The sequence below is a fragment of the Methylomonas rapida genome, from assembly GCF_024360925.2.
GTDB lineage: Bacteria > Pseudomonadota > Gammaproteobacteria > Methylococcales > Methylomonadaceae > Methylomonas > Methylomonas rapida.
In genome coordinates, this window is the sequence record NZ_CP113517.1 from 1895140 (window position 1) to 1952810 (window position 57671).

Here is a 57671-nt window from a genome sequence, read left to right on the forward strand (position 1 = left end):
GATTTTCGCGGCCGGCACTGGCAACCCGTTTTTTACCACCGATACCGCGGCCAGTTTGAGAGCGATCGAAATCGATGCCCAATTGATGATCAAGGCCACCAAGGTCAAAGGCGTTTATTCTGCCGATCCGAACAAGGTAGCCGATGCGGTGTTCTATCCCCGTCTGACTTACGACGAGGCCATCGATCAGCGCCTGAACGTGATGGATACCACGGCATTGGTATTATGCCGAGACAACAACCTGCCGATGCGGGTAATGAATATTTTTGAGCCGGGAGCGGTGATGCGTCTGATGCGCGGTGAAGATATCGGCTCTCTAATCGTGAGGAACTAGAATGATCAGTGATATTCAACAAGATGCCGCAGCGCGCATGGCCAAAAGCATAGAAGCGTTGCAAAAAGCCTTTAGCAAAATCAGAACCGGCCGGGCTCACCCGAGTCTGCTGGATCAAATCAGCGTCAGTTATTATGGCTCGGAATCGCCCCTGTCGCAGGTGGCGAATGTGTCGGTCGAAGATGCTAGAACCCTGAAAGTGGTGCCTTGGGAAAAAGGTATGGTGCAGGCCATCGAAAAAGCCATCATGTCTTCTGGTTTGGGTTTGAATCCGGCCACGCAAGGCACGGTGATTCGGATCCCCTTGCCTGCATTGACCGAAGAGCGTCGCCGTGAACTGGTCAAAGTCGTCAAAAACGAAGCCGAGCAGGGCAGGGTGTCCATCAGAAACATTCGCCGCGATGCCAACGCCGCGATAAAGGATGCCTTGAAGGAGAAGCTGATTTCCGAGGACGATGCACGTCAAGGCGAGGAAAAAATTCAGAAGCTCACCGATCAATACATCAAAGAAGTGGAAAAGCATCTTGAAGAGAAAGAAGCCGATCTGCTGTCCATGTAATTAACCGAGAACAATCATGTCAGCCGAGCTTGGTAGCAAATTGATAATAAACGGCGAAAACCCGCGACACATCGCCATCATCATGGATGGCAATGGGCGTTGGGCGCAAAAACGGATGATGCCGAGAATCATGGGCCACCATGCCGGTGTGAAAACGGTCAGAAAAATCGTCGAGTATTGCGCCAAGGAAAACATCGAGGTGTTGTCGCTGTTTGCCTTCAGCAGCGAAAATTGGCGGCGCCCGAAAGATGAAGTCAGTTTGCTGATGGAGCTGTTCATGAGCACTTTGCAGACGCAGGTCGACAAACTCGACAAAAACAATATCCGTTTGCGCATCATCGGTGACAAGAGCGCTTTTCCGGACACGCTGCAGGAGAAAATTCGCAATGCCGAGGCGCAAACAGCCAATAACAGCGGGCTGACGCTGGTGATTGCCGCAAACTATGGTGGCCGGTGGGATATCGCTCAGGCCGTAGAAAGGATTGTCGCCGGCATCCGCTCGGGTGAGATTCAGGAACAAACCATTACCGAAGAATTGATCAGCGCGCATCTGGTCACGGCCGACTTGCCCGAGCCCGATTTGTTCATTCGTTCCGGCGGAGAAGAGCGGGTCAGCAATTTTTTGCTGTGGCAACTGGCTTATACCGAGCTTTATTTTACCGATGTGTTATGGCCTGATTTTGATCAGGAGATGATGCAAAAAGCCATTACGAGTTTCAAGGGACGCCAAAGGCGATTTGGCCATACCGGTGATCAAATCGTCGATAAGCGTATTCTTTAGGCACTTTTCATAACCATAATAATTATTAAGCAAACTATGTTAGTACAACGCATCCTAACTGCTTTGGTGTTGGCAACGGCCGTCATATTGGCGGTTTTCCAATTGCCTGCCATCTATTTTTCTTTGTTCATCGCTATCATTGCCTTGGGCGGAGCCTGGGAATGGCTGGCTTTGACCGGGGTCGACCAGATAGGCAAAAAATTATTGTTTTTGGCGGCCCTGGTTTTTCCAATGTTGGGCATCACGTTTTGGACGGTGTTTCTGGAAGTATTGGGCGAAGCCATGGAGTGGCCCGAAGTCAAGGAATATTCGGATGCGTTGGAATGGTTTGTGATCGTGCCGGTATTGTTTTGGCTGCTGGCGATGATTTTGATCCGACAGGCAGCGCCACAATTGCTGAAGATGGAATACAAGCCTAAGCTCAAGAGCTTTATCGGCTGGATGGTATTGCTGTCGGCCTGGATGTTTCTGAGTAAACTGAGATCTTTTTATGGCCCGGAAATGGTGCTTTACTTCCTGATACTGATTTGGACAGCAGACATCAGTGCTTATTTCGTCGGCAAAAAATGGGGCAAGGACAAACTGGCGCCTGAAATCAGCCCTGGCAAAACCGTGCAAGGCATGTATGGTGCATTGGCTTCAGCGATGATTTGCGCGATAGGTTTGCGCGTTTATTACGGCTTTTCGGCCTTGGAATCGGATGGTGCGGAATTGGCGGTCCTGATGTCGATAGATTTGCTGATTTTGTCGGTGTTGACCGTGCTGGTATCCATTTACGGTGATTTGTTTTTCAGTCTGGTCAAGCGAATCAAAGGCGTCAAGGATAGTGGCACGTTGCTGCCGGGTCATGGCGGTATCCTCGATAGGGTGGACAGCATCATTGCGGCGGCACCGTTTTTCTATGCCGGTATCGTGCTGATCGGACGGAGCGTATTCGAATGAAAGGTATTTGCATATTGGGCGCTACCGGTTCGATCGGTGTCAGCACGCTGGATGTCGTTGCCAGGCATCCGGATAAATATCAAGTCGTTGCGCTGACCGCCAATGGTAATATCGACGCATTGTATGAACAATGCCTGGCCCACCATCCGGAGTATGCGGTGGTGGTCATGGAAAGCAAGGTGGCAGAGTTCAAACAGCGCATTGCCGCTTCGCCGGTAGCGGATATCAAGGTCTTGTCGGGTAGCGAGGCCTTGCAACAGGTGGCCACGCTGGAAAACGTCGATACGGTGATGGCGGCTATCGTCGGCGCGGCCGGATTGTTGCCGACCTTGGCGGCGGCCAAGGCCGGCAAAACCGTGCTGTTGGCCAACAAGGAAGCCTTGGTGATGTCGGGACAAATCTTCATGCAGGCTGTCAGCGATTCCGGCGCTGTATTGCTGCCGATAGACAGCGAGCACAACGCCATCTTTCAGTGCATGCCGGCGGGTTATACGCCAGGCCATACAGCCAAACAGGCGCGCCGCATTTTATTGACCGCTTCCGGTGGCCCATTTCGACGGACGCCGATTGAAACCTTGTCCAGCGTCACGCCGGATCAGGCCGTTGCCCATCCTAAATGGGACATGGGGCGCAAGATTTCGGTCGATTCCGCCACCATGATGAACAAAGGTCTCGAACTGATCGAAGCCTGCTTGTTGTTCAACATGGAGCCCGACCAGATTGAAGTCGTCATTCATCCGCAGAGCATCATTCATTCGATGGTGGACTATGTCGATGGTTCGGTTTTGGCGCAGATGGGTAATCCCGACATGCGCACGCCGATAGCGCACGCGATGGCCTGGCCGGAGCGCTTTGACTCTGGTGTGGCGCCGCTGGATATTTTCGAAGTAGGGCACATGGATTTCGAAAAACCCGACTTGAAACGGTTTCCTTGTCTGAGATTGGCTTATGAAGCCATCAAGTCTGGTGGAATTATGCCAACGGTATTGAACGCAGCCAATGAAATTGCTGTCGAAGCGTTTTTAAATGAAGAAGTCAAATTCACTGACATCGCGGTCATCATCGAGCGCAGCATGGCCCAGTTTAAACCGGACGATGCCGGCAGCCTCGAATTGGTTTTGCAGGCCGATCAAGATGCGCGCGAGGTGGCTAGAGACATCATCAAGACCTTGGTAGCTTAATGGAAACCCTTCACACCCTGTTTTATTTCATCGTTGCGATCGCGATTCTGGTTGCCTTTCATGAATTGGGCCACTTCTGGGTGGCCCGTAAAACAGGGGTCAAAGTCATACGTTTTTCGATTGGCTTTGGCAAGAAATTATGGGTGTTTCAAAAGTCCCCGGACCAAACCGAATTTGTTATCTCCGCCATCCCGCTGGGCGGTTACGTCAAAATGGTGGATGAGCGGGAAGGCGAAGTAAGGCCCGAGGATTTGCCTTATGCTTTCAATCGCCAGTCGGTCGCGGTCAGAACGGCCATCGTCGCGGCGGGGCCGTTGTTTAATCTGATCCTGGCCGTGTTCCTGTTTTGGTTGGTCATGATCATCGGGGAAACCGGTTTGAAGCCGATTCTGGGCGAGGTTCAGCCCGGTACGCTTGCGGCCGAGGCCGGTTTTCAATCCGGCGACGAAATCCTCAGAGTCAATCAAAAGCCGACGCCCACGTGGTCAATCGCGTTGGACGAAGTGTTTTCTTCTGCCATCGATGGCCAACGCGATATCGTGGTGGATGTCAAAACCAGCGATGAACAACAGCAATTCCGGGTCATTGCCTTGGTCGATGAGGATATCAAAAGTCCGGAAGACTTCAATGAACGATTGGGGCTGAAGCCCTGGATGCCGTTGATTAAACCGGTCATCGGCAAGCTGCTGGAAGATGGCGCCGCCAAACAAGCCGGTTTGCAGAGCGGCGATTTGATTCTTAGTGCCGATGGGCAAGCCATTCAGGATTGGCGGCAATGGGTGGAGTATGTGCAGGCAAAGCCTGATACCCCGATCAAGGTCGTGGTCGAACGCCATGAAGTGCAAGTCGAATTGCAAATAATTCCGCGCAAGGAAGCTCAGCAGGACGGTAAGGTGATTGGCAAGATCGGTGCGGGCGTTGATGTACCCAAGGAATTGTTGAGCGGTTTACAAGTCGAATATTCATTGTCGCCTGTCGCGGCCATCCCTGCGGCCTTCGAAAAAACCTGGTTTTACGCGACCAGCACATTGAAAATGATAGGGAAAATGTTCATCGGCACAGCTTCGGTCGATAATTTGAGCGGTCCCATCAGCATTGCTCAATATGCCGGGCAATCCGCGGAAATGGGCTTCACGGCATTTCTGAAGTTTCTGGGCCTGGTCAGCGTCAGTCTGGGCGTTTTGAATCTATTGCCGGTACCGGTACTGGATGGCGGGCATTTGTTGTTCTATGCCGTCGAATTGATTAAAGGCAGTCCGGTACCCGACCGCCTGCAGATGTATTTTCAACAACTAGGAATGTTTTTGTTGATGGCCTTGATGGCCTTGGCATTATTTCTGGATTTGGATCGACTGTTTCAGTAATGCCGAACAAATCCTTGGTTTTCGCTTTCCACTGTATTCCTCTAAAAATTAAGCATTCGTCATGAAAAAAATTTCAAAAGTTTTGGCTGTTTTGGCAGCGATGGTTGTGGCAAGCGGCGCTACAGCCGATGAAGCCGCCGTAAAAAAAGTGATCGCTGAATTCATGCCGGGGTCTGCGATCGATTCCATCAAACCGGCTGAAATCAAGGGTCTCTACGAGGTCGTCACTGGCGGTAGTATTTTTTATGCCTCCGAAGATGGCCGATACTTGCTGCAAGGGCAGATGTACGATGCGGTGGCGAAAAAAAACATCACCGAGAACAAGTTGGCCGATGTGCGCAAGGCGGCATTGGATAAGGTCGGCGAAAAAAACATGATCATTTTCAAGCCGGAAAACAGCAAGCATTCGGTTTCGGTGTTTACCGACATCGATTGCGGCTACTGCCGCAAGCTGCATTCGGAAATCGATCAATACATGGCGCAAGGCATTACCGTGCGTTATTTGTTCTTTCCTAGAGCGGGCAAGGGCTCTGATTCCTATGCAAAAGCGGTATCGGTTTGGTGCGCGGATGACAGACGGAAGGCTCTGACGGCGGCAAAAAAAGGCGAGTCCTTGGATGCTAAAACTTGCGAAAACCCGATTGATCAACACATGGAATTGGGCGAGGCATTTGGCATGACGGGGACGCCGATGATCGTGACTGAAAAGGGCAATGTGTTGCCGGGTTATGTGCCGGCGGCTCAATTGGCAAAAGTTTTGGCGAGTGAATGAGTCGTCTTTGCTAGCCCGAACCCTCATTAAAACCAGGCTATGAAATCTGCGAGAAGCGGAATGGCGTCAATATTCTGCTTCGCATAAAAAAAGGGGCGGTTGAGGAAACTCGTCCGCCCAGAGACCTATCTTTCAAGAGGATCATGTCAACGGTAGGAATGCAATCGACATGAGGCCTATTCTAGTCATATAGCCGGCGTCAATATTGACCTGGATCAATGTTTATCGGATTTGTGCCATGGCGATCATGCGGCAGAGCAGCGCTTGCAAAGGCCATGAATTTCTATGGTTTTGCGTTGGGGATTGAAGGCGGCGTTGCGCATTTCTTCCGATAGGGCGGCGAAAACGTCGGGTGCGGCTCGTTCCTCGACGTTGTGGCATGCTGTGCAAATCAGCAATAACTGATCGTGCTGCGTTCCGGAGCTGCGGCAGCCTACAAAGGCATTGAGGCTTTCAACGCGGTGAATCAGCCCTTGTTCCAGTAAGAAATCCAGAGCCCGATATACCGTAGAGGGCTTGGCCGCATCATTGATGGGGCGAATTTGATCCAATAAATCGTAGGCTTTGATTGCCCTATGGCTATTCCAAATCAATTCGAGAATCTTGTGTCGTATGGGCGTCAATTGCACACCGCGTGTCGTGCATACCTGCTCGGCCACGGAAATTGCGTCTCGAATACACTGATTATGGTCGTGTTCGATGCCTGATGATTCGATGCTTGTATTGTCCGTCATGTCTAAGGTGCTGTAATTCATCTGCGGTTGAACCATACCGATTAATCGTTGCCGAGTAAACCGTTAATGTCGAATCTGTGTTCAAGTTATCGATGATGGGTTCGTTAAAATTCTGCTATTTTGCGAGGCTTGATTATAATCAATCAACTGATATGGGCGGCTAAATAAGGATTTCGTCAGAAATAACTGCCACTTACCCACGCGGAGCATGGGAACGATGTGCCCGGAGTGCGGGAAATTATTTTCAACCAAATCCTTGGTGTTGACAAAAGGGAGTGTTTTTATATGTACTCGATAGGGTTGGATCTTGGATGAAAGCAGGCAGCTTGCTAATTTTTGTAGCCTTGTGGTTGATAATGATCGGTATTTCCTTTTATCAACAGGTTGAGGACGACAAGCAATACAGTCAGAAAATCGCCTATAAACAAGCGGAAATGTTCTTTGATTACCTGGTCTTGATGCGACAATGGAATAGTCGCCATGGCGGTGTGTATGCCCCGATCAGTGAACACAATCCCCCCAATCCTTACCTGAACACACCTTATCGGGATATTGTCAGTCCTGATGGCAAGCCGCTGACGCTGATCAATCCAACTTATATGACCCGCCAGTTAGCCGAAATGCAATTACGGCAATCCGGGATTCGGTTTCACGTCACGAGTCTCACTCCCCTTCGTCCCGAAAGCAAAGCCGACGAGTGGGAAGTTCAAGCGCTTAAAGCCTTTGAAAATGGACAGCCGTCTTATACCGAATTGGCCGACATCAAGGGCAAGCCTTATTATCGTTACATGGCACCGCTCAAATTGGACGCAGAGTGCCTCAAATGTCATGCGGTTGCCGACAAGCGTATGGGTGATGTCGGCGGCGGTATCAGTGTCAGTATCCCTGCCTCCGATATCGATGAATTCATAGGTCACCGGTTCGAACGGCTGAAAAAGTCGCATTTTTTCATCGCCGCTACTGGTGTCATAGCCCTGTTGATTGCCTATTGGGCGCAATCCAAATTGACACGGCGCCTGACCCGGGCCGAAAACCATCTGCAACTGGCCTATCTGGATGCGCTGACCTTGTTGCCGAATCGGCGCTATTACGATGCTTTTTTGCGCAGGGAATGGAAACGCGCCACGAGGCATCGTTATCCGCTGTCCATGATCATGATAGACATCGATTATTTCAAGGCCTATAACGACAGCATGGGGCATCAGGAGGGCGATCAGTGCTTGCGCCAGGTTGCCCGCACCTTGCGGCGCTATTTCAGACGCTCGGGGGATTTGATTGCGCGTTATGGCGGCGAAGAGTTTTGCGTGGTGGCGGCTTGCGATGCGTCGCAAATCCTGCAGTTGGCGGACATTTTGAGGATGGCGGTGGAAATGATGCATTTACCGCATCCGAGTTCTCCTATATCGCAATACGTGACGATCAGTCTGGGGGTGGCGACATTGATTCCTAATGAGAAGATCGAGTGCACTGAGTTGTTGCACCAAGCCGATCAAGCCTTGTATGCGGCCAAACATTCCGGTAGAAATCGCGTGGCAAAATATCAGGACTGAGCAGGCTTTCAAGTCGGGCGCGCGGATGGCCCGAAAGAAAGCCCGCCGCTTTGTAAAAGGTTGGCCTGTTTATCCTGGAAAAATATTTTTGTCCACGAAAGGCACAAAAATCACGAAAAATGTGATGACGTTATCAGCATGAATTGCGGCACCCTTAGCGGTGAAGGCAAAACGTTTTCGTGACTTTCGTGCCTTTCGTGGACGGCTTGCTGTTTTAGGTCGATTGGGCTTCCAGCAATTTGGCGTGCGCGGCCGCCAAGCGCGCGACCGGTATTCTGGGTGCCGAGCACGATACATAATTCAAGCCCAAGTCATGGCAGAACTTAATCGAGCGCGGGTGGCCGCCGTGTTCGCCGCAAATACCCACTTTGAGGTCAGGACGGGTTTGTCGGCCCCATTCCACCGCCATCTTCATCAGCTTGCCCAGGCCTTGAATGTCGAGGGTTTCGAACGGATTGTCCTGCAACAGGCCTGAATCCTCATACAGCGGTAAAAACTTGTTTTCCGCATCTTCCCGCGAGAATGAAAAGGTGGCTTGCGTCAGGTCGTTGGTGCCGAACGAGAAAAAGTCGGCGATTTTCGCCAGATGATCGGCGCGGGTGCAGGCGCGCACGGTTTCTATCATCGTGCCGAATTTGAATTTCAAGCTGATTTTGTACTGCGCCTCGACTTCGGCCTGAATTTCGTCGACGAACTGTTTGACCTTTTTTAGTTCTTGCGCGGTGATGACTTGCGGCACCATGATTTCCGGTTCGACCGGAATGCGCTGCTTCACGCAGCGGGCCGCGGCTTCCAGAATCGAGCGGATTTGCATCTTGTAGATTTCAGGGTAACTCATGCCCAGACGCACGCCACGGTGTCCCAGCATCGGATTGACTTCGAACAATTCAAGTACCTTGTCCAGCATCATCTCTTTTTTCGCGATCGCTTCCAGTATCACTTCTTCATTGAGCTGATTGAACGGCGTCGGCAGTTCTGGGTGGCCGGCCAAAGTTTCCAGCGTGACCCGCTGGCCTTTGACGATGGTCAGGTAATGCTTTAGCGCATTGATTTCATCCAGCAACTGGTGTTCGTTGGGCAGAAACTCGTGCATCGGCGGATCGAGCAGGCGCACGGTCACGGGGTAGGGCGACATCGCTTCGAACAATTGCTCGAAATCGTCGCGTTGAATCGGGAATAGTTTAGCCAGCGCCGCTTCGCGTTCCTCGGTGTTGTGCGCCAGGATCATGTCGATCACCAGCGGCAAACGGTCGACTGCGTTGAACATGCGTTCGGTGCGGCACAAGCCTATGCCCTTGGCGCCGTATTCGGCGGCCAATCTAGCCATCGCCGGCGTATCGGCGTTGGCGTGTACGCGCAGGCGGGCATTTTCATCGGCCCAGCTCAGCAGGGTTTTCAGCTCTGGTGAAAAGGATGGCTTGATGGTCGGGATGCGGCCCAGATAAATATCGCCGGTGCCGCCGTCGATCGTGATCAAATCGCCTTCCTTGATATGGATGTCGCCGACGATGGCTAGGCGGGCGCGCACATCGACCTTGATGTCCTCGGCGCCGGCCACGCAAGCTTTACCCATGCCGCGGGCGACCACGGCGGCGTGCGAAGTTTTGCCGCCGCGGCTGGTCAAGACGCCTTGGGCGGCGAAAAAGCCGTGGATGTCTTCCGGTTTGGTTTCCTCGCGCAGCAGAATGAGGTCTTCACCGGTTTTGGCCAGGCGGACCGCCGTATCGGCGTCGAATACGCATTTGCCGCATGCCGCGCCCGGCGAGGCGGGCAGGCCTTGGGCCAAGGGTTGTTGGCCGTGATCGGCCGCCAATTGCGGGTGCAGCAATTGTTCCAATAATTCGGGATTGATCCGCAGCAAGGCGCGTTCCTTGCTGATCAAGCCTTCGTTGACCATGTCGATCGAGGTTTTCACCATCGCGGTCGCGTTCATTTTGCCGTTACGGGTTTGCAGGCAATACAGCACGCCGCGTTCGATGGTGTACTCGTAATCCTGCACTTCCTTGTAATGCGCTTCCAGTTTGTTGCGCAGTTCGACCAGTTGCCGGTATTGCTCGGGCATTTCCTTGGCCATTTCGTGTACCGGTTTGGGTGTGCGAATACCGGCGACCACGTCCTCGCCTTGGGCGTTGACCAGATATTCGCCGTACATTTCGTTGACACCAGTACCGGGGTTGCGGGTAAAGCCGACACCGGTGGCGCAATCATCGCCCATGTTGCCGAACACCATCGTCACGATGTTGACCGCAGTGCCGTTGGCGATGTCCGGCGTGATGTGAAATTCGCGGCGGTAATCGACCGCGCGTTTGCCCAGCCAAGAGTTGAACACCGCCTTGATGGCAATTTCCAGTTGTTCGTAGACGTCTTCAGGAAATGGTTTGCCGGTTTCTTCATGCACGACCATCAGGAACAGGTCGCTGATTTCCTGCAGTTGGTCGGCGCTCAACGCCACGTCGGCCTTGATGCCGGCGGCCCGCTTGACGTTTTCGAAATGAAAATCGAATTTTTCGTCCTCTATGCCCAGTGCCACTTTACCGAACAACTGAATGAAGCGGCGGTAGGCGTCGTAGACAAAGCGCGGATCGTCGGTCATCTCTATCATCGCCGCCAGGGTTTGCTTGTTCAAACCCAGATTCAAGATAGTGTCCATCATGCCCGGCATCGAAATGGCGGAGCCGGAGCGCACCGACACCAATAAAGGATCGCTATTGCCACCGAATTGCTTGCCGGTTTCTTGTTCGATATCGGCGATTTGCTGGCGCACTTCGTCCATCAAGTCGGCGGGCAGTTGCTTGTTTTCCAGATATTGCAGACAAGTGGCGGTGGTGATCACAAAACCGGGCGGAACATTGAGCCCCATTTGCGTCATCTCGCAAAGGTTGGCGCCTTTACCACCTAATAACGCCTTGTTTTTTCCGTCGCCATTTTTGAATGAGAAGCTGTATTTCGGGTTCATCGTCTACCTTAGGTCAGAGTTATGGAGCGGTTAAATCGGATTATAAACAGGCCGGCCTGGCTTGTATGATTTTGTTTCATGCCAAGGCCAAAACCTTGGTCAATTTCGGGTTATTCACGCGGATCAAAAGCCGCGAAGACTTTATTGCGCCCGCTATTTTTCGCCAGGTAAAGGGCCTTGTCGGCTTCCTGCAGCATGCTTTCCAGCGTGGCTTCAGGTGTCGCCAATGTGGCAACACCTATCGATACCGTGAATTGAATCGGCGTGTTTTGATCGGCGATGCTGACGCGGGTGTTCTCGAGTTCATGCCGTAGGCGATTGGCTACGCTGACCGCGCGTTCGCCGGTCGTTTCCGGTAGCAAAATGGCAAATTCTTCCCCGCCCATGCGACCGATGACGTCGATCTCGCGCAGCATGCTTTTACAAACGCCGGCCAGGGTTTGCAGGACTTGGTCACCGGCTTTGTGGCCATAACTGTCATTGATGTTTTTGAAAAAGTCTATGTCCATCATCAGCAGCGATACCCAGGTGTCATAGCGTTGGGAGCGGGATAGTTCCTGTTCGGCCAAGGCCAAAAAATGGCGGCGATTGGCGAGGCCGGTCAAAAAATCGATTTGTGCTTGGTATTCCAGTTCTTGCAGCAAGGAAATACGGTCGCTGATGTCGCGCGTCACCGCGACCATGGCCTTGACCTTGCCGTTTTCGTCGAACAGCGGCGCGGCATGCATGTCCATCCAATATCGGCTACCGCGTTGGCCTTCGATAATGAACTCCAGCGTGCCGGTTTTTCCCTGAAACACCTGGCCATGCAGCTTTTTGAACGCAGGCCGGAATTCAGGCAGCACGAAGTTGATCAAGCCATATTGACGCGCCGCGCCGATATGGTCCACTTCCAGCAGCTTCAAGCCGGTTTGGTTCATTTCGAGCAATTGCAGATCCTGGTCAAGCACCTTGACGCATTCGGGTTCGCTATTCAGGATGGTATTCAAAAAATCGGTTTTTTCCTTCAGCGCATCTTCGAAGGTCTTGCGCTCGGAAATGTCGCGGACCAAGGCGCAGTTGTACGCCTTACCCCCGTATTCGAAATAATTGGCGACAACTTCGATCGGGAATACATGGCCATTCTTGTGCCGATGTTTCGATTCGAAGCGCAGGCTTTTGCGCCGCTTCAGTTCAAGCCAATGATGGGGCCATTCCGCAAACGGAAAATCGGCATCTACCTGCGCTACCGTCAGTTGGGTAATTTCGTCGTGCGTAAAGCCGAGCTTTTGGCAGGCGGCCAGGTTGGCATCGAGAATGCGCCCATTTTGGTCTATCCAGAAAACTTCTTCGCCGCAATGATCCAGACTGAATTGACGAAAATGCATGGCTGCTTCGATCTGTTTGCGTTCGTCGATGCCCGTCAACATGCCGATATAACCAAGAAACTGGCCGTGCTCGTCGTAGCGCGGTTTGCCGACATCGATAAACCAGCGGTATTCACCATCGCGTCCACGCAAGCGATATTCCATCTGAAACTGCATGCGGGTATCGAAACGCGCGCGATAAGTATCGAGACAGTAATCCAGATCCTCCGGATGAATACCGGCCTGCCAACCGTTGCCGTATTCCTGCAGCAGGCTGCGACCGGTATATTCGAGCCAGGTGTGGTTGAACCAGCTGCAGCGTTTGTCGGGTTCCGCGACCCAGATCAGGACGGGCGCGGAATTGGCTAGGCTGCGAAAACGGTTTTCGCTTTCTTGCAGCGAGACTTCGAAATTTTTACGCTCGGTAATGTCTTGCAGGGCCCCGAATAGCCGATGGCATCCGTGTTCACCGTTCTCCTCGACTTGGCTATGGCAGCAAAGATAGCGGAGCGAACCGTCGCGATGCCTGATGCGCAGGATGGTTCCGCTGGATTCTCCGGGGAGTAGATTGGTCACGTGGGTGGCAAACAAAGGCTGGTCTTCGTTGACGACGAAGGAACGCCAACAGCCACGCGCCATTAATTCCTCGATGCTATAGCCGAACAGTCTTTCGGCATTGCCGCCTATCCAGTGAAAGCGAAACAGTCTATCCTCGGCCCGATAGCATGAGTAGATCAGATCGTTGGTCAGCGAGGCGATGTGGTGAAAGCGATTTTCACTTTCGCGCAATGCATGTTCTATGCGTTTGCGTTCGCTGATGTCGCGCAGGATGGTCACGAAGTACTGTTTTCCCTCGCCCAGCCAACTGTTGAGGGCGATTTCCACCGGTATCTCGGTGCCGTTTCGGTGCAAGGCGGCCAGTTCGAATATTCCTCCAAAATGATGGCTCGAATCCCCGTCAGCCCGAATGCCGTGCAATGCGGATTGATACTGCTCCCGAAAACGCTCGGGAATGATGTTGCGGATGGGGCGTTCGAGCATCTCGGCTTGCGTGTAACCAAAACAATGTTCAGCGCCCTTGTTCCAGAACAGGATGCGATCTTCGTCGTCGGCCAGAATGATGGCGTCGGTCGCCGTGGTCGCCAGCAAGCGAAAACGCTGCTCGGAGGCGGCAAGATGCTGTCTTTGCTCGGTCAAGCTGGTTGCCATCCTGTCAAACGCCCGGCCAATGGCGCCAAATTCGTCCGGCAGATTACTCAGGTTGCCGGCATAGTTGCCTGAGGTCAATGCGCCTATGCCGTCCCGCAAGGCGCTGAGTGGCTGCAAAATATGGCGTCGTACCAGAAAACCGATCAATAGCCAGAGCAATACCAATGTGCTGCCGCTCCAGCTTAACGTAAAAAGAAATTTGTGCTGAAGTTGTTCCTGTAGGGTGGCGGCTGGAATCTTGATGCTGAGTATGCCGCGTAATTCACCGGCCTGATAATTGTAAGCGGCGTTATAACGCTGGCGTACCGCATCAGGGGCCTTATGTCGTTCGCCGTGGCAGCTTAGGCAATAGGTTTCGACCCAGATCGGGCGGGCATAATGGTAAAAAGCTTTGCCATTGCTGTCCGTGAAGGGGACGAAGCGCAGTTCGTCTTGAGGATATTGGCGAAAGTAGTCTATGGCGGCCATCTCGATGGCGTCGGCCTGGTTTTGCGGATTACGTGCTTGATCACTGACGTTGTTGAAGGAAAAGCCGGTTTTGTCCCAGTTTGCCAGATCGTTCGAAATCCGTCCCAGCGCATGGGCCGGTAGAAATCCCAGGGTTTCGTCGTTGAGCGGTAAGCCGCTGTCTATGAATTGATGATGATAGACCCGGCGGGTGGACATCAACAGATTGCGGATGTGTTCGACGGACGCTAGCAAATTTGCCTCGGCTTCTTTTTTTTCGTTTTGATAAGCGAGCAAGCCAAATACGAAAAACCCCAGAGCCAAGGCGGAGCCGATTAACAGATGGAAGCGACGCTTGAGAGTCATGGGTTTTATGGGCTCGCCGGCCGATGCCGTTTTTGAAGTAGAGTTCGCATCCTGCTGCATGGATAAAATGTTTGGCGGGACAGTTGAGGTTGTTACGCCAGTCGCTTTCTTCGCTTAATGATAGAACACTGTCGAGATTTTTAGCAAAATACCGGTTTTCTTTGCGCTTGCGTGGCTAGCGATTAAATCAGAGATTTTGCCTTGCATCGGTCAGGGGGGGCAATTTGGCGGCACGCCTGTTTGAGTGCCTTTCGCGATACGGTCAATTCATGGGGGTCCTCGTTGTAAATTTGCTAAACTAGCCCTCTTTTGTTTTAAGCCAAATTCTTGATGAAACACGTCGAACTTCTTTCTCCCGCCGGCACTATTCGTAATATGCGCTACGCATTTGCCTTTGGCGCCGATGCGGTGTACGCAGGGCAGCCTCGTTATAGTCTCAGGGTCCGCAACAATGACTTTCTGTCCGACAATCTGGCCAAAGGCATCGCTGAAGCCCATCAATTGGGGAAAAAGTTTTTCCTTGCCGCGAATGTCATTCCGCACAACACCAAGATCAAAACCTTTGTCAAGGATATGGCGCCCATCATTGCGATGGGGCCCGACGCCCTGATCATGGCCGATCCGGGATTGATCATGATGACGCGAGAGCAGTGGCCGGACATGCCGATTCATTTATCGGTACAGGCCAACACCGTCAACTTTGCCAGCGTGAAATTCTGGCAGCGCATGGGCGTGGAGCGAGTCATCCTGTCCCGTGAGTTGTCGCTGGACGAAATCGCCGAGATTCGCCAGGAATGCCCGGATATGGAGCTTGAAGTGTTCGTGCATGGCGCGCTGTGCATCGCTTATTCGGGGCGCTGTCTGTTGTCGGGGTATTTCAATCATCGCGATCCCAATCAAGGGACCTGTACCAATTCCTGCCGCTGGAAATACGATACCAAACCCGCCCAGGAAACCGCCGAAGGCGACTACATATTGGCCGAAAACTCGATATTGTCGATGGCGGATTTGAATCAGGGCATCAATACCGCCAGTTGCGGCGGCGCCGAGCGCCATCCCTTGGCCGACAATGTTTATTTCCTGGAAGAGGAAGGCCGTCCGGGCGAATTGTTGCCTGTGATGGAGGACGAAAACGGCACCTATATCATGAACTCGAAGGACCTGCGCGCAATCGAGCATGTGCAGCGACTGGTGGAAATCGGGGTTGATAGTTTGAAAATTGAAGGACGCACCAAGTCGCACTTTTATGTGGCTCGCACCGCGCAGGCTTATCGGATGGCGATCGATGACGCGTTGGCTGGCCGCCCATTCCAGCCGGAACTATTGGGTGTATTGGATAATCTGGCCAACAGGGGATATACCGACGGTTTCTATCAACGCCATCATACACACGAACATCAAAACTATATTTCCGGCTATTCCAAAAGTCACCAGCAACAATTTTGCGGTGAGATTACCAGCTATGATCCCGAAAGCGGCTTGGCTGACGTCAGCGTGAAAAACAAGTTTGCGGTGGGCGACCGTTTGGAAATGATCCTGCCGGAAGGCAATCGCGACATCATTGTCGACATGATGTTCGATAAATATGGCAATGCCATGCAGGAAGCCGCCGGTGGGGGTTATGAAGTACGGATTCCGCTGCCTGATGCCGATTGCCAATATGGGCTGTTGGCGCGTTATTTCTAGCCAAAAGGTGATGCTAATGACATTTGCAACCGCCGATTTATGCGATCGCTTTGCCGATCGGGAAAATTTTCAAATTGCCGAACCGCTGTTTCGCCAATTCGGCAACAGGCGGCTGTTTAGCGGGCGGATCACGACGCTGAAGGTTTTCGAAGATAATACACTGGTTCGCAGCACGCTGGAAGAAAAGGGCAACGGCAGGGTGTTGGTGATCGATGGTGGCGGTTCACGACGTTGTGCCTTATTGGGGGATACCCTGGCCCAATTGGCGCTAGAAAACGGCTGGCAGGGGATTGTCGTTTACGGCTGTATTCGTGGCGCGGCATTGATCGATCAATTGCCGCTTGGCGTGATGGCGCTCAACACTCATCCCTTGCGCAGCCGCAAGCATGATCACGGCGAGCGCGATCTGATGATTACCTTTGCCGGGGTCAATTTCAAGAAGGATCATTATTTATACGCCGATAGCGACGGAATTATCGTCTCCGAGACAAAATTGGATTAAAATCGCTTTGTCCTAACCCAGTAAAATACTCAAGAATATGCAAATCGTACTCGCAAACCCCCGTGGATTCTGTGCCGGCGTGGACCGGGCCATTGAAATCGTCGATCAAGCCATCGAAGCCTTTGGTGCGCCAATTTATGTGCGGCACGAGGTGGTGCATAACCGCACCGTGGTCGATGGGCTGAAACAAAAAGGCGCGGTGTTCATCGAGGAGCTAAGCGATGTGCCGGTAGGTTCCTACTTGATTTTCAGTGCGCACGGCGTGTCCAAGGAGGTGCAAAAAGAAGCCGAGGAGCGCCAGTTGACGGTATTCGATGCGACTTGTCCGCTGGTGACCAAAGTACACATGCAGGTTGCCAAGCATGCCAAACAGGGCCGAGAAGTGATTTTGATTGGCCACGCCGGTCATCCGGAAGTGGAAGGCACGATGGGGCAATACGAAAAATGCACCGAAGGCGGCGGCATTTACCTGGTCGAAACTCCGGAAGACGTACGCAATTTGAAAGTCAACAATCCCAATGATCTGGCCTATGTGACGCAGACGACCTTGTCGATGACCGACACCAAGGTCATGGTGGATGCGTTACGCGAACAATTTCCGTCCATCAAGGAGCAAAAAAAGGACGATATTTGTTACGCGACGCAAAACCGTCAGGATGCGGTGCATGATCTGGCCAAGATTTCCGACCTGATTTTGGTTGTCGGCTCTCCCAATAGTTCGAATTCCAACCGTTTGCGTGAAATCGCCGTGCAACTCGGTAAACCCGCTTATTTGATCGATACTTACCAGGATTTGAAGCAAGAGTGGCTGGAGGGAATTGAAGTAGTCGGTGTTACCGCGGGCGCTTCGGCACCGGAAGTGTTGGTGCAGGAAGTGATCGATCAACTGAAGGCATGGGGCGGCGAAACCACTTCGGTCAGAGAAAACAGCGGCATCGAGGAAAAGGTAGTCTTTTCGATTCCCAAGGAGTTGAAAAAACATATGCAAGCGTGATCAAATCAAGCGAATTCCATAAATCGTCAACGGAGGTTTCATGACCATTACCGCGCAAGACTTGGTGGCAAATGCCAAGCAACAGATCAAGGAAATCGATACCGTTACCGCGCAAAGCCAGTTGGGTAGCAGTTTGATTCTCGATGTGAGAGAGCCGGCCGAATATTCCGCGGGCCATTTGCCCGGTGCAATCAATATTCCACGCGGCGTTCTGGAGTTTAAAATAGACACATACCCCGAGTTTCAGGGCAAACAGCAATCGGCTATCGTGGTTTATTGCCAAACCGGCGGACGATCCGCGCTGGCGACCCATGCATTGAACCAACTGGGCTATGAAAAGGCGGTCAGCATGGCCGGCGGATTCAAAGCCTGGGCGGAGAATGGTTTGCCGCTTGGCTGAAGAGCAGGCGATTCGTATCGATAAATGGTTGTGGGCTGCGCGTTTTTTCAAGACGCGCAGCCTGGCGGCCGATGCCGTCAATGGCGGCAAGGTTCATGTCAACGGTCATCGCTGCAAGCCCGGAAAAGACGTCAAAGTCGGTGACATCATTACGGTCAGTAAGGATCAATACACCTGGGACATTGAAGTTACCGATCTAAACAAACAGCGCAGGCCCGCCAAAGAAGCGGCATTGCTCTATCACGAGGATGAGGCCAGCGCCGCCAAAAGGCAGCAACAAATAGAGTTGCGCAAGCAGCAACAAGCTTTACTCCCTCCATCCGAACGCGAACGAAAACCCAACAAAAAGCAACGCCGGCAAATACATCGTTTCAGACAAGATATGAGTTGAGTGACGATGGTTGGGAATGTGTGAGAAATAATCTCGGCATTGGTAGGTGCGAATTAATTCGCACCTACACCGAATGCTTGCATAGGTTATTTCATGTTCTTCCTTATGCAATGACTCGACGCGTGCATCGGCTTGGGTTTGCATTTGACGGGCGATACGGTAACAAACGCCGATAAACATCGGGTGCTGATCGAGACAAAGCGGTTCGGTTGTGAAAAAGTTTTTTGGCTTTTTTTCATCTAAACGCCAGGGCGCCGGGCGAGAGGGACTCGACTTGAACATGCCTGGAGTACGCTCCAAAATTTCTCCAAACCAGGCAGTGGGCTTTTTGCCAGGGTTGGAAGGCCGGTGGCGGTTGGGGGTGTAAATAGTTGCTTGAGGCCCGTAAACAATAGCTACAATTTGCGCGTCAATTTATCATCTTCAACAAGATTCCTGCCAAGTGAAGGGGCTTGCGAGGAATTGTGTGCCACATCATTAGAGATTTTCATGTCGATACGTTACGCTTTATTGATCCATTTTGCCTTGCTGGGCGGTGTTACGCTGTCTGGCTGCGCTACCAGTCGACAAATCGTCGTCGACTATCCTAAAACCGAAACATCGATTTTGCCGCCGTTAAAAGGACAGGCGTCGGTAACGGCCGATGACTATTATGTGCAACTGGTTTCCGAGTTTGAATTTAAGGGGGACAACTCCCTGAAAGGAGGGTGCAGCGACGTAGGCGCCTCTTACGAGACCGGAGATATGTCAGCCGCGTTGCTATTCAACATCCAAAACGAGCCTTTGCGCTTCAAGCGCGAGGCCAGCGGTTTTCTGTACCAAGCCACGACGGGTAAATGCAATTACAAGCTGGAGACCAAAAAAGCCTATTTGACACCCTGGCTTAGGCTGGATCTGGCCAAGGATACCTTGCTCGAGTATCGTTTTTTGACCAGCAATAACCACGAGGCCAATCTGTCGCAATTGGTGGGAGACATCAATGCGGCCAGCAGCTTGATGGCCTTGACCGGCGTCGGAACCGGGGTGGCTTTGATGGGAAAATTGGCGGGTAGCTGGGTCGAAGCTACCGCGGCCCAACCGGCGGTGAACAAACCATCGTCGTCGGCGAAATACAGTTCGGAAACCCACGCATTGCCCAGCGGCGTAATGTTGACCAGTAGTGGCGGCAGCCAGAATCAAAGCCGTCTGCCCGTTTACGAGGTGGTCGATGCTGGCTTGAAGATCTGGGCGACGGAAACCAAGTTGTTGGGTGAAATGCGCGTTTATCCGGAATGGGTGCCGTCGCTTTTGCTCAAATCGGCAGTGGATGGCATGCCCGATGCGCATGATTTGTCTCTGGATGAGCTCTGGCGTGTGCCGATTCACACGGCCACGGGCGAAGTGCCTTTGCAGCAAGTCATCGATCAAGCCATGCAAACTGAAAAGCCGAATTTGAACCCGGACTGGCAAAACTATGACGCCGTCGAAAGTCAATGCCGTCGCTTGAAATTGGTCATGAAGGACTTGGGCTTCAATAAATTCGATAGAAACGCCGTGCTGTTCTATTTCCTCAACAAATCGGCGGATTGGAAAAACTTCAATATTTCGCCGCAGAGGGCTATGGCCGATGCGATTCGTCCGCGCGTATTGGAGCAATATCGCAGCAAGGATTTCTCGGGATGCCTGGCCAAGGAAGATTATACGGTGATGAAGAGCATGCGCCTGCCGGTCAATACGGAGCAGGATTGGGATGACTTGAGCAGCAACCGGCAAAAAAAAGAAGATGTGATCAGTTCGGTGCAATCGGCGGGACGACAATTACTGGCAGCCTTGAGTCACCCCGATAAGGACGAAATGGCTAGACAGTTGTATCCGCTATTGCTCAATGAGAAAGGCGGTAATGGCAGTGTGCTGCTGCAAAACCATTTGGGCAATTTCGGCTTGGAAACCTTGCTTCAGGTGCCGGCGATCGCCAACGACGGTGTTGTGATCAACGCGGCCCAACTGGCCGATGTGATGATGGGATTGTCGGTCGACAGCTATAGCTGCGTGAGGCCCGCGCAAGAACAAGGTCGGCCGCTGGTCAACATTGGCATTTTGTTGTTTGCCACCAAGCCGGGCAGTCTGCGGGAAAAGGGTGGGGCGCTGGAATTCGAACTGGTTCAAGGCAAAATTGCCCGGCTGGCGTTTCAGCATCCGACGTTTCGCGATTTCGAACAAAACATTACCGACTTTCCGGACCTGGGCGGCTGCCGGATCGAGGCTGATTTTTTAAACAAGTTGCATTAAGTTCGAGCGCGGATGCTGAAAAAAATCCTGATTTTATTAGCCGCTTTGCTAATGCTGCCGGGTTTGTACGCGGCGGCAGGTTTTTGGCTGATTCCCAGGCTGGCGCAGGACAAACTACCGGAAATGCTCGGGGAAATCACCGGGCAGTCCGTGCAGTTGCAGGGGGTGCGCTTCGATCCTTTTGATTTGAGTGCTGATCTGACGGGTTTCGAGCTGGCGCTGGCGGACGGCAAGCCATTGGTCGCTTTCGATACATTGGCGGCCGATATCGATATGCTCGAGTCGTTGAAACAGCGTTCAGTGGTCATCGCTTCGGTTTCGTTGCGTAAACCCAACGTCGCCATCGAGCGCAAGGCCGACGGTCGCTTGAATTTCGATGAACTCATCGAAAAAATATCCTCGGCCAGCGAACAGGGGCAGGCAGAGAGCGAAGGTGGCGTGCCGCCAATTTCGATCCGAAAAATCAGCCTCGAAGAGGGGCAAATAGTTTGGCGTGATGCAGCTACCGGGCAGTCATTGACGGAAACCCTGGGGCCGGTGAATATCACGCTGTCGGAATTTACGACCCGGCCCGAGGCCAAGGCACAATTCGACTTGAATCTGAAACTCGCTTCCGGTGGCGGTCTGGATTTGCAGGGAGAACTCAATCCGACAACGCTCGCTGCGCAAGGTCACGTCAAACTGGACGACCTTGCCTTGCCCAAGGTCTGGCAAATGTTTCTACGCGACAGCATGCCGCTGGAAATCGTCGATGGCAAAATTTCGCTGCAAGCCGATTACAGCGTTGCCCCCGGCAATGCTTCCGCAACGCAAGTCTTGATCGATAATGGCGGAATCGAGGTAAAGGCGTTGAGCCTAAACGAAACAGACAAGGCCGACGAATTGATCCATTTGCCTGTTCTGGCGGCCACTGGCATACGCTTTGATTTGCAAAGTCAGCAGGTGCACATCGCCACGCTGTCTAGTCAGGATGCCAGGCTGAAGGCTTGGTTGCAAGCGGATGGGCAGGTCAATTATCAGGCGCTGTTCGCCGCTTCGCCGGAGACCGCGTCGTCCGAGGAAACGGCAGCAACTACCGCAAAGCCTTGGCGAATTTCGGTAAACGAATTGAAGCTGGCGAATTATCAGCTCGCGTTCATCGATCACAGTCAAACCAAACCGGTGGAAATGTTGTTCGATGAACTCGGCTTGAGTGTGCGGGATTATCACAATGCCGATGATGTGAAATTGCCCTTGCAATTTTCCACCCGATTCAATCAGTCGGGACGCATCAAGCTCGATGGCGATGTCGGACTGTCACCCTTTTCCGCGAATTGGGCCGTGGAACTGCAGCAAATCAAGCTGAAAACCTTTCAGACTTACCTCGATCCGTATGTGAAACTGGAATTGACCGACGGCGACCTGAATACCCAGGGGCATTTGCAACTCGTGGCGGGCGATGAACTGCAGGTCAATTATCAGGGCGATGCCAATATCGACAGTCTGATCACAAGAGACAAGGTCAAGAATCAGGACTTTGTCAAATGGCACAATCTGGAATTGAAGCAGATGGTGCTGGATGCGACCAGGCAGGACTTCAAACTGGCTAAAGTGATCTTTGATCGGCCCTATGTGCGTTTCACCATCAAGCAAGATGGGAGCAACAACGTTTCGGATATCATGGTCGTCAAAAACGCTGACAAGCCAAAAACAAAGTCATCCACCCACGCCGGCAGCGCTAAAGTCCAGGCCGACTCTGAGCCGGTCGTCACGATAGGAAAAATTGAATTCAAACAAGGGCAGTCCGATTTTGCCGATTATTCGTTGATTTTGCCTTTCGTCGTCAAAATGAATGACTTGACTGGCGAAGTGAGTGGGTTTGCCTCCAATACCGACAGCGCCGCCAAATTGAAATTGCAAGGCAGGGTGCATGATTTGGCGACGGTCAAGATTGGTGGTAGCTATCATCTTAAAAGTGGCGATTCCGATATTGCGCTGAGTTTCAAGCACCTGCCGCTACCGTTGGTCACACCCTACATGGCTGAGTTCGCGGGTTACCGAATCGAAAAAGGCCAGATGGCGCTCGATTTGAACTACACCATCAAGGGCGCGGAACTGAGTGCGCAAAACAAGATTTTTATCGACCAACTGGTGCTTGGCGAAAAGGTCGAAAATCCCAAGGCGGTATCCTTACCCTTGGAATTGGGGGTGGCTTTGCTGAAAGACTCCGATGGTAAAATCAATCTGGATTTTCCGATTACCGGCAGTCTGGAAGACCCGAAGTTCAGCGTTGGCTCGCTGGTGGCCGACGTCTTGGTGAATGTCGTCACCAAAGCCGTGAGTTCTCCGTTCAAGGCGATAGCCTCGCTGTTCGACAGCGACGATGATTTGAGCACCATTGTTTTCGCCGAGGGAAATGGTGAATTGAGTGCGGAAGAAGCCGCGAAACTGGATCAGATTGCCCAGGCCTTGCTTGCCAAACCCGAGCTGGTGTTGGAGATCAAAGGCATGGCGTATGAGGCTCAGGATTGGCCGGTGATGCGCTCGGACGCGCTGGCCGACATTCTGAAAAAAATGAAGTCGGGCGAACTGCGTGATAAGGGCGAGATTATCCGCTCGGAATATATCGAGCTATCGGAAGCCGAGTATCAGCGATTGCTGGCCAAGTTTTATGCCGAGGTGTTTCCGCAGAAAATCGATCATTCATTATTTGGCAAACCGCGCATCAAAAATCAGCCGGATGCCGATTTTTACAGCATTGCCAGGCAAGAGCTCGAGGCGATCATGCAACCCGATCCGCAGCGCCTGAACGAACTGGCCGTGACGCGGGCGAACCATATCGCAAAACATCTGGTCGAGCACGGCAAAGTGGATAGGGGCCGGATTTATATTCTGGCCACCGAGTTGAAGCAGCAAGCGTCCGAAGAGGGTATCAGTTCCCGCTTGTCGTTAAACGTGGCATCCTGACCGGTAGTGAGTCCTTTGTACTATAATTGCGTACTCATAAAATCAAATCCTGTTTTTTCAATACAGGGATACGTGGAGATGAAATGAAAACCCGAGTTTCCCGCATTATATTTACCCTGATTGCGGCATGTTCGACAGGATTCACTGCCATGCCCGTGGCTGCCCAATCGATGACCTCCTGCACCATGACCTACAAGATGAGTGGCTGGTCTTTTGTCTATAAGCAGTACGATGGCGTCGGGCATATTAGCTGCAGTAACGGGCAGCGCGCCCAGGTGGGGCTGTCGTCGAAAAGCATAGGCTTTACGATAGGCAAGTCGGAAATCGAAGGAACCGGGGTTTTTTCGGAGGTACGAAATCTGAACGAGATCTATGGCCATTATGTGGCGCTGGGAGGACACGCCGGCGTGACAAAATCGGTCGATGGACAGGTTTTGACCTCGGGCGAAATCTCGCTGGTATTGTCCGGAAAGGGACGCGGAGTGGACATCGGCGTCACGCTCGGGGCATTGAATGTAACGCCGCGATAGGACGAGCCTGGCCCGGAAAGGACAACATGAAACCGTTTAGAACAAGATTCGTTGGTATGGAGGTATCTGTTGTCGCTGAACGAAAATCACCATTGAACCGGAACAAGATTGCCGGTTTCATGGCTAAAGCCATAAACATGGACAACGTGTGAAAAACTCTTTTTTTCTAGTCATTCCTGAACAGAGAAACGACCCACAGTTGGCGAAGACCTTTGTCGAGCCCAATTTACGGCAATGGGTTGCCGAGTTGCCTACGGCCAATCCCGGCCTGGCCACGCGTCTGTTTCAGGATTTGGTCAATGACCTGATCTCCCTGGAGATGAGCAACGCTAATCGCCTGAATGCGCTGGAGTTGCTCAGACAACAATTCTTGATCATCGAGGATTATCTGCGCTCTAGATTGATCAAATCCGGTTTTCCGAAGGGCGAGGTGGAAAGAAAAATATTCGCCTTGGTCGTCGTCATCGAAAAACAATTCACCATCGGCTATTGGATGGTCGCGCGCGGTTTGACGCGCCGAGAAATCGGCTGGCTGCAAGGCAAGAATACCGCCTTGTCCATTCAACGTTGCATCAAGGGGTTGAGCAACATTGTCATTACCCATTACATGATGAGTTTGCCGGTGCCGGACTGGATTTGGTTCGATCTGCACTCGCTGAACCGCCTGGCCTGCAAACTCGGTAAGGAAAACGTCCGGGTGGCTGATTCATCTGGAATTTTCAGCAAATCCAGCAGCATCTCGGACAGTTACAAGCAGATTTTACTGCTTAGTTTGGCGTATCCTTCCGGTCTGATGCAGAAAGAGTACCAGCAGGTTTATGGCTTTATCGAGAAAATCAGCGATCTGGTGGAGATCGAAAAGAAGCCGGTGGCCGATCAGGCGGTGCAATGCGTGATTTTGGTTGATGAAGATTTGCCGCCCAGTTTTGTCGGCGATACGGCGGTGCAGACCGACAAGCGCGCCGAGTCTGCAAAAATGTATCTTAACTTGACCCGGTTGCAAAAATTGGTCAAACAGGCCGAGAAATTTTGCAGCAAGGATGAGGCGCGCTTCAGTTCCCTGGAAATGCGCAAGGGTGATGACCAGAGATTATCGGCCGAGCTGTTCGATTATCTGATGCAGCGCTGGCAAGGCCAGGAGCCGCAAGGCACGGCTTTTTTCACGGACAGATTGAGCCGTTATTTGACGATTGGGCTCGATGCGACCCATGAATTGCTCGATCCCGCGCTGAATGAAACGAGGGATTTGGAAATTTTGGCCGAAACCTACTCCGACCGTGCGCTTTACTGCGGTTTTGACAAGGAAGGCGTGTTGTCCATCGGGAGCATGGTAAGCTTTAGAAAGACCGATGCGCTACCTTACCAACGATGCTTGGGCGTCGTCTGCAAGATTCAATTGCCCAAGGAAGACAACAAGCTGATTTTCGAAGTGACCATCGTTGCCCAGCAAGTCTATGCCGTGGCCTATCATGAAATGAATGCGCCGGCGGGGGCGGAACCCAGGAAAGCCTTGTTGTATGGCGTCAAGAGTGAACGGGAGGAAAGAAGTTACATTATCCTGGAATCCTTCATGCTAAAGGATGGCGATGTCTTGAGAATGTTCATGGCGCAGGAAAATTTTCCCATCATTCTCAATGGACGTAAGAACATCGGCTTGGGCTATTGGCAGTTCGAATGCCGTCGCATCATGGAAAAGACCGCGCCTCAGCAAGATAGCAAAAAAGGTTATGATTTTATCTAACACCAGCCGCTGCCGCAGGGCAGTTAAATGCCGTTTTCGGCGACCGTTTTATTCAATGAAAATAAATGACAGACAATATTGATCAGGTTACTGATTTTAAAGCTCTAGAAGATCCCTACGCTCAGCGCGAAGCCGAGAAGTACGAAAATCCCATCCCCAGTCGTGAGTTGATTCTTCGGCTCATCGAACAAGCCGGCAAACCTTTACGTCGACAACAAATCGCCCAACAATTCGGCCTGGAAACGCCGGACGCGCTGGAAGCATTACGCAGACGCCTGCGCGCGATGGAGCGTGACGGGCAATTGGTTTTCAACAGCCGGCAAAAATACAGCCTGGGTGACGGGCACAACACCATCGCCGGGCGCGTGTTGGGGCATCCGGAAGGCTTTGGTTTCTTGAAGCCGGACGACGGCAGCGACGATTTGTTTTTGTCGCCGAGAGAGATGAAGCCCTTGATGCACAATGACAGGGTCGTCGCGCGCGTGTCCGGCATCGACCGAAAAGGTCGCCGCGAAGCCGCGGTGATCGAAATTACCGAGCGCAACACCCACCAGGTGGTAGGACGCTTTTTCATCGAGGGGCGTGTGGCATATGTCGTTCCGGATAACAAAAAGCTGATTCACGAAGTGTTGATCGCCAAGGAAGACACCGGCGGCGCGCAAAAAGGCCAGATCGTCGTCGCCGAAATCATTCAGCAGCCCACCGCGCACTGTCAACCGCTAGGCCGAGTGACTGAAGTGCTGGGCATGCACATGGCGCCCGGCATGGAAATCGAAATGGCGATTCGGTCTTACGAATTGCCGAATCAGTGGCCGGATGCTCTGCTGAACGAAATCAAGAATTTGACACCGGAAGTGCCCGAAGCAGCCAAGCAGGGTAGGGAAGACATCCGTCATTTGCCGTTGGTGACCATAGACGGCGAGGACGCGCGCGATTTCGACGATGCGGTTTATGCGCAAAAAACCACCAAGGGCTGGAAGCTGCTGGTGGCGATTGCCGACGTTTCGCATTACGTCCAGGTCGATACCGCATTGGATCAGGAAGCCAGAAGTCGCAGTACCTCGGTGTACTTTCCGGAAAAAGTCATCCCGATGTTGCCGGAGATTCTGTCGAATGGCTTGTGTTCTCTGAATCCGCAGGTGGACAGGTTATGCATGGTCTGCGAACTCGTCATCAATCAGGACGGCAACGTGTTGCGCTCGCGGTTTTTCGAAGCGGTGATGCGCTCGCACGCCCGTTTGACCTATACCCAGGTGGCGAAGATGCTGGTCGACAAAGACCAGAAACTGGCGGAAAAATACGCCGATTTGCTGCCACATTTACAGACTTTGCATGATTTGTACAAGGTCATGCGTGGACAACGCGAACTGCGCGGGGCGATGGATTTCGACACCCAGGAAACCCGCATTATCTTCGGGCCGCAACGCAAGATCGCCGAAATCGTGCCGTTGGTGCGCAACGATGCGCATAAACTGATCGAGGAGTTCATGATCACCGCGAATACCGCGGCGGCGAAGTTCTTGAATCGCAAAAAAATGCCGCGCTTATTGCGCATACACGACGGTCCGGGGGCGGAAAAACTGCTGGCCTTGAAAACCTTTCTCGGCGAGTTGGGCTTGTATTTGGGCGGCGGCGCGCAGCCGACGCCGTTGGATTACATGCATTTGCTGGAGTCGGTCCAGGAACGTCCGGACGCGCACCTGATACAAACCATTTTGCTGCGCTCGATGTCGCAAGCCGTCTATAGTCCGGAAACCAAAGGCCATTTCGGCCTGGCGCTAGAGGCTTATGCGCATTTTACCTCGCCGATTCGGCGCTATCCTGATTTGCTGGTGCACCGGGCGATCAGGCATTGCCTCGCTGGCAAGAAGCCCGGCGAGTTTCATTACACCCATGCCGACATGGTGCTGTTGGGTGAGCACTGTTCCGCCAACGAGCGCCGCGCCGACGATGCCACCCGTGATGTGGTCACCTGGTTGAAGTGCGAATACATGATGGACAAAATCGGCGAGGATTTCGACGGTGTCATTTCCGCGGTCACCGGTTTCGGTTTCTTCGTCGAATTGCAGTCGATTTATGTCGAAGGCCTGGTTCATATCGCCTCGTTGCATAACGATTATTTCAATTATGACTCGGGGCGGCATCAATTGTATGGGGAGCGCAGCGGTGTACGTTATCGGCTGGGCGACGTAGTCCGCGTCAAGGTCGTGCGGGTGAATCTGGACGACAAAAAGATCGATTTTGAACTGATACAGTCGGCAAAAAACAAAAAATCGGAACAGAAATCCGTCAAGAAACCTGCCAAGGCCAAAGAAAGCAAGGCCAAAAGTTCATCCAAGAGACGCCGGCGTTCATGAGTGCTACACAATTATTTGGGATACATGCCGTGCAAGCGGCACTGGAATATTCGCCGCAAAAAATTCGCCGCGCCTGGGTCGATAGCCAAAGGCAGGACGCTCGCTTGAAGCCCGTGCTGGATGAGTTGATGGCCTTGGGGGTTCAGCCGGAAAAGACCGAACGCAAGAAACTGGACCGCATGGCGGATGGCAAAAGCCATCAAGGTATCGTCGTTGCGGTGGAATTGCCGGCCATCCATAACGAAGATCAGCTGAAACGGGCTGTGGAAGCGTTGCAGGAACCGGCTTTCTATCTGGTATTGGACCAAGTGCAGGACCCGCATAATCTGGGTGCCTGCTTGCGTACGGCGGATGCGGTGGGCGCGCATGGCATCATCGTCACCAAGGATAATGCCGCCGGCATTACCCCGACTGTTTGCAAGGTCGCCAGCGGGGCCGCCGAAACCGTGCCGGTTTATCAAGTGACCAATCTGGCCAGGGTGTTGCGCTGGTTGAAGGAACAAGACATCTGGATCATGGGTGCGGCCGGCGAGGCCGAACAAACGGTCTACGGGATGAACCTGGACATGCCATTGGCTGTGGTGATGGGGGCGGAAGGGAGCGGCATGCGGCATCTGACAAGGCAGCATTGCGATTTTTTGGTGAAAATTCCGATGGCGGGGCAGGTGGAAAGCTTAAATGTGTCGGTTGCGGCCGGCGTGTTGCTGTATGAAGTTTTCCGGCAGAAACGAGTTAAATCGATGCAATGAAGTCGTGGGTCCTCGCTATGCCGGTTTTATGGGGAGGGTCGCTAGCGCCTTGTATTGCCGCTGTAGACGCGCAAGCGATTGCATTGAATTGCGCGATTTGTCACCAGCAAGAGCAGGAGCGTACGGACGGCGGCGTTCCTGGCTTTGACCGCTTATCCCGCCGGCAATTGCAGCAAGCCTTGCTGGATTTCAAATACGATCGCCGGCAAGGCACGCTGATGCCCCGTGTCGCCAAAGGCTACAGCGACGAAGAATTGGGGGCTGTTGCCGATCATCTGATCCGGCAATAGCTAGCGTGTCATGGTGTTGGGTTCGCGCAGGCTGTTTCTCAAGCGACTCGTGGCCGCTGGTGTTTTATCCGCTAGCGCTTGCCAGCGCTGGCTCGACAAAACGCTCACGGCTCATGTCGTCGTGGTGGGCGGCGGTTTTGGCGGTGCCACGTCGGCGAAGACGCTGCGCTTGCTGGATAGCACCATCAAAGTCACGCTGATAGTCTCCAGTGACCGTTACATTACCTGTCCGGGGTCCAACTGGGTAGTCGCGGGTTTGACCCAACTGGACAGATTGACCGTCGATTACCGGAGGTTGCAGGCTAATTACGGCATAGATGTGCTCGTCGATCGTGTCGACAGGATAGAGCGTGAGCGGCGGCGACTTCGCCTGGCGAGTGGCCGCCAGGTCGCTTATGATCGCTTGATTCTGTCGCCGGGGATTGCTTTTCGCTGGGACGAAATCGCAGGCCATGATGCCTCGACGGCGGAAATCTTTCCGCATGCCTGGCAGGCGGGACCGCAGACTGCGCTATTGTCCAGGCAATTACAAGCCATGCCCGACGGCGGCGTGGTCTTGATCACGGTACCGGCCGACCCTTATCGCTGTCCGCCCGGCCCGTATGAGCGTGCCAGCATGATGGCTTGGTGGTTGAAGCAACACAAGCCGCGCGCGAAAATCATCATTCTCGATGCCAAGCGCAGCTTTTCCAAACAAGCCCTGTTCGAAGCGGGTTGGGCTAGGCACTACGGATATGGCACGGCCAATAGCCTGATCGAATGGCATTCGTTGGCGGACAATCCCATCGTTGAGCTGGACAGCCGTGGCAATACCTTGCGTAGCGAATTTGGCGATCGTTTCCAGGGTGAGGTGTTGAACATCATCCCGGCCCAAGCCGCCGCCGATATTGCGAGGCAGAGCGGGTTGACGGACTCCGGCGGTTGGTGCCCGATCAATCCTCTGGCCAGTCAATCTCGCTATGATGAATTCATCCATGTCATTGGCGATGCGGCGCAATATGCGCCAATACCCAAATCGGCTTTCGCCGCGAATTCGGAAGCCAAGGCCTGCGCCATTGCGGTGGTCAATTTGCTGCATCAGATACCTTTGACCGAGCCCAACTGGATGAATACCTGTTACAGCCTGATTACACCCGAGCACGGTATTTCGATTGTCGGGGTCTATAAACTGGATGCGGAGCAGGCTGTTGCCGCGGTCAAAGGCGCGGGCGGCGTGAGTAGCCCGCTATCCGCCGACTTTGCCGAACGCGAGGCGAGCTATGCCATATCGGTTTACCGATCGTTGGTTGTCGATACTTTTGGTTAGACAATATCAATTATTTCAATTGCTTATGATGATTTCTTCTTGATTGCTTTTTATTGTTTTTGCTTTCGATTGAAACTAAATAAGAAAAGCAATTTTCATGCAAATTTGCCAATTATTTGATCATTCAAAGGGATTGAATCGGAAAACCCCATGATACAATTCAAATCGTTTATTTTTTCTGGTCGATTGAGTGAAGAAAAATCCGCTTTTTCAATTGCTGCTGTTGAGCATGCTGACGGCTAAAGCCGCTTATGCCAGCAGCTTTATCGTTGAAGACATCAAGGTCAAGGGATTGCAACGGATTTCCGCGGGTACGGTTTTTAACTATCTGCCGGTTACGGTCGGCGAAACGTTTTCCGAAGAAAAACAAGGCGCGGCGATACGGGCTTTGTTCAACACCGGATTTTTCAAGGACATCACGCTGGAGCGCGATGGCGGCACGCTGATCGTCAATGTGGTCGAGCGCCCTTCGGTGGCAAAAATCGTCATCGAAGGCAATAAGGACATAAAAAAAGAAGATTTGGCCGATGCCTTGAAAAAAATCGGCTTGGCGGAAGGCAAGGTTTACAACAAGCAAATCCTCGACAAAGTCGAACAGGAGCTGCGCAGGCAATATTTCAGCCATGGTAAATATGGTTTGAAAATCAAGACCGAAGTGACCGAACTGACCCGTAATAGGGTCGGTATTCGTATCGACATCACCGAAGGCCGGGTGGCCAAGATCAAGCAAATCAATATCGTCGGCAGTCGGGCTTTCAGCAACGATGATTTAAAGAAGGATTTCGAACTCAGTACCACCAATTTCCTGTCCTTTTATTCCAAGGATGATCAATACTCCAAGCAAAAATTGTCGGCCGACTTGGAAAAGCTGCGCTCGTATTATCTTGATCGCGGTTACATCAATTTTTCGATCGAATCGACTCAGGTCGACATCACGGCCGACAAAAAAGAAATCTATATCACGATCAACGTCAAGGAAGGCGACGTCTATACGCTGGACAAAGTCAAGCTGTCCGGCGAGTTGGTGGTCGATCCGGAAGAATTGGTCAAACTGGTCAAAGTAGGACCTGGCGAGATATTCTCGCGTAAAAACGCCACCGAAACCTCCAAGGCCATTTCCGATCGCCTGGGTGACGAAGGTTATACCTTTGCCAACGTCAACATGGTGCCTGAGATCAATGAACAAACCAAGACCGTTGAAATGACCTTCTTCGTCGATCCGGGTAAACGGGTCTATGTGCATCGCGTCAACTTCAAGGGCAACACCAAAACCCGCGACGAGGTGCTGCGGCGGGAAATGCGGCAAATGGAGTCCAGTTGGGCGGCCAGCAGCAAAATCGAACGCTCCAAGACGCGTCTCGACAGGTTGGGGTATTTCGAAGAGGTTGGCGTGGAAACGCCGCCCGTGGTGGGTACGGCGGACCAGATCGATGTGAACTATTCGATCAAGGAAAAGGCCTCTGGTAACTTGCAGGCCGGTATTGGTTATTCGCAGGTACAAGGCATCATTTTCAATGCCAATATCCAGCAGGACAACATTTTCGGTACTGGTAAGCGTGTCAATTTCGCCTTCAACAACAGTAGCGTGTTGACGCGTTACAACTTTGGTTATCGAGACCCCTATTTTACCCTGGACGGGGTCAGTATGGGCTGGGATTTGGGGTATACCTCTCGCGACGGTTATCAGGCCAATATTTCGCGCTATAACACCGACGTTGCCAATGCCGGGTTTAATTTTGGCATCCCGCTGAATGAATTCGATAACTTGGGTTTTGACGTCGATCTGAAAAACACCAGCATACGAGACACTGACTATTCGCCGCAGGAAATCGTCGATTTCATCAATGAAAATGGGGATAGTTTCATGACCTTGTCGGGTGGAGTTGGCTGGACCCACGACACCCTGGATAGAGCCGTATTCGCCACCCGGGGCGGACAGCAGCGTTTTTCGGCTTTGGCGACCGTGCCGGGCAGTGACCTGGAATATTTCAAGGTGGCCTATAAGCAAGAGCATTATTTCCCCTTGTCGAGCGACTTTACCTTCCGGCTTTTGGGTGAAGTGGCTTATGGTGATGGCTACGGCGGTACTGACGATTTGCCGTTTTTTGAGCATTACTACGGCGGTGGTTCGGCTTCCGTGCGCGGGTTCAGGGATAATACGCTGGGCCCTAGAGACACGCCACGGGCCGGTAGCGGGCAATCTCCAAGGCCTTTTGGGGGTTCCAGCAAGATTTTGGGCAAGGCGGAATTATTCTTTCCGGTACCGTTCTTGAGCGATATCAAGTCGGTCAGGATAGGTTCCTTCGTCGATGCCGGCAACGTCAGCGACGGCTTGAACTTTGATAACATGCGCTACTCGGCTGGCTTGTCAGGGCAATGGCTGTCGCCATTCGGCGCGATTGCCGTCAGTGTCGCTCAACCGTTCAATGACGGCGAGCAAGATGACGTGCAGAACTTCCAGTTTACCTTTGGTTCAGGATTTTAGTTTGGGCTGACGGGTTTTTGTCTTATAATTCAACATTGTGTTTTTAATCCCTCAATATTGCTAACCCGGAGATGGTTGTACTCATGAAAAATAGAATTTCGTTGTTTTTAATGCTGATGTTGGTCGCCGGTGTGGGGCATGCAGAGCTGAAAATCGGTTTTGTGAACGTGGCCAAGGTACTGGAAAAGGCGCCGCAAGCAGCAAAAGCCAAATCCCGGTTAGAAACAGAATTTTCTCCTCGTGACAAAGCCTTGGTTTCTCAACAAAAGGAAATCAAAACCATGGAAGAGCGTCTGACCCGTGATTCAGCCGTGATGGGCGAAGACGAACGCCGCAACCTGGAAAAAGACATTCTCGAGAAAAAACGTGAAGCGGCTAGAGCGCAACAAGAGTTCAGCGAAGATTTCAATATGCGCAGAAACGAAGAGCTGGGCAACTTGCAAAAACGTATTGTCGAAGCCGTTAGAGCCTTGGCCAAGGAAGAATCCTTCGATTTGTTGCTGACCGACGGCGTGATCTACGCCAACGACGAAATCGACGTCACCGCCCGCGTTCAGCAAAAGCTGGAAACCTTGGCTCAATAAAGCGTAGTCAATCATCCTTTTTCCGAGTGGAACGCCGCTGTATTCATTGCCGGCGTTCCCTTAGCTAACCGTAGCCCCCATGACCGGCAAACTCGACATACTACAAATTCAGGAACTTCTGCCTCATCGTTATCCTTTCTTGTTGGTTGATAAAGTCATCGAGTGCGAACCCGGTGTAAGCTTGGTCGGCATCAAAAACGTCACTTTCAACGAACCTTTCTTTCAAGGCCATTTCCCGCAGCAGCCCATCATGCCGGGCGTGTTGATCATGGAAGCCTTGGCGCAGGCTACCGCCTTGTTGACCTCGCAGAGTGACGAAAATCTGCGCAAAGGCACGACCTATTATTTGGCCGGTATCGACAATGCGCGATTCAAAAGGCAAGTCGTGCCAGGCGATCAATTGAAGCTCGAGGTCAAGTATCTGAAACATAAACGCCATCTGTGGTCGTTTGAATGCCGCGCGGAAGTGGACGGTGAATTGGCCGCCAGCGCGCAAATCATGTGTGCGGTATCGGTGGCTTAAATGATCGATCCGCGCGCAATTGTCCATGCCAACGCCGAATTGGCGGATGACGTCAAGGTCGGTCCTTTTACGGTGATCGGCCCCGATGTGCAAATCGATTCCGGCACCGAGATCGGGCCCCATGTGGTCATCAAGGGGCCGACGACGATAGGTAAGGACAACACCATCTATCAGTTCAGTTCGATTGGCGAGGACCCTCAAGACAAGAAATACGCCGACGAAATCACCCGCCTGCAAATTGGCGATCGTAACGTGATTCGCGAATTCTGCACGATGCATAGGGGGACTCAGCAGGATCAAGGTGTCACGTTGATAGGCGATGACAATCTGTTCATGGCTTACACGCACGTCGCCCACGATTGCGTGATTGGCAATCATGTCATCATGGCCAATGGCGCATCCATCGCCGGTCATGTGCATCTCGGCGACCACGCTATACTCGGCGGTTTTACGCTGGTGCATCAATTTACCCAGATCGGCGAATACAGTTTTTCGGCGATGGGCAGCGCGGTGACGCAGGACATTCCGCCCTATGTCATGGTGGGAGGCCGGCCGACGAGGCCGCACGGCATCAACTCGGTAGGCATGGAGCGCAACGGCAAGTCACCCGAGGTGATTCGGCAAATTCGCCAAGCCTATAAGATTTTGTACAAAAACAACCTGCGTCTCGAAGACGCGATCGAAGAAATGGAAGGCATGGCCGGCGAAAGCAACGAGCTGTCGAATATGGTCAGTTTTCTGCGCAATGTCACCCGCGGCATTCTCCGATAAAACCCTACGGATTGCCGGAATCGATGAAGTCGGCCGCGGCTGCATAGTCGGGCCGGTCTTCGCCGCCGCGGTAATCCTGGACCCCGACAAGCCGATCACCGGTTTGACCGACTCCAAAAAACTCAGTGAAAAACGCCGCGAGGCTTTGGCCGAGCAAATCAAGGCCAACGCGCTGGCCTGGGCGGTCGGTCGCGCCGAAACCAGCGAAATCGATCGCATCAATATCTTGCAAGCGACCATGCTAGCGATGCAGCGCGCCTTTTCCCAATTATCTGTTCAACCTGACTATATCAAGGTCGATGGCAACCGTTTGCCGCCCATCGCTTGTGCTGGCGAAGCCGTCGTGCAGGGCGATGCGTTGGTTGCGGAAATTTCGGCCGCTTCCATCCTGGCCAAGGTGTCTCGAGATCAGGAAATGCAGGTGCTCGAACGGCTTTATCCGGGCTATGGGTTTGCGCTGCACAAAGGCTATCCAACCCGACTACATATCGAAGCGTTACAACGACTCGGCGTCACGCCGCAACACCGGACATCGTTCGCGCCAGTCAAAAAAGCGCTGGCTTGATCACACATGAATCCGACTTTCGTCCATCTTAGGATACACACCGAATTTTCATTGGTCGACGGTATCGTCCGCATCAAGCCGCTGGTCAAAAAACTGGCGGATTTCGGCATGCCGGCCGCGGCGGTCACCGAACAGAGCAACCTGTTCTCGCTGGTCAAGTTTTACAAGGCCGCCCAAGGTGCCGGCATCAAGCCGATAGCCGGGGCCGACGTGCTGGTTTATAACGATGACGAGCCCGCAACGCCGTATCGCTTGACCCTGCTTGCCCGCAACAAACAAGGCTATGTGACGCTGACCGAATTGGTATCGCAAGCCTATCAGCAAGGCCAGCATCAAGGTGTGCCTATGTTGCAAAAGGCGTGGATAGCTGAAAATCATCAGGGCTTGATCGTGTTGTCGGGTGCTATGGAAGGCGATGTCGGGCAGGCCTTGCTGGCGGAAAACCCCGAACAGGCGAAAAATTGCGCCTTGTACTGGAGTGAACTGTTCCAGGACAGTTTTTATCTGGAACTGCAGCGGGTCGGCAAGTTTGACGAGGAACGCTATATCAAACTGGCGGTGGAGTTGGCGACCGAACTGGATTTGCCGGTCGTGGCGACCAATGACGTGCGTTTCCTCGGCAAAAGCGACTTCGAAGCCCACGAAGTCAGGGTGTGCATACACCAAGGCCGCGTGTTGGACGATGCGCGCCGACCGAAGAATTATACCGAGCAGCAGTATCTACGCAGCCCGGAGGAAATGGCCGAACTGTTCGCGGATATTCCGGAGGCCCTGGAAAACAGCGTCGAAATCGCCAAACGCTGCAATGTCGAGCTGACGCTGGGTGAAAACTATTTGCCGGATTTTCCGGTTCCGGAAGGCATGACGCTGGCGGATTATTTCAAGCAGGCCTCGCGCGAAGGCTTGGAAGAACGCTTGAAGCAGCATCCGCCAGTCGGCAAGGGCAGCTTCGAGGAAAACCGCAAGGTTTACGACGAGCGTCTGGAGATCGAGCTAAACGTCATTACACAGATGGGCTTTCCCGGTTATTTCATGATCGTGGCCGACTTCATCCAATGGGCGAAGAACAACGACATTCCGGTCGGTCCAGGTCGGGGGTCGGGTGCCGGCTCGCTGGTAGCTTACGCGCTGAAGATCACCGACCTAGACCCCATCGAATTCGATTTGCTGTTCGAACGCTTCCTGAATCCGGAACGGATTTCCATGCCGGACTTCGATATCGACTTTTGTATGGAGCGCCGAGACGAGGTCATCGACTACGTCGCGCGCCATTACGGCCGCGATCATGTTTCGCAGATCATCACCTATGGCTCGATGGCGGCCAAGGCCGTAATTCGAGACGTCGGTCGCGTCATGGGGCACGCCTATGGCTTCGTCGACCGGCTGGCCAAGCTGATTCCGTTCGAGATCGGCATGACCTTGGACAAGGCTTTGAAGGAAAGCCCAGACCTGAAAGCTCTGTACGATACCGAGGAAGAAGTCAAGCAGCTGATCAACATGGCGCGCTCGCTGGAAGGCATTTCCCGTAACGCCGGCAAACACGCCGGCGGGGTCGTGATTTCACCAACCAAACTGACCGACTTTTCGCCGCTGTATTGCGAACAGGGCGGCGGCAACCTGGTGACCCAGTTCGACAAGGACGACGTCGAGGCGGTTGGCCTGGTCAAGTTCGACTTTTTGGGACTCAGAACCCTGACCATCATCGATTGGGCGCTGCAGACCATCAACTGCCAGCGCGCGCAACGTGGCGAGCCGCCGGTCGATATTAGTCAGATTCCGCGCGACGATCCCGCCAGTTACGAGCTCTTGAAAAACGCCCAAACCACGGCGGTGTTCCAGCTCGAATCCAGTGGCATGAAGGCCTTGATCAAAAAGCTCAAACCCGACTGCTTCGACGACATCATCGCATTGGTCGCGCTATTCCGCCCAGGGCCTTTGGAATCGGGCATGGTGGATGATTACATCAACGTCAAACACGGTGCCAAGGCTGAATATGCCCATCCGCTTTTGGAGCCGATTCTGAAGCCCACCAATGGCGTCATCCTGTACCAGGAACAGGTGATGCAGATCGCCCGCGACATGGCGGGATACACGCTCGGTGGTGCCGACATGCTGCGGCGGGCGATGGGTAAGAAAAAGCCCGAGGAAATGGCGAAGCAGCGGGAGATCTTCACCGAGGGGGCGATCAAGAACAACATCGACCAAGGCATCGCGACCTATATCTTCGACTTGATGGAAAAGTTCGCCGGCTACGGTTTCAACAAGTCGCACTCGGCCGCCTACGCGCTGGTGGCTTATCAAACCGCCTGGCTAAAGGCGCATTACCCGGCCGCATTCATGGCGGCGGTGATGTCGTCGGACATGGATAACACCGACAAGGTCGTGGTGTTGATCGAAGAATGCCGGGAAATGAAACTGCAGATTTGCCCGCCTGACATCAATCTGTCCGATTTTCGTTTTACCGTCAATGACAAAGGTCAGATCGTCTACGGTATAGGTGCGATCAAGGGCGTTGGTGAAAACGCGATCGAGGACTTGCTGAGTGAGCGTAATGCGAACGGACCTTTTGCCGGCTTGTACGACTTGTGCAAGCGCGTCGATTTGCGCAAAGTCAACCGCAGGGTATTGGAGGCCCTGGTCAAGGCCGGCGCGCTGGATGCTATCGACCCCAATCGAGCCGCGCATCTGGCCGAACTGACGACCGCGCTGAAAGTGGCCGAACAGCACGGCAAAATGGCATTGGCCGGGCAGAATGATTTGTTCGGTTTGGGGGATGAGGAATCGGCTGACGGCGACGCGGAAGCCTACTCGACCGCGATTGAACCCTGGAGCGAAAAAGAAAAACTGGAAGCGGAAAAGCAAACGCTCGGTTTGTTTCTGACCGGACACCCCATCGCCGAATATCTGCCGGAATTGAAGCACATTACTCACGGCACCTTGGGCGGTCTGGAGGCTGATGCCAGTCGGGTAAAAGGCAAGATGGAAGCGCGCGTCGCCGGTCTGGTCGTTGAGTTGCGTACCCGCCAAACCAAGCAAGGCAAGATGATGGGGTTTGCCACCTTGGACGACCGCACCGGCCGCCTGGAAGTGGCGGCATTCAGCGGCATCTTCGACAAATATCGCGATCTGCTGTCGAAAGATACGGTGCTGATCGCGGAAGGCTCCTTAAGCGTGGACGATTTCAGCAACAGCTTGCGCATGACCGCGGAAAAGCTCTACGGTATGGAAGAGGCGCGGGAAATGTTCGCCCGCGGTATCGTACTGGAGTGGAATTCCAGTTCATGGTCATCGCAGCGTCCGTTTGCCGAAGAGCTACGGGAAATACTCCTGCCTTTTCGCGGCGGCCAATGCCCCATCACCATCGAATACACGAACAACACCGCAAAAGCCACTGTGCAGTTGGGGGATGACTGGCGCGTGCATCCCAGCGATGAATTGCTGATTCGCTTACGACGATTCCTGTCGCCCGAGGCCGTATCGGTTAGATATAAATAACCAGCGCGTCTTGGTTTATTTTCGTTTATCGTCTAATGCCTGGCTATAGTACAATTCCAAGGAAGGCTCAGGCCGCATTCCCCCAAATACACACTCACACGATACACAGGTTTAAACGATGAAAACGATGGATGACAGAGACGGTTGGATATGGTTGGACGGACAATGGGTTGCCTGGCGTGATGCCAAGGTTCACGTCCTGACCCATACCCTGCATTATGGCTGCGGCGTATTCGAAGGCTTGCGGGCGTACAAAACCGACAATGGCACCGCGATTTTCAAACTGGCCGAGCATACCGACCGGTTGTATCGTTCCGCGCATATCATGAACATGAAAATGCCGTATTCCAAGGACGAGATCAATCAGGCGCATCGCGACGCCGTGGCAAAAAACAACCTGGACACGGCCTATATCCGCAGCATGGTGTTTTTTGGTTCCGAGGGCATGGGCTTGCGCGCGGACAATTTGAAAGTACATGTGATGATCGCGGCCTGGACCTGGGGCGCTTATCTGGGCGCGGAAAACATGGAGAAGGGTATCCGCATCCGCACGTCCTCCTATACCCGTAACCACGTCAACAGCACGATGTGCAAGGCCAAGGCCAACGGCAATTACATTAATTCGATCCTGGCCTTGCAGGAAGCGTTATCCACCGGTTATGACGAAGCTCTGCTGCTGGATCATGAGGGCTTTTGCGCCGAAGGCAGCGGCGAAAACCTGTTCATCGTTCGCAACGGTAAACTATACACACCGGAAACCACCTCGGCCCTGGAAGGCATCACCCGTGATACTTTGATCACGATCGCCCGCGAACAAGGCTATGAAGTGATCGAAAAACGCATCACTCGCGATGAGGTCTACGTGGCCGACGAAGCGTTCTTCACCGGTTCCGCCGCCGAAGTAACGCCGATTCGCCAATACGACAACCGCGACATTGGTTCCGGTAGTCGCGGCCCGGTCACCGAAAAATTGCAAGCCCTGTATTTCGATTACGTTCACGGCCGCCGCGCCGACCACAAGGAATGGCTGACCCCAGTTTCCTGATTCGACGTGCCGGAGCAACCGTATAAAATTCTTATCGTCGGCCCGTCCTGGGTCGGCGATATGGTGATGGCGCAAAGCCTATTCATTACTCTCAAACAACGGCATGCCGGCTGCCTGATCGATGTGATTGCGCCGGCCTGGTCCTTGCCGTTGTTGCAGCGCATGCCGGAAGTCAACCAGGCGATTCCGTTAACGATAGCGCGCGGCCAGTTCGCTTTTTTCGGCCGCAGGCATATCGGTCTTGGTCTGCGGGCCAATGCCTATGACCAGGCCATTTTATTGCCCAATTCCTGGAAATCCGCGTTGATTCCGTTCTTTGCTCAAATTCCACGACGGACGGGATGGATCGGTGAAATGCGTTGGGGCTTGCTGAATGATGCCCGCAAGCTGGATAAAAACAAGCTGACGATGACGGTACAGCGCTTCGTGGCACTGGGTTTACCCGCCGATGCGTCGCAACCGCCGACTTATGCGTTTCCTAAGTTGAAGATCGATCCCGCCTTGCAGCACCAGGTGGGCGAGAAATTTGCCCTCGATACCCAAGGTAAGATCCTCGCGCTGTGTCCTGGCGCAGAATATGGCCCGGCCAAGCGCTGGCCCGCCGCGCATTTCGCCGAAGTCGCCAAACATATGCATGCACAGGGTTGGCGGGTCTGGCTGTTCGGCTCGGAGAAGGACAAAGACGTTGCCGAAGAAATCGATGCCTTGTCCGGCCATATCTGTCGTAATTTTGCCGGACAGACTTCTTTGGCCGAAGCGGTCGATTTGTTGTCCTTGGTCGATACGGTGGTCAGCAACGATTCCGGCTTGATGCATGTCGCCGCGGCGCTGGATAAAAAAGTCATTGCAATTTATGGTTCTTCGGACCCGGGCTTTACACCGCCGTTACATCACTCGGCCGAAATCATTACCTTGAATCTCGAATGTTCGCCTTGTTTCAAGCGCGATTGTCCCTTGGGGCATACCCGCTGCTTGGTGGACATCACACCGGATAAGGTACTGGCCTTATTGGATGGCTGAGGGCCGATGAGAATTGCCATCGTCAAATTGTCGGCCTTGGGCGACATCGTGCATGCGATGGTGGCCTTGCAATTCATCAAGACGGCGCGACCTGACATAGAGATCGACTGGATCGTCGAAGAGCGCTTTGCCGAGGTGTTGGCGGATAATCCCGATATTAGGCGCATCCTGACGGTCGATTTGAAGGGATTGAAGTCTAGCAAAACGGGCATTTTTCAAGAAATGGCCAAGATCAGGGCGTATGCCGCTCATGCTTATGATCTGGTGATCGACGCCCAGGGCTTGATCAAATCCGCCGTGGTGGCGCGCATGCTGTCACGGCATTGCGCCGGTTTCGATAGGTTTTCGATCAGGGAAAAGGCTGCAAGCTGGTTTTATGGCCAAACCGTTTCTTGTCCTTACGATAGCAATACGATAGACCGTAATGTCGCGGTGTTGACGCAGCCATTAGGCATTTCAGTCAGCCATGAGCAAATTTTGGCCAAACAGCCGTTTTTGTTTTACAAGCCGTTCGAACGATCTTTGCACGATTACTGGCCGAACGCGGACATTCAGGTGTTGTTCGTCATCGGCTCGACCTGGCCTAGCCGTAATTACCCCAAGGAAAACTATTTGCAGGTGGTGCAAGGCTTGGACGCCAATGCGTTGATTTGTTGGGGCAACGAGCAAGAGCGAGAAACCGCCGAATGGATTGCCGATAGAAGCGAGGCCAAAGTGCTGCCTCGTCTGACGCTGAATGATCTCAAGGCCTTGCTCGCCCGGGTTGACCTGGTGATAGGCAACGATACCGGACCCACGCACATGGCCTGGGGCTTGAATCGGCCGTCTATTACGTTGTTTGGGCCCACGCCGGTCAGTCGGATTTACCAGACAGACATCAACAAAGCGCTGAAATCGCCGTCTCGGGTCAATCCGTTCAAACTGGATAAAAACGATTTTTCCATCGCGGAAATTCCAGCGCGCGACGTGATCGACCTGGCAAATGCGTTACTGTCGTCCGGGAAGAGGCTGTAGCTTGTTAAAGCGGGGCAAATGCCTCTTGTTCGGGCTTGCTGTCGCTGTAGGCAGGGAGACCATATTGAGTTTCGGCGTGTAGGGCAGCGCCGACGATGCCGGCCTGATTCAAAAAAGCCGCCGGTTTGACTGGAGCCTCCACCGTCAGCTGATCCTTGAATTTGTCGAATTTTTTACTGGCCCCGCCGCCCAGCAGGATGAGATCGGGCCAGAACAGTTTTTCCATCGTCGTCAAATAATTGTTGAAGCGGTTGCCCCAGCGTTTCCAGTTCAAGTCCTCGTTTTTACGCACGGCATCCGAGGCGTAGCGTTCGGCTTCTTTTCCGTTCGCCAAATAAATATGCCCCAACTCGGTGTTGGGGATGAGTTTGCCGTCGCTGAATAGCACGGTGCCCAGGCCCGTGCCTATGGTGATCAACAAGACCACACCGGTTTGTCCCGCGCCTTCGCCGAACTTGATTTCCGCCAAGCCGGCGGCATCGGCGTCATTCAGGTTGTAACAAGGGCATTTCGTGGCCGCTGAAAACAGGCGATCGATGTTGGTACCGATAAAGGAGGCATCGATGTTGGCTGCCGTACGGACCACGCCATGCTGAATCGCGGCCGGAAAACCGCAGCCCACCAAGCCGGTCCAGTTGAAGTGCGCGACCAGTTGGGCGAGCACGGCAGCTACCGCATCGGGCGTGGCCGGTTGCGGGGTTTCGATCCGGTGCCGCTCGCTGACCAGTTCACCGGTCAGGGTATCGACTATGGCGCCCTTGATGCCGGAACCGCCTATATCTACGCCGAGAATCCGCATATAACTTCCTGTGCTTGAGTGAATGGAGGTGTTTGAGGAAACGTTATTTTTTCGCCGGTTTGTCTGGAATCAATACCGTGTTTTGCGGCGGACGGCCGTCATCCAGATGCGGGTAGTCCTTGGTATAGTGCAAGCCGCGGCTTTCCTTGCGTGCTTGCGCGCAGCGGATGATCAGTTCGGCGACGATGACCAGATTGCGTAATTCTAATAAATCGCTGGTGACTCGAAATTGGCCGTAGTATTCGGCGATTTCCTCTTTCAGCAATACCAATCTGTTCATGGCCCGTTCCAGGCGTTTATTGGTGCGGACGATGCCGACATAGTCCCACATGAAACGGCGCAGTTCGTCCCAGTTATGCGCGATCACCACTTCTTCGTCGGAGTCGCTGACTTGCGATTCGTCCCATGCGGGCAGTGGCGGTGGTTCTGGGATATTGTCGAATTGACGGCGAATGTCTTGATTGGCTTGTTCGGCAAAAACCAGGCATTCCAATAGGGAGTTGCTGGCCATGCGGTTGGCGCCGTGCAAACCTGTGCAGGCCACTTCGCCGACGGCATACAAACCCGGAATATCGGTGCGCGCGTTGCGGTCGGTCAACACGCCGCCGCAGGTGTAATGCGCGGCAGGCACGACTGGAATCGGCTGCTGACTGATGTCGATATCCAGATCCAGGCATTGCATGTATATCGTTGGAAAATGTTTCTGGATGAACTCGCGCGATTTATGGCTGATGTCCAGATAGACGCAATCAATACCATGTTTCTTGATTTCGCTGTCGATGGCGCGGGCGACGATGTCGCGCGGCGCCAGTTCCATGCGGTCGTCATAGCGGCGCATGAATCGTTCGCCATCCGGTAGAATCAATTGTCCGCCTTCGCCGCGCACGGCTTCGCTAATCAGGAATGAGCGGGCCGAAGGATGGTATAAACAGGTCGGATGGAATTGCATGAATTCCATGTTGGCGACCCGGCAGCCGGCACGCCAGGCCAGCGCGATGCCATCGCCGCTGGATATGTGCGGGTTGGTCGAATACAGATAAACCTTGTTGGCCCCGCCGGTGGCCAGCACGACGATCTTGGCGGCGATGGTCTTGATTTGGCCGGCCTTGCTATCCAGAACGTAGGCTCCCACTATGCGTTGCGGCGATTGACCGAGCTTTTCGGCGGTGATCAACTCCACCACATTGTGATATTCCAGCAAGGTGATGTTGGAGTGGGCTTGCGCGCGTTCGATCAACGACAGCGATACGGCCTTGCCGGTGGCGTCGTCGGTGTGCACGATCCGGCGGTGAGAATGACCACCTTCACGGTTAAGATGCAGTTGTTTGGTACCATTGGGGGTGCGTTCTTCGGTAAAATGAACGCCTTGACTGCGCAGCCACTCAATGCTGCTTCGACCCATCGAGACTGTCAGCTTTACGATTTCAGGGTCGCACAGGCCAGCCCCTGCAATCAGGGTGTCTTCGATGTGTGACTCAATCGAATCGTGCTGATCGTCATAAACCGCCGAAATACCGCCTTGGGCGTAATAGGTGCTGCATTCGGTAAAAGCAAATTTGGAAAGCACCGCTACTCGACAGCTGTCAGCCAGATGCAAGGCCAAGCTCAGTCCGGCCCCGCCGCTTCCCGCGATCAGGATGTCATATTGAAGGTTAGAATGCGTCGTCAAAGTCGTTTACGTGCGAAAATGAAGGTTTTGTTACGATTTTTCCAAGATCATAGCGTGTTTTCAAGGCGTGGTAATTTTTTTTGTATTGCCAGAACTTATGAGGTTTAATTCTGTCCATCTCATCATCGAAATAGCCCAGTGAACGAAGCAACCAGGCACTCAGAAGATTTGGATCAGGACGTGGTGCGGAGAGTCCAGCTCGGCGACAAGTCGGCATTTGATCTTCTCGTCATCAAATACCAACACAAGATCGTACATCTGGTGAACCGTTACGTTAAAGATCCCAGTGAAGCGCAGGATGTGGCGCAAGATACTTTCATCAAGGCCTACAAGGCCTTGGGTGATTTTCGCGGCGAGAGTGCCTTTTATACCTGGCTGTATCGAATTGCGATCAATACCGCGAAAAATTATTTGTTGTCGCGTTCAAGACGGCATACCGACTACGAAGTCGAGATGCAGGACGCGGAGCAAATCGAGAATGCGCCGCAGTTAAAGGACATCGAAACCCCTGAGGATCAATTGATGAATGATCAAATCATCCATGTCATCAGGCAGGCGATAGAGAAATTGCCGGAAGAAATGCGAATAGCCATCACGTTAAGGGAATTCGAAGGCATGAGCTACGAAGAAATTGCCGAGGCCATGGATTGCCCGATTGGCACCGTTCGCTCCCGGATTTTTCGAGCCCGCGAGGCTATCGATGAAAAATTAAACCCATTGCTAGGTTAAAGGTAGTTACCATGCAAGAACAACTCAACGAAAAACTCTCGTTATTGCTGGATGATCAGTTGGATGGCGCTCAAGCGCTTTCCTTGTTGAAAGCGACTCGGGCGGACCCTGCATTACAGGCCAAACTCCGGCGCTATTCCTTGATCAGTCAGGCATTGAAGAGCGAACAATGCGCGGTGGCCCGTGCTGATCTTGTCGGCAATATACATCGACAATTGGAAACGGAACCGGCTTACTTTTTACCTCGGAAAAAAGGCAGTGATCTTGTCAAAAAAAACGGTCTGGCTGTGGCCGCATCAGTCGTTCTGGCGGTGGTTTGGCTGTCGGCTGCCCAAGTTCAGCGATCAGCGGCGCCTAATGTTGACGTAAATACGATTGCGCAACGCTCGGCGGAGGCGGAACAGATGAATGCGCGCTTCAAGGAATATCTGCAGGCGCATGACAATGTCTGGTACGTCGACAACAACGATGGCGTGCAGTCTTATACTCGAGTGGCCAGCTATCAACAAAAATAATCTGAGTTAATGCGATTTTTTATAGTTTTTTTGCTTTTTGTCTCATGTGCTTTTGCCGATGAAGGGCAGTCCTTGACTGGCGCGCAATGGCTGGAAAAAGTCGGCGATGCGATGAAGAGCTTGAATTATCAGGGCACCGTGGTGTTCATGAAAAGCGGCCAGATCGATACCATGAAGTATCAACACACGGTTAGGAACGGGGTCGAGAGCGAGCGGTTAACCTCCTTGAATTCGCCTTTACGCGAGATTACGAGAAAATCCAACGAAATAAGCTGTTTATACAAGGAAACTAGTCAAAAAACGGAAACCCGCCACCCCATTGATCGTTCCTTTATCGTCAACTTGCCGGCGGCGCCGGCTAGGCTCGATGAACAATACCTGCTCGCCGTTGCCGGCCAGGAAATGATAGCAATGCGTCCCGCGCAAATCGTTGCCGTATTACCCAAGGATGGCTTGCGTTACGCGCGCAAGATTTGGGTGGATAAGGCCTCCTGGCTCCCATTGAAGGTGGAAGTCTACGGACAGGAGGGCAATGTCCTCGAACAGGTTTTGTTCACCGAATTGGACGTGGATCCTGCAAATCCGCCTTCCGACCCCGAACAAGCGCCAGTTCAAGACGAACACGATACCCACCAGCATGTCGCTCAAGTCGAGGTGTTTGAGAATTCGGCTTTCGAGTTGAAAAACTGGCCGGCTGGATTTGAAAAAGTATTCTTTATCCGCAATACCATGCAGCAATCCAAAAAAACCGTCGAGCATTTGTTGATCAGTGACGGTTTTTCCAATGTGTCGGTGTATTTCGAAGAAAAGGGCGAAAAAACGATCGAAGGATTGCGCACGTTGGGTCCCGTCAATTCCTTCAGCCGCGTTATCGGCAAACTACAAGTGACCGTATTGGGCGAGGTGCCCGCCGAAACCGTGGAATTTGTCGCGCGCGGTGTTGCGTTGCGCGACAATTGACCGATTTATTTTTTAACAATGCAATAGTCAATGGAGAATGCATGTTTAAAAAACTTATAAATAGCGCTTGCTTATTTGTATTTTTTACCTTCGCGGCTTACGCGCAATTGCCGGATTTTACCCAGATGGTGAAAAACAATGGCGATGCCGTGGTCAATATCAGTACCACGCAAAAAGCGCCCGATATGCAGATGGATTCGGATCAGCAGCCGATGCCGCAAGACGTGCCGCCGGAATTGGAAGAATTCTTTCGCCATTTCTTTCAAGGCCCCGGCCGCGGTTTCGTGCCTAGAGAAACCAATTCCCTGGGTTCAGGCTTCGTGATTTCCAAGGACGGTTATATCTTGACCAATCATCACGTGGTGAATAATGCCACCGAAATCGTCGTCAAGCTCAAGGATCGGCGCGAATTGCTGGCAAAATTGATCGGCTCTGATGAAAGCACCGACGTGGCTTTATTGAAAGTGGATGCCAATGAATTGCCGGTGGTCGAAATCGGCTCGCCCGATCAATTGCAAGTCGGCGAATGGGTTTTGGCCATAGGAACGCCGTTCGGTTTCGAACAATCGGTCACGGCCGGTATCGTCAGCGCCAAGGGCCGCAGCTTGCCGGACGGCAATTACGTGCCGTTCATCCAAACCGACGTGGCGATCAACCCCGGTAATTCCGGTGGTCCTTTGTTCAACATGCAAGGCAAGGTGGTTGGCATCAACTCGCAAATCTATAGCCGTTCCGGCGGTTACATGGGCTTGTCCTTTGCCATTCCCATCGATGTGGCGATGAATGTGGCCGAGCAAATCAAGAGCAAAGGCAAGGTTTCAAGGGGCTGGCTGGGTGTGCAGATACAGGATGTGACGCGACAACTGGCCGAATCTTTCGGCATGGATAGACCGCATGGCGCCTTGGTCGCTAAGGTGATTCCAGGCGGCCCCGCCGAAAAAGCGGGTGTGCAGATCGGTGATATCATCGTCGAATTCGACGGCCGGGTTATCGAAACATCGGGTGAATTGCCGCCCATCGTCGGCATGACACCGGTTGATGAAACCGCCAAATTGAAAGTGATCCGGCAGGGCGATCGGGAAGAATTGACCGTCAAGGTCGGTTTATTACCAGCGCAAGCGGCACAAATCACTCCGGCCAGTGGTAACATGCCGGAAACCACCGTGAATCGCCTCGGCCTGGCGGTTGCCGATTTGACCGAAGAGCAACGGCAACAATTGCAAGTCGAGAAAAACGGGGTTTTAGTGCAAAAAGTCGGCAAAGGCATTGCGTTGGATGCCGGCATGCAGCCGGGCGACGTGATTTTGCGCGTGCAAAATACGCCGATTCGCGATGTGGCTGAGTTCAATAAAATCGTGGCGAAATTGCCGACCGATAAATCCATTGCAATGTTGATTCAACGCAACGGCAGCCCGGTATTCTTGGCATTCAAAATCGAAAAATAAAAGGTGGTCGTCATGGCTAACGTCAGCAACATCATTCAGTTGATTGGTAATACGCCGTTAGTCAAATTGCAACGCATAGTCCCGGCGCATGCGGCGACCGTACTGGTGAAATTGGAGTCGCGCAACCCCGGCGGTTCGGTCAAGGATCGGATCGGGCAAGCGATGATTCAAGCCGCCGAAAAAAACGGTACGCTAAAACCGGGCGGTACCATTGTCGAACCCACCTCCGGCAACACCGGCATCGCCCTGGCGATGATAGCCGCCGCTCGTGGTTATCGTTGCATTCTGGTGATGCCGGAAACCATGTCGGTGGAAAGACGCCAGCTTTTGGCCTTATACGGCGCCGAGATCGTGCTGACGCCTGGCGCCGAAGCGATGAAGGGCGCCATCGGCAAAGCCGAGGCCATCGCCGCCGAAACCGGCGCTTTCATGCCACAGCAGTTCGAAAATCCAGCCAATCCGGAAATTCATCGCCAGACCACGGCTCAAGAGATTTGGTCCGCTACCGACGGCAATATCGATGCCTTCGTCTGCGGTGTCGGCACGGGCGGCACCATCTCCGGTGTCGCCGACGTGATCAAGAGCCGCAAACCACGATTCGAAGCCATTGCCGTCGAACCTGTCGAGTCGCCGCTGATTTCTGGTGGTACGCACAGTCCACATAAGATTCAAGGCATAGGTGCCGGCTTCATACCCAAAAATCTCGAGCTGGATTTGCTGGATGGCGTGGAACAGGTTTCAACCGAAGACGCCTTTGCGATGCGTAAGCGTCTGATTCAAGAGGAAGGCATCATGGCCGGAATTTCGTCGGGCGCCAGCGTTTGTGGGGCTTTGCGTGTCGCCGAGCGGCTCGGTGCCGGTAAAACGGTGGTAAGCATCATTCACGATACGGGCGAGCGTTACTTGAGTATGGGTTAATCTGGCGCCTTCATCGATCCAATGTTTGTTGATAATGACTGATTCGAGACTAAAGACGCGCCCTGCCGGTTTGGGCTACCTAATCAATCGCATTCAAACCCTGTTCGTCAGCATGCTGCGGATATGGACGATTCCTATCGTGTTGATGCTGAGTGTCTCATCCGGTTTTACTACTTATTACGGTTTATCCCACTTCATTACCCCATGGATCGCGTTGGTCATTACCATCGCCATTCAATCGATCATCGTCATTTGTTCGTTGGAAATGGCCGGGATTCATTGGGCCGCCAATCGCATGCGTTATTTCTCGGTCGTGGCATCCTTGTGTGTGGCGATAGCGGCCTCGGTGACGTTTTCGTATTTCAAGTTTTACGAAATATCCGAGCGAGAGACTTTGCATATCAATCGAATACAGCAAATAAGGCAGGATATCAAGGTTTATCTGGATACGGTGTTGACCCACAAAAACCAATTGATGCAAAAACATCAGCAGGAGCTCGACAAGGCCTCGCGCGATGTTTCCCAGGCTTATTTCGGCACACACGAACAGATTGCCGAAGGTTATAAAAACCAGGTCGGGGAGGGGCCATTCTGGCGCCACTACAATCAAATCTATCAGGAAAAAAAGCAGACTTTTCAGGCGCAAGAGCAGGCGTTTCTGGAGTTGGATAATAAGATCCGTTTGCTACAAGCGAGTCTTGGCGAGTTGGATGTGGCCAAGAACCAGGAAACCGCCTATTACGCGCTGTTGAAGCATTATCAGGACATCCAGTTGATCGTCAATCAAGTGTCCAGCAGCGGTGGCCTGACCTTGCCGGACGCGCCGATGTTGATGAGTTACAAGCAATTCAGCGAGGACGTCAAACCGTCCTTTGCCATGTGGCAGGGGTTTTCCTGGTTTGCCTTCGTGTGTGCCGCGATGGTGGATTTTTTTACGGTCCTGTTATCCTATCGCCTGGAATTCACCGCGCCGGGTCCATTGACCGCGCAGGAGGAAGAGCTGGTTTTCGAATGCTTGCGCCAGTTCAGCGAGTTTCGCATCAATCAGAACGATGAGCTGGAAATGATCATCGAAAAATCCGAGTTGGAAAAAGCCCGCCGTTATTCGGATTGGTCGCGCATGTTCGTGGTCGGATTATTATTGAGCCGGGGATTTTTACGGAAAGTCGACGCCAGGACGGTGGAGTTCGCTCCCAATCTTTATCCGTTGATCGCCGAAAAGATGTCGGACAAAATCTCGGCTTTAAAAGCCAAAGCCGTGGCGAATGCCAGTGCCGGACATGACTGAATCAAACTCCGAACTCGATGCCTGGCTAACTGGCGAAGATATTTTTGCCGAAACCAGTTCGCTACCCGAGCAATGGGTTGCCGGCTTCGATGCCGATAGGCAATTGGTCGAATTCAAACTTGGGCCTTTGAAACGCTTGTTTTTACGGCCGGCAAAATTCACCAAGCGTTTTTATCATCGGATTCATCCATTAAGCATCGAAACCTGGCCTTACCGCCGCCAGTTCAAGCTGTTCGATGATTTTTGCACGATCTATATAACCCTGGATTTGCGTTTTCAGGCAACCTTGGAATATGTGCGGCGAAATGCGGAAATGCTGGAAAATATCAATCGGCATATTCAAAATCTGTACGCCGCGGTGATCGAAGATAAGATCAATCAGGAGCTCAGTAACTTGGCGGATGGACTTTGGGTGCAAAACGGATTGTCCATTCACGAAAAGCGCATTGCGATTTCGGTATGTGAAACATTGACGCAGCAGTACATCCAGGCCGAGGCCATCTGTCAGATAAGCGTGACGTTTGCGGAGTTTCCCGATGTGCAGTTGGGTCGCGATAGTGTATATCTGCATGTGTTGAAGAAAACCTACGAAACCCAGGAACGGCAACATCAAGAGCGTTTGCGGCAACAACGGCTAGACGAGCAGCAGACCTTACAGGGCAAGCAACAAGAATTGGAACATCTGAAACAACTGGCCGAAATGCAGCGGCAAATTCAATTGCAAGAAGCCGAGGCGCAGATTCGATTGCTATTGGACAAGGAACAACAAATTGCCCAGCGACGCGAGGTTGAAAAACGCCTGCATGCGGAGCAGGTCAGACATGAGCAGGAACTGCAAGCGATACGCCTGGAAATCGAATTGGAAACCCAACAACGCCTGGAAGCCAGACAACGCTTGCTGGAAATCGAGCAACTGGCGGAGCGATTGGTGCATCAGGCGGAAGTGGAGGAGAAACAATTGCTGGCGGAAATTCAGCGCCGACAAGTGGCACAAATGCATCGGCAGCGGGCGGAGCATACGGATTCCGGGCAACGCGACGAGGAGGAGCGTGATGAATAAAACGATCAGTCGAATCAAAATTTTGACGCTTGGTATGGTTGTGTCGTTCATGCTGACAGCCTGCGCCACGTCACCTCAAACGATGCAGGTCCGTTCCGACGTGGACGCATTGGCGACCGTAGATGCGCTGACGAAGCGCCGTTTTGCGATATTGCCGGGCAACAAAGATATTCGGGAACAGGATTTGCAGTTCATCGAATTCAAAACCTACGTCGAAAAGGCGCTGATCAAGCGCGGTTTCGTAAAGGTCGATAACCTGCAGGATGGCGATGTGGTGTTATTTTTGAATTATGGTGTCGGCGAGCCACAAAGTCATCAATATTCCTACGACGTGCCGGTATGGTACGACATGGGATTTTATCCCTATTATCGCCGCTACCGCTTCTATTCGGGTATGTCTGGTTATTACTACACGCAGCGTATCGAAAGTTATATGGTTTACAAGCGCTATTTGAATCTGGAAGCCTATGACATGGCGGCGTATTTGCAGCAGCAGGCGCCAAAGCAGCTTTGGCGAATCAACGTGCAAAGCCAGGGGCGGAGCAATGACCTGCGTTTGACGCTGCCTTACATGGTCGCGGCGATGCAGCCCTATCTTGGGACCAATACTCAGCATATGGTCAGCGTGGTCGTCGATGAATTCGATCCGGTGCTGAAAGACTTGATGTTTGCTTACCCAGGCGGAATATCGCCCGTCGTTTTGCCTAAAGCCGAGCCGCCGCCCAAGTGACAAGCCGGTGTCGCTCACGGGCCTGACATGCCTCCCGATTTATGAAGCCTCAGGCATGGGAACGGCAATTCCGTCATGCAATCCCGTTGCATCAAGCGGAATCTTCGTCCCTGAACAAGGTCAGGATCATCGCCTTTTCATCATCGTTCAAAACTTGGTTGGCTCGAGTTTTGTTGGCGTACAGGTGAGCCCGTCGAACCAATGAGCCGCCGTTACGTTTTTTTTCGCGACGATCCATGTGGCGGCGGTCGCCGTCGCGCCTGTCACTGATCCTGCGGTCGTATTTTGGCCACAAGGCATATTCTTCCAGGATTACGGCCAGCCACTCCGTTGAATTGAATGGGTGGCAATTGACTCTCCTTTCATGTTGTCGCCGTTCGTGGGAGCGACGGGAGGATTCCGCCTTCATTGCTGATGCCCTCATAAAAAGCTGTAAGAAACGAGAATATGGAGCCATGGGTCTTATTAACCCGTAAACGTCATCTTACAATTTCAAAGGTTGCCAAGAAAAGTGCCTTGGGTAACATTCAGTAATCCTTCTGTGCAATTATTGGAACCCCACTTGCCAGGGCGCAAAGGTGCGTGATAACCGCTTGTTTATCAATGGTGTTTTCTGGATTTTACGGACCGGCGCGCCATGGCGCGACTTGCCGCCCGATTATGGTGATTGGAAAAACACTCATCGCCGCTTTTGCCGCTGGCGAGATAAAGGCATTTGGGAATCGCTACTGGAACAACCGGTGACTGAACCTGATTTTGAATGGCTGATGATCGATGCCAGTCACATCAAGGTTCATCCGCATGCGGCGGGTGCAAAAGGCGGCAACCAGGACATGGGTCTCACAAAAGGGGCTCAATAGTAAGATACATCTGGCCGTGGATGCGCAGGGTATGCCGGTCAGAATACTTAGGGATGATGCCGTTTTCAAAATACCTTTTCCGGTGCGATGGTAATATCCCACCATTTCAAGGCCGTTGAGCGTTGCAGTCTCTCCTTAAGTTCGCGCACCTGATCGGCCGCTAATTTAATGCCTTTTTCATAGACACCGGCCATCATCGAGACCACGGCCTGCTGTCCTTTCCAGATAAAAATCCCCGCGCGCTTCAAAACCGTCTCTTGAGAATCCAACCAATAGCCATTCCAGGATTTCTCCAGCCCCGCCCAAAAACGCTCGATCGGATTCTACCCTAAAGGGCATCGAGATATTTGCTGTGATAAGGCGGGTAATCCTAGCAGAATTTCGTTGGTGATTATCTGTATATGCGAATATGGCATATAAAAATCTAAATATATCGTTTTATTCGAGTGTGACAAGTCGGTAATATTAGGTCCGTGTCAGGTTTTCTATGTGATGTTTGTTCGCAAGGAATCAGTGAGTCTCCTGCTTACCGACAGGGACGTTGTTCGACGGGATCTTTGATCCCGCCATTTTTTTAGTTTTACCGAGTCATCGATAGTTTAAGGGAGCCATGTCATGCCACTCCAACAATTGGTTGAATATTTCAATGATCGTCTGGAACAACAGCACAATAGCCGTTTCAGGCCTTTTATATTGCAAGAGGGTGAGGTAAAGGGCTTTTTCGGTTCCATCCAAATTGGAAGTCGTTTATTACCCATCCGCGACATGAATACGGCAGGGCGGATTATTGGCTATTCCGCCCAGCTCTGTGTCGATTCGTGCCTGAATCATGCCGAGCAACAGCGCAAGATTGAGGCTGCCGTTACAGACGTTGAGCCGGAGCACTCAAGCGACTCGATTATCAATTTCGATCGTTTGTCGCGCACGGTACATATGCTCAATTACTTGCCCAAGACCCACTTGGACGAATTGTTGTTTCTCGAAGTCGACCCACGCCATGTGCTGGGAGTCAAGGCCGACCACGGCGCCTATTTCGAAGAGGTGATCATCAAATGCGGCCTGCAAACGGAGCGTGTCGTGATTACCTTGCCGCTTGGGCGGGAATATCTCCACTTTTATCCGCTGTTACTTAAAGGCCTGCAAAATTACCAGAAGCGCGGTTATCGTCTGGCTGTCCGTATCATGGCGTATGGGGCTGACGACAAAGCGATGATGACCTTGATTTCAAGGGCTGGGCCGGATTTCGTCAAGCTATCCGCTACGCTGGGCGATCATCAGCGCAATGAGCGGGCATTGGAAAACCTGCAGAAAATCAAACGTCTGGTCGATACGGTGCATGGTCGAAGTATCCTGATCGATGTCGACGATCAACATACGGCCGACTGGGTAAGACTGGCTGGATTCGAATTGGCGCAAGGGCGGCATGTCGAGAAGATGGCTACCGATCCGTCGCAGCGGCAAGCGGTCAACGGTGTTGTTGCACAAATGAAAATCGGCAGGGCCGCTGCGCGATGAGGTACAGCAGGCAGGTCTAGTCGCATGTTGCTGCTAGACCTGCCAGCCGATTTATGCATCAAAACACCTTACGGCTGCATTGCAACTGCTTGACCACAGCGGCCAAACGGTCGACTTCCTCAAACGTGTTATAAAAAGCCAGGGAAGGGCGTACCGTAGCCTCCAAACTAAAACGGCGTAAGATGGGTTGGGCGCAATGGTGGCCGGCGCGTACCGCGATGCCGGCTTCATTCAAGGCCTTGCCGACTTCCTGCGTGTTGAAGCCCGCTAATACGAACGACAATACGCTGGTTTTATCCGCTGCCGTGCCAATCAAACGCAGACCTGGAATAGACCGCAACACATGCATGCCGTATTCCAAGAGTTCATGTTCGTAACGGGCGACGTTTTCTATGCCGATCCTGGTTAGATACTCCAACGCCGCACCTAATCCCACCGCATCGGCGATATTGCCGGTACCGGCCTCGAATCTGGCGGGAGCGGGTTGGTAGATGGTTTTTTCGAAAGTCACGTCTTCTATCATGTTGCCGCCGCCCTGCCAGGGTTGGGTGGCTTCCAATATCTCGGATTTGCCATACAGCACGCCGATACCGGTCGGGCCGAAGATTTTGTGTCCTGAAAACACCAACCAGTCGCAGTCCAAGGCTTGGACGTCAACCTTGATATGCGATACCGATTGCGCGGCGTCCAACAGCACTTTGGCGCCGGCCCTGTGCGCCAGTTCGATGATTTCGTGTGCCGGCGTGATCGTGCCCAATGCATTGGATACCTGCGTGAACGACACCAGTTTGGTGCGACTCGTCAACAGCTTTTGATATTCAGACAAGATGATTTGCCCGTCGTCGTCGACCGGAATGACTTTCAGCACCGCGCCAGTTTCCGCGCACAATTGCTGCCATGGCACGATGTTGGCGTGATGCTCCAGCCAACTGACGATGATTTCATCGCCCGCGCCGATGTATTGCTTGCCCCAGCTTTTGGCAACCAGATTGATCGCCTCGGTAGAACCGCGCACGAACACCACTTCGTCGGCTGAGGAGGCATTCAGAAAACGGGCTACGATGTCGCGCGCGCCTTCATACGCATCGGTGGCACGGGCGGCCAATTCGTGTGCGGCGCGGTGAATGTTGGAGTTTTCGTGCTGGTAGAACTCGGAAATCCGATCGATCACCACTTGAGGCTTTTGCGTGGTGGCCGCATTGTCCAGCCAGGCCAACGGATAACCGTTGACGCGTTCTTGCAGGATTGGAAAATCCCGGCGTACCGCATGTACGTCAAACGCTGGATACGCCGAACTCAATGCAGCCAACTGCGGATTTTTAGTCAGGGCTGGCAAATCTTGCAGAAAATAGAACGCGGAGCCACCAATGCCAGGCGCAGGACCACTCAGGCTATTGGGCACGGTGGCAAGCGCCTGCTTCAATTCCGCTTCGCCGGGTAAAGCGAAGCTGCGCGAGGCCAACGCCGATAGCGCATTTCGGTCGATGCCGGGCAGTCTATCGAATCCGGTCGGCACCGCACTGACCGGGGTCGATGAAGCTGCCGAAGGTGGCACGCTATCGATGATATCCTCCGGCACGCCGTAATTGGGCTGGGACAGTCCGGCCAATGCGCGCTCGTCTATGCCGGGACGACTATCGAAGCCAGCCGGCACAGCATGCAAAGGTAACGAAGACGCCGCGGAAGCGGGTGTGTCATCGATAGTGTCTGTGTCGTTCGGCAACGTCTGAAAATACTGATTGGCCAATCGAGCCAGCTCGGCCGGGTCGGGCAAGCCCGCCGGCACACTGCCGCCCGTCAGTGCCTGCTGTACCAGCCCCGACAAATCGTTGTTAGGTGTAGTCATAGTAGTTTTCCACTTCGACGTTTTCCAAAACGCCTATCGCATCTTCGGTTAATACCGCCAACGAGCAATACAAAGACACCAGATAAGAGGCGATGGCTTTGTGGTTGATGCCCATGAAGCGTACCGACAAGCCCATGCTCAGTTCGTCGGTCAGATTCGGTTGATACAAGCCCACGACACCCTGACGGCTCTCGCCGGTCCGCAGCAGCAGGATATTGGTTTTGCCATTGGTGATTTTCAGTTTGTCGGTTGGGATCAACGGTAGCCCTCGCCAGGTCAGGAACTGCGAACCGAACAACGATACGGTCGGTGGCGGTGTGCCGCGGCGGGTGGCTTCGCGGCCGAACGCTGCAATCGCACGCGGATGCGCCAAGAAGAAGGCGGGTTCCTTCCAGACTCTGGCAATCAGTTCATCCAGATCGTCCGGGGTCGGTGAGCCTTTACGGGTTTGCACTTTTTGCGAAGGCGCGACGTTGTTCAACAAACCGTATTCCGCATTGTTGATCAATTCGCTCTCCTGGCGCTCTTTGACGGTTTCTATGGTCAAACGCAACTGTTCGTGGATTTGGTTGTGCGGACTGCTGTACAAATCGGCGACGCGGGTATGGACGTCCAGCACGGTGTTGACCGCATTCAAACGGTATTCCCGGCCCCATTCTTCGTAATCGACGAAGGTCTGCGGCAACACTTTTTCGTCCAGGCTGGAACAATCGACTGCGATGCTGGTTTCGCTCTTGACCCGGTTGACGCGGTAAATACCCGCTTCGACCGGCACCCAAGGCAATAGATGTACCAGCCAGCGCGGGGTGATGGTGCCCATCATGGGCACGGTTTTGGTAGCGTTCGATAATGTACGCGCGGCGACGTCGCCTAACGCGGTATGGGCTTGATGGATGTCAGTCATGGTGTCTCCTTGTTTATGGTTTAGTTACGAGTGGGCTCGTGGTGTGAGCGAAAATGCTCGTGTTAAATGCCGCCGCCTTCGGCAAACAGGTCGTTGCGGGTTAGACCTTGGCTGATATGGCTGCCCGGCGGCACGCTATGGGTTAGCCAGACGTTGCCTCCAATCACCGAACCCCGGCCGATGGTGATGCGGCCCAAGATCGTCGCGCCGGCGTAGATCACGACGTCGTC

49 protein-coding genes and 1 pseudogene (2 of these 50 only partly in view) are annotated in these 57671 nt (G+C 53.0%); 40 read left to right on the forward strand and 10 right to left on the reverse strand.

Features of this window, described 5'->3' with window-relative positions; translation table 11 throughout:
• From pyrH to NM686_RS08970, 7 genes are all read left to right on the forward strand, one after another.
• Window positions 1-334, forward strand: partial view of a UMP kinase gene (pyrH, locus tag NM686_RS08940; protein ID WP_255187535.1) — the end only. Its footprint begins 386 nt before the window's first position; 334 of the gene's 720 nt are visible here — the last part of the coding sequence; its start codon lies beyond the left edge, outside the window; it ends in the stop codon at window positions 332-334.
• A 1-nt stretch (window position 335) separates the two neighbouring features.
• On the forward strand, window positions 336-893 hold the full coding sequence (gene frr / locus NM686_RS08945) for a ribosome recycling factor (protein ID WP_255187536.1): 558 nt from the start codon (window positions 336-338) through the stop codon (window positions 891-893).
• 16 nt (window positions 894-909) lie between these two features.
• Window positions 910-1674 carry an isoprenyl transferase gene (locus NM686_RS08950; protein WP_255187537.1) on the forward strand — a complete coding sequence of 255 codons (765 nt, stop codon included), beginning with the start codon at window positions 910-912 and terminating at the stop codon, window positions 1672-1674.
• A 36-nt stretch (window positions 1675-1710) separates the two neighbouring features.
• Window positions 1711-2616 (forward strand): phosphatidate cytidylyltransferase, encoded by a 906-nt coding sequence (locus tag NM686_RS08955; protein WP_255187538.1) that lies wholly within the window; start codon window positions 1711-1713, stop codon window positions 2614-2616.
• The gene (gene ispC, locus NM686_RS08960) at window positions 2613-3797 is read left to right on the forward strand and encodes a 1-deoxy-D-xylulose-5-phosphate reductoisomerase (protein ID WP_255187539.1); all 1185 of its coding nucleotides are present in this window, start codon (window positions 2613-2615) and stop codon (window positions 3795-3797) included. The genes NM686_RS08955 and ispC overlap by 4 nt, the downstream gene beginning before the upstream one ends.
• Window positions 3797-5161 carry an RIP metalloprotease RseP gene (gene rseP, locus NM686_RS08965; RefSeq protein WP_255187540.1) on the forward strand — a complete coding sequence of 455 codons (1365 nt, stop codon included), beginning with the start codon at window positions 3797-3799 and terminating at the stop codon, window positions 5159-5161. Before ispC ends, rseP begins: the two co-directional genes overlap by 1 nt.
• 61 nt (window positions 5162-5222) lie before the next feature.
• Window positions 5223-5933, forward strand: coding sequence for a DsbC family protein (locus NM686_RS08970; protein ID WP_255187541.1), 711 nt, complete (start codon window positions 5223-5225; stop codon window positions 5931-5933).
• A 245-nt stretch (window positions 5934-6178) separates the two neighbouring features.
• Here the strand turns inward: NM686_RS08970 and NM686_RS08975 are convergent, their stop codons facing one another.
• A complete protein-coding gene (locus tag NM686_RS08975) occupies window positions 6179-6667 on the reverse strand; it encodes a transcriptional repressor (RefSeq protein WP_255187542.1) in 489 nt (162 codons plus the stop codon).
• A 356-nt stretch (window positions 6668-7023) separates the two neighbouring features.
• Here NM686_RS08975 and NM686_RS08980 point away from each other — a divergent pair, with 356 nt between their 5' ends.
• Window positions 7024-8217: a diguanylate cyclase domain-containing protein gene (locus NM686_RS08980; RefSeq protein WP_255187543.1), complete on the forward strand. Its 1194-nt coding sequence runs from the start codon at window positions 7024-7026 to the stop codon at window positions 8215-8217.
• Window positions 8218-8431: 214 nt separating this feature from the next.
• Here the strand turns inward: NM686_RS08980 and ppdK are convergent, their stop codons facing one another.
• The gene (gene ppdK / locus NM686_RS08985; RefSeq protein ID WP_255187544.1) at window positions 8432-11173 is read right to left on the reverse strand and encodes a pyruvate, phosphate dikinase; all 2742 of its coding nucleotides are present in this window, start codon (window positions 11171-11173) and stop codon (window positions 8432-8434) included.
• A gap of 110 nt (window positions 11174-11283) precedes the next feature.
• The gene (locus NM686_RS08990) at window positions 11284-14541 is read right to left on the reverse strand and encodes a PAS domain S-box protein (protein ID WP_255187545.1); all 3258 of its coding nucleotides are present in this window, start codon (window positions 14539-14541) and stop codon (window positions 11284-11286) included.
• A gap of 330 nt (window positions 14542-14871) precedes the next feature.
• Here NM686_RS08990 and trhP point away from each other — a divergent pair, with 330 nt between their 5' ends.
• The 22 genes from trhP to waaC all read left to right on the forward strand — a co-directional run bounded on the left by trhP (window position 14872) and on the right by waaC (window position 42203).
• Complete coding sequence (trhP, locus tag NM686_RS08995) at window positions 14872-16227, forward strand: prephenate-dependent tRNA uridine(34) hydroxylase TrhP (protein WP_255187546.1); 1356 nt, start codon at window positions 14872-14874, stop codon at window positions 16225-16227.
• A 16-nt stretch (window positions 16228-16243) separates the two neighbouring features.
• Window positions 16244-16729 (forward strand): ribonuclease E activity regulator RraA, encoded by a 486-nt coding sequence (rraA, locus tag NM686_RS09000; RefSeq protein WP_255187547.1) that lies wholly within the window; start codon window positions 16244-16246, stop codon window positions 16727-16729.
• Between the two features lie 37 nt (window positions 16730-16766).
• Window positions 16767-17723 carry a 4-hydroxy-3-methylbut-2-enyl diphosphate reductase gene (gene ispH / locus NM686_RS09005; RefSeq protein WP_255187548.1) on the forward strand — a complete coding sequence of 319 codons (957 nt, stop codon included), beginning with the start codon at window positions 16767-16769 and terminating at the stop codon, window positions 17721-17723.
• A gap of 40 nt (window positions 17724-17763) precedes the next feature.
• On the forward strand, window positions 17764-18123 hold the full coding sequence (locus NM686_RS09010; RefSeq protein WP_255187549.1) for a rhodanese-like domain-containing protein: 360 nt from the start codon (window positions 17764-17766) through the stop codon (window positions 18121-18123).
• The gene (locus tag NM686_RS09015; protein WP_407942374.1) at window positions 18104-18514 is read left to right on the forward strand and encodes an RNA-binding S4 domain-containing protein; all 411 of its coding nucleotides are present in this window, start codon (window positions 18104-18106) and stop codon (window positions 18512-18514) included. The genes NM686_RS09010 and NM686_RS09015 overlap by 20 nt, the downstream gene beginning before the upstream one ends.
• Before the next feature lie 489 nt (window positions 18515-19003).
• A complete protein-coding gene (locus NM686_RS09020; protein ID WP_255187551.1) occupies window positions 19004-20782 on the forward strand; it encodes a hypothetical protein in 1779 nt (592 codons plus the stop codon).
• A 12-nt stretch (window positions 20783-20794) separates the two neighbouring features.
• Entirely contained in the window at window positions 20795-23728 is a 2934-nt protein-coding gene (locus NM686_RS09025) for a DUF748 domain-containing protein (RefSeq protein WP_255187552.1), read from the forward strand.
• Window positions 23729-23811: 83 nt separating this feature from the next.
• Window positions 23812-24258 carry a hypothetical protein gene (locus NM686_RS09030; RefSeq protein ID WP_255187553.1) on the forward strand — a complete coding sequence of 149 codons (447 nt, stop codon included), beginning with the start codon at window positions 23812-23814 and terminating at the stop codon, window positions 24256-24258.
• A 148-nt stretch (window positions 24259-24406) separates the two neighbouring features.
• Window positions 24407-25999, forward strand: a complete 1593-nt coding sequence (locus NM686_RS09035; protein ID WP_255187554.1) for a hypothetical protein — start codon at window positions 24407-24409, stop codon at window positions 25997-25999.
• 65 nt (window positions 26000-26064) lie between these two features.
• The gene (rnr, locus tag NM686_RS09040; RefSeq protein ID WP_255187555.1) at window positions 26065-28356 is read left to right on the forward strand and encodes a ribonuclease R; all 2292 of its coding nucleotides are present in this window, start codon (window positions 26065-26067) and stop codon (window positions 28354-28356) included.
• Window positions 28353-29105: a 23S rRNA (guanosine(2251)-2'-O)-methyltransferase RlmB gene (gene rlmB / locus NM686_RS09045; protein ID WP_255187556.1), complete on the forward strand. Its 753-nt coding sequence runs from the start codon at window positions 28353-28355 to the stop codon at window positions 29103-29105. Before rnr ends, rlmB begins: the two co-directional genes overlap by 4 nt.
• The gene (locus NM686_RS09050) at window positions 29102-29395 is read left to right on the forward strand and encodes a c-type cytochrome (RefSeq protein WP_255187557.1); all 294 of its coding nucleotides are present in this window, start codon (window positions 29102-29104) and stop codon (window positions 29393-29395) included. Before rlmB ends, NM686_RS09050 begins: the two co-directional genes overlap by 4 nt.
• A 10-nt stretch (window positions 29396-29405) precedes the next feature.
• Window positions 29406-30701: an NAD(P)/FAD-dependent oxidoreductase gene (locus NM686_RS09055; protein ID WP_255187558.1), complete on the forward strand. Its 1296-nt coding sequence runs from the start codon at window positions 29406-29408 to the stop codon at window positions 30699-30701.
• 190 nt (window positions 30702-30891) lie between these two features.
• The gene (bamA, locus tag NM686_RS09060; protein ID WP_255187559.1) at window positions 30892-33186 is read left to right on the forward strand and encodes an outer membrane protein assembly factor BamA; all 2295 of its coding nucleotides are present in this window, start codon (window positions 30892-30894) and stop codon (window positions 33184-33186) included.
• 83 nt (window positions 33187-33269) lie between these two features.
• Entirely contained in the window at window positions 33270-33770 is a 501-nt protein-coding gene (locus tag NM686_RS09065) for an OmpH family outer membrane protein (protein WP_255187560.1), read from the forward strand.
• Between the two features lie 79 nt (window positions 33771-33849).
• Entirely contained in the window at window positions 33850-34293 is a 444-nt protein-coding gene (gene fabZ / locus NM686_RS09070) for a 3-hydroxyacyl-ACP dehydratase FabZ (RefSeq protein WP_255187561.1), read from the forward strand.
• Window positions 34294-35064 carry an acyl-ACP--UDP-N-acetylglucosamine O-acyltransferase gene (lpxA, locus tag NM686_RS09075; protein WP_255187562.1) on the forward strand — a complete coding sequence of 257 codons (771 nt, stop codon included), beginning with the start codon at window positions 34294-34296 and terminating at the stop codon, window positions 35062-35064.
• Complete coding sequence (gene rnhB / locus NM686_RS09080) at window positions 35039-35629, forward strand: ribonuclease HII (RefSeq protein WP_255187563.1); 591 nt, start codon at window positions 35039-35041, stop codon at window positions 35627-35629. Before lpxA ends, rnhB begins: the two co-directional genes overlap by 26 nt.
• A 6-nt stretch (window positions 35630-35635) precedes the next feature.
• Window positions 35636-39124, forward strand: coding sequence for a DNA polymerase III subunit alpha (gene dnaE, locus NM686_RS09085; protein WP_255187564.1), 3489 nt, complete (start codon window positions 35636-35638; stop codon window positions 39122-39124).
• Between the two features lie 118 nt (window positions 39125-39242).
• Window positions 39243-40169, forward strand: a complete 927-nt coding sequence (locus NM686_RS09090) for a branched-chain amino acid transaminase (RefSeq protein WP_255187565.1) — start codon at window positions 39243-39245, stop codon at window positions 40167-40169.
• Between the two features lie 6 nt (window positions 40170-40175).
• Entirely contained in the window at window positions 40176-41189 is a 1014-nt protein-coding gene (gene waaF, locus NM686_RS09095) for a lipopolysaccharide heptosyltransferase II (RefSeq protein WP_255187566.1), read from the forward strand.
• Window positions 41190-41195: 6 nt separating this feature from the next.
• A complete protein-coding gene (gene waaC, locus NM686_RS09100) occupies window positions 41196-42203 on the forward strand; it encodes a lipopolysaccharide heptosyltransferase I (protein ID WP_255187567.1) in 1008 nt (335 codons plus the stop codon).
• Between the two features lie 4 nt (window positions 42204-42207).
• Here the strand turns inward: waaC and ppgK are convergent, their stop codons facing one another.
• Together ppgK and nadB are read right to left on the reverse strand one after the other, a co-directional pair.
• Window positions 42208-43002: a polyphosphate--glucose phosphotransferase gene (gene ppgK / locus NM686_RS09105; protein WP_255187568.1), complete on the reverse strand. Its 795-nt coding sequence runs from the start codon at window positions 43000-43002 to the stop codon at window positions 42208-42210.
• Between the two features lie 43 nt (window positions 43003-43045).
• Window positions 43046-44671: an L-aspartate oxidase gene (gene nadB, locus NM686_RS09110; protein ID WP_255187569.1), complete on the reverse strand. Its 1626-nt coding sequence runs from the start codon at window positions 44669-44671 to the stop codon at window positions 43046-43048.
• Between the two features lie 138 nt (window positions 44672-44809).
• Between nadB and rpoE the strand changes: the two genes are divergently transcribed.
• From rpoE to NM686_RS09150, 8 genes are all read left to right on the forward strand, one after another.
• On the forward strand, window positions 44810-45400 hold the full coding sequence (gene rpoE / locus NM686_RS09115) for an RNA polymerase sigma factor RpoE (protein WP_255187570.1): 591 nt from the start codon (window positions 44810-44812) through the stop codon (window positions 45398-45400).
• A gap of 11 nt (window positions 45401-45411) precedes the next feature.
• Window positions 45412-45915 (forward strand): RseA family anti-sigma factor, encoded by a 504-nt coding sequence (locus tag NM686_RS09120; RefSeq protein WP_255187571.1) that lies wholly within the window; start codon window positions 45412-45414, stop codon window positions 45913-45915.
• Window positions 45916-45987: 72 nt separating this feature from the next.
• On the forward strand, window positions 45988-46875 hold the full coding sequence (locus NM686_RS09125; RefSeq protein WP_255187572.1) for a MucB/RseB C-terminal domain-containing protein: 888 nt from the start codon (window positions 45988-45990) through the stop codon (window positions 46873-46875).
• 41 nt (window positions 46876-46916) lie between these two features.
• A complete protein-coding gene (locus tag NM686_RS09130; protein ID WP_255187573.1) occupies window positions 46917-48320 on the forward strand; it encodes a DegQ family serine endoprotease in 1404 nt (467 codons plus the stop codon).
• A gap of 12 nt (window positions 48321-48332) precedes the next feature.
• Window positions 48333-49238 carry a cysteine synthase A gene (gene cysK, locus NM686_RS09135; protein WP_255187574.1) on the forward strand — a complete coding sequence of 302 codons (906 nt, stop codon included), beginning with the start codon at window positions 48333-48335 and terminating at the stop codon, window positions 49236-49238.
• Window positions 49239-49272: 34 nt separating this feature from the next.
• Window positions 49273-50526 carry a BAR domain-containing protein gene (locus NM686_RS09140; RefSeq protein ID WP_255187575.1) on the forward strand — a complete coding sequence of 418 codons (1254 nt, stop codon included), beginning with the start codon at window positions 49273-49275 and terminating at the stop codon, window positions 50524-50526.
• Window positions 50519-51586, forward strand: coding sequence for a hypothetical protein (locus NM686_RS09145; RefSeq protein ID WP_255187576.1), 1068 nt, complete (start codon window positions 50519-50521; stop codon window positions 51584-51586). Before NM686_RS09140 ends, NM686_RS09145 begins: the two co-directional genes overlap by 8 nt.
• The gene (locus tag NM686_RS09150; protein ID WP_255187577.1) at window positions 51579-52316 is read left to right on the forward strand and encodes a DUF4136 domain-containing protein; all 738 of its coding nucleotides are present in this window, start codon (window positions 51579-51581) and stop codon (window positions 52314-52316) included. The genes NM686_RS09145 and NM686_RS09150 overlap by 8 nt, the downstream gene beginning before the upstream one ends.
• Window positions 52317-52407: 91 nt before the next feature.
• Here NM686_RS09150 and NM686_RS09155 read toward each other — a convergent pair whose 3' ends face one another.
• On the reverse strand, window positions 52408-52725 hold the full coding sequence (locus NM686_RS09155; protein WP_269022751.1) for a hypothetical protein: 318 nt from the start codon (window positions 52723-52725) through the stop codon (window positions 52408-52410).
• A 90-nt stretch (window positions 52726-52815) separates the two neighbouring features.
• On the opposite strand from NM686_RS09155, the pseudogene NM686_RS09160 reads away from it, so the two are divergent.
• A pseudogene (locus NM686_RS09160) lies at window positions 52816-53225 on the forward strand (IS5 family transposase); the annotation flags it as partial.
• Window positions 53226-53241: 16 nt separating this feature from the next.
• Here the strand turns inward: NM686_RS09160 and NM686_RS09165 are convergent.
• Complete coding sequence (locus tag NM686_RS09165; RefSeq protein WP_255188587.1) at window positions 53242-53493, reverse strand: ISAzo13-like element transposase-related protein; 252 nt, start codon at window positions 53491-53493, stop codon at window positions 53242-53244.
• Window positions 53494-53791: 298 nt separating this feature from the next.
• On the opposite strand from NM686_RS09165, the gene NM686_RS09170 reads away from it, so the two are divergent.
• Window positions 53792-54691, forward strand: coding sequence for an EAL domain-containing protein (locus NM686_RS09170; RefSeq protein ID WP_255187579.1), 900 nt, complete (start codon window positions 53792-53794; stop codon window positions 54689-54691).
• Between the two features lie 58 nt (window positions 54692-54749).
• Here the strand turns inward: NM686_RS09170 and NM686_RS09175 are convergent, their stop codons facing one another.
• The 3 genes from NM686_RS09175 to epsC form a co-directional block, all read right to left on the reverse strand.
• Window positions 54750-56537 (reverse strand): family 2A encapsulin nanocompartment cargo protein cysteine desulfurase, encoded by a 1788-nt coding sequence (locus NM686_RS09175; protein WP_255187580.1) that lies wholly within the window; start codon window positions 56535-56537, stop codon window positions 54750-54752.
• Window positions 56524-57441: a family 2A encapsulin nanocompartment shell protein gene (locus tag NM686_RS09180; RefSeq protein ID WP_255187581.1), complete on the reverse strand. Its 918-nt coding sequence runs from the start codon at window positions 57439-57441 to the stop codon at window positions 56524-56526. The genes NM686_RS09175 and NM686_RS09180 overlap by 14 nt, the downstream gene beginning before the upstream one ends.
• 62 nt (window positions 57442-57503) lie before the next feature.
• A protein-coding gene (epsC, locus tag NM686_RS09185; RefSeq protein ID WP_255187582.1) for a serine O-acetyltransferase EpsC crosses the window boundary here: on the reverse strand, window positions 57504-57671 show its 3' end. 756 nt of this gene lie beyond the right edge of the window; only the last 168 of its 924 coding nucleotides appear in the window; its start codon lies beyond the right edge, outside the window; it ends in the stop codon at window positions 57504-57506.

Excerpts from the sequence above, each read along its gene's own strand:
- frr (WP_255187536.1), top strand. The coding sequence starts at position 336 with ATGATCAGTGATATTCAACAAGATGCCGCAGCGCGCATGGCCAAAAGC.
- NM686_RS08950 (WP_255187537.1), top strand. The coding sequence starts at position 910 with ATGTCAGCCGAGCTTGGTAGCAAATTGATAATAAACGGCGAAAACCCG.
- NM686_RS08955 (WP_255187538.1), top strand. The coding sequence starts at position 1,711 with ATGTTAGTACAACGCATCCTAACTGCTTTGGTGTTGGCAACGGCCGTC.
- ispC (WP_255187539.1), top strand. The coding sequence starts at position 2,613 with ATGAAAGGTATTTGCATATTGGGCGCTACCGGTTCGATCGGTGTCAGC.
- rseP (WP_255187540.1), top strand. The coding sequence starts at position 3,797 with ATGGAAACCCTTCACACCCTGTTTTATTTCATCGTTGCGATCGCGATT.
- NM686_RS08970 (WP_255187541.1), top strand. The coding sequence starts at position 5,223 with ATGAAAAAAATTTCAAAAGTTTTGGCTGTTTTGGCAGCGATGGTTGTG.
- NM686_RS08975 (WP_255187542.1), bottom strand. The coding sequence starts at position 6,667 with ATGACGGACAATACAAGCATCGAATCATCAGGCATCGAACACGACCAT.
- NM686_RS08980 (WP_255187543.1), top strand. The coding sequence starts at position 7,024 with ATGATCGGTATTTCCTTTTATCAACAGGTTGAGGACGACAAGCAATAC.
- ppdK (WP_255187544.1), bottom strand. The coding sequence starts at position 11,173 with ATGAACCCGAAATACAGCTTCTCATTCAAAAATGGCGACGGAAAAAAC.
- NM686_RS08990 (WP_255187545.1), bottom strand. The coding sequence starts at position 14,541 with ATGACTCTCAAGCGTCGCTTCCATCTGTTAATCGGCTCCGCCTTGGCT.
- trhP (WP_255187546.1), top strand. The coding sequence starts at position 14,872 with ATGAAACACGTCGAACTTCTTTCTCCCGCCGGCACTATTCGTAATATG.
- rraA (WP_255187547.1), top strand. The coding sequence starts at position 16,244 with ATGACATTTGCAACCGCCGATTTATGCGATCGCTTTGCCGATCGGGAA.
- ispH (WP_255187548.1), top strand. The coding sequence starts at position 16,767 with ATGCAAATCGTACTCGCAAACCCCCGTGGATTCTGTGCCGGCGTGGAC.
- NM686_RS09010 (WP_255187549.1), top strand. The coding sequence starts at position 17,764 with ATGACCATTACCGCGCAAGACTTGGTGGCAAATGCCAAGCAACAGATC.
- NM686_RS09015 (WP_407942374.1), top strand. The coding sequence starts at position 18,104 with ATGGTTTGCCGCTTGGCTGAAGAGCAGGCGATTCGTATCGATAAATGG.
- NM686_RS09020 (WP_255187551.1), top strand. The coding sequence starts at position 19,004 with ATGTCGATACGTTACGCTTTATTGATCCATTTTGCCTTGCTGGGCGGT.
- NM686_RS09025 (WP_255187552.1), top strand. The coding sequence starts at position 20,795 with ATGCTGAAAAAAATCCTGATTTTATTAGCCGCTTTGCTAATGCTGCCG.
- NM686_RS09030 (WP_255187553.1), top strand. The coding sequence starts at position 23,812 with ATGAAAACCCGAGTTTCCCGCATTATATTTACCCTGATTGCGGCATGT.
- rnr (WP_255187555.1), top strand. The coding sequence starts at position 26,065 with ATGACAGACAATATTGATCAGGTTACTGATTTTAAAGCTCTAGAAGAT.
- rlmB (WP_255187556.1), top strand. The coding sequence starts at position 28,353 with ATGAGTGCTACACAATTATTTGGGATACATGCCGTGCAAGCGGCACTG.
- NM686_RS09050 (WP_255187557.1), top strand. The coding sequence starts at position 29,102 with ATGAAGTCGTGGGTCCTCGCTATGCCGGTTTTATGGGGAGGGTCGCTA.
- NM686_RS09055 (WP_255187558.1), top strand. The coding sequence starts at position 29,406 with ATGGTGTTGGGTTCGCGCAGGCTGTTTCTCAAGCGACTCGTGGCCGCT.
- NM686_RS09065 (WP_255187560.1), top strand. The coding sequence starts at position 33,270 with ATGAAAAATAGAATTTCGTTGTTTTTAATGCTGATGTTGGTCGCCGGT.
- fabZ (WP_255187561.1), top strand. The coding sequence starts at position 33,850 with ATGACCGGCAAACTCGACATACTACAAATTCAGGAACTTCTGCCTCAT.
- lpxA (WP_255187562.1), top strand. The coding sequence starts at position 34,294 with ATGATCGATCCGCGCGCAATTGTCCATGCCAACGCCGAATTGGCGGAT.
- rnhB (WP_255187563.1), top strand. The coding sequence starts at position 35,039 with ATGTCACCCGCGGCATTCTCCGATAAAACCCTACGGATTGCCGGAATC.
- dnaE (WP_255187564.1), top strand. The coding sequence starts at position 35,636 with ATGAATCCGACTTTCGTCCATCTTAGGATACACACCGAATTTTCATTG.
- NM686_RS09090 (WP_255187565.1), top strand. The coding sequence starts at position 39,243 with ATGAAAACGATGGATGACAGAGACGGTTGGATATGGTTGGACGGACAA.
- waaC (WP_255187567.1), top strand. The coding sequence starts at position 41,196 with ATGAGAATTGCCATCGTCAAATTGTCGGCCTTGGGCGACATCGTGCAT.
- ppgK (WP_255187568.1), bottom strand. The coding sequence starts at position 43,002 with ATGCGGATTCTCGGCGTAGATATAGGCGGTTCCGGCATCAAGGGCGCC.
- NM686_RS09120 (WP_255187571.1), top strand. The coding sequence starts at position 45,412 with ATGCAAGAACAACTCAACGAAAAACTCTCGTTATTGCTGGATGATCAG.
- NM686_RS09130 (WP_255187573.1), top strand. The coding sequence starts at position 46,917 with ATGTTTAAAAAACTTATAAATAGCGCTTGCTTATTTGTATTTTTTACC.
- cysK (WP_255187574.1), top strand. The coding sequence starts at position 48,333 with ATGGCTAACGTCAGCAACATCATTCAGTTGATTGGTAATACGCCGTTA.
- NM686_RS09140 (WP_255187575.1), top strand. The coding sequence starts at position 49,273 with ATGACTGATTCGAGACTAAAGACGCGCCCTGCCGGTTTGGGCTACCTA.
- NM686_RS09145 (WP_255187576.1), top strand. The coding sequence starts at position 50,519 with ATGACTGAATCAAACTCCGAACTCGATGCCTGGCTAACTGGCGAAGAT.
- NM686_RS09150 (WP_255187577.1), top strand. The coding sequence starts at position 51,579 with ATGAATAAAACGATCAGTCGAATCAAAATTTTGACGCTTGGTATGGTT.
- NM686_RS09155 (WP_269022751.1), bottom strand. The coding sequence starts at position 52,725 with ATGAAGGCGGAATCCTCCCGTCGCTCCCACGAACGGCGACAACATGAA.
- NM686_RS09170 (WP_255187579.1), top strand. The coding sequence starts at position 53,792 with ATGCCACTCCAACAATTGGTTGAATATTTCAATGATCGTCTGGAACAA.
- NM686_RS09175 (WP_255187580.1), bottom strand. The coding sequence starts at position 56,537 with ATGACTACACCTAACAACGATTTGTCGGGGCTGGTACAGCAGGCACTG.
- NM686_RS09180 (WP_255187581.1), bottom strand. The coding sequence starts at position 57,441 with ATGACTGACATCCATCAAGCCCATACCGCGTTAGGCGACGTCGCCGCG.